The sequence below is a fragment of the Streptomyces sp. NPDC017940 genome (genome assembly GCF_044328435.1).
In the GTDB taxonomy this organism is placed as follows: domain Bacteria; phylum Actinomycetota; class Actinomycetes; order Streptomycetales; family Streptomycetaceae; genus Streptomyces.
Window position 1 is genome coordinate 422126 of sequence record NZ_JBIRHJ010000006.1, and the last position, 57671, is coordinate 479796.

Sequence of the window (57671 nt, forward strand, 5' to 3'; positions counted from 1 at the left end):
GGGGGCGCGGGGGGGGGGGGGGGGGGGGGGGGGGGGGGGTGGGGGGGCCGGGGGGGGGGGGCCCCCCGGGGGGGGGGGGGGGCCCCCGCCCCCCCGCTCCGCGGTGCCGCTGTGACGCGATGCCGCGGTGAGGCGGTGACGCGATCCCGCGGTGCCGCTCAGTGCCAGTGACTAGGCGTCGTAGTCCCGGTTGAACTTGTCCTGGGCCTCCTGGGCGGCCCGGCCGGTGTCGTCCTTGGACCGGGAGGCGCGGTCGCGGGCTTCGGAGGAGCGCTCGCCCGCCTTTTCCTTGGCCTTGCCCATGGAGTCCTGCGCCTTGTCGCGCATCTGGTCGGCCTTGTCCTGGAACTGGTCCTTGATGCCCATGAGGTTCACTCCCGTGTTGGGTGAGGGGATCGGGGCTCGACCAGACTCACACAGCGGTGCGAAAGCCGCATTTCGATCAGTCACTCTGTGTCGCGAGGGGCCTCGTGACCCGTGTCGCGGGGCGGCAGCGCGGGCCGCCGACGGTCGGGTACGTCCGAGTAGCCGGGCGGTACGGCGGCCGGCTGCCGCTCCAGGAGTTCGAGGGCCAGGTGTACGGCGTCGGCGAGCTGCGCGTGCCGCCCCTCCGCCCAGTCGAGGGGAGTCCGCACCACCGCGAGGTCCGGCTCCACGCCGTGGTTCTCCACCGACCAGCCGTAGGTGTCGAACCACGCGGCGTTCATCGGCACCGTGATGACCGTGCCGTCCCCGAGCGGGTGCCGCCCGGTCATCCCGACCACCCCGCCCCACGTCCGCTGCCCCACCACGGGACCGAGCCCGAGCAGCTTGAACACCGCCGTGATCATGTCGCCGTCGGACGAGGTCGCCTCGTCGGCCAGGGCGACGACGGGCCCGCGGGGGGCGTTCGAGGCGTACGACACCGGCTGGGCGTCCCGGGTGAGGTCCCAGCCGATGATCTTCCGGGTCAGCTTCTCCACCACCAGCTCGCTGATGTGGCCGCCCGCGTTGCCGCGTACGTCGACGAGCAGCGCGGGCCGTGACATCGCGAGCCGCAGGTCCCGGTTGAACTGCGCCCACCCCGAGCCGCCCATGTCGGGGATGTGTAGATAGCCGCAACGCCCGCCGCTCAACTCCTTGACGACGTCCCGGCGTTTGGCCACCCAGTCCTGGTACCGCAGCGGCCGCTCGTCGACCAGCGGCACGATCGCGACCCGGCGCGCGCGCCCGCCGCCCGCCGCGGGCCGGAAGGTCAGCTCGACCGTCGTGCCGCCCGCCGCGGCGAGCAGCGGGTAGGGGCCGGTCACCGGGTCCACGGGGCGCCCGTCGACGTGGGTGAGCACCGCGCCCTCGCGGATGCCCGCACCGGCCAGGGGCGAGCGCGCCTTGGAGTCGGAGGACTCGCCCGGCAGGATCCGCTTCACCACCCAGCCCTCGTCCCGGTGCACGAGGTTCGCGCCGAGCAGGCCCATCGCCCGCTGGTAGTGCGGCGGCCCCTCGTTGCGCCGGGCCGCGGTGACGTAGGCGTGCGAGGTGCCGAGTTCGCCGAGCACCTCGCGGAGCAGGTCGGCGAACTCGTCGGGCGACGCGACGCGGTCCACCAGCGGCCGGTACTGGGCGAGCACCGCGTCCCAGTCGATGCCGCACATCCCCGGCTCCCAGAAGTAGGACCGGATGAGGCGGCCCGCCTCCTCGAAGGACTGCCGCCACTCGGCGGCGGGATCGACCTCGTGCAGGACGCGCCGCAGATCGATCCAGACGGTCGTGTCGAGGTCGCGGGACTCCGTGGACGGCACGGCCCGCAGCTCGCCCTCGTCCACGACCACGAGCCGGGAGCCGTCCCCGCTGGCGGCGAACCAGTCCAGGTGGTCGACGAGTTCGTACTTCTTGGCCTTGGTGATGTTGAAGTACTCCAGCGTCGGCCGCCCCGACATGTCCGCCGGGTTGGCGAAGGTCTCGCCGAGCGCGCCCGAGATGGGCCACCGCAGCCACACCAGGCCGCCGCCGCTCACCGGGCAGAGCGCGGAGTACTTCGACGCCGCCACCGGGAACGGCGTCACCCGGCTCGCCAGGCCCTCCGCCTCCACCGTCACCGTGCCCTCGCCGGAGCCGCCGTCCCCCTCCTCGGCGGCCGGGTCGAGGCCGCCCGCCGCGGGCCGCCCGTCGGGCAGCAGCGCGAAGGGCGAGGGCGTCGCGGACGACAGCGGTACGAGGTAGGGGCGGCAGCCGAGGGGGAAGGACAGGTCGCCGGTGTGCACGTCGTACACCGGGTCGAAGCCGCGCCAGGACAGGAAGGCGAGATAGCGGCCGTCCCGGGTGAAGACCGGGTTCTCGTCCTCGAACCTGCCGTTCGTCACGTCGATGACCGCGGGGGCGCCGGGGCCCGTGAGCCGCGCCAGCTTGATCTGCCGCAGGGACCTGCCGATGCCCGGGTGCGACCAGGTCAGCCACGCCCCGTCCGGCGAGAACGCGAGATCGCGCACCGGGCCGTTGACGGAACGGACCAGTTCGGTCACCTCACAGACGGGAGCGGGGGCTTCGCCGACCTCCCCGGAGGCGGCGGCTTCCCCGTCCTCCCCGGAAGCGCCGGTCCCCCCGCCCTCCCCGGACGCGGGCCCGAGCACCGGAGCGCCCGTGACCGTCGTGCCCACGACGACGGTGCGCGCACCGCCCGGCGCGCCGGACACGTCGCCCGGGTCGTCGGTGACCTCCTCCGGCACCGTGACCAGGAGCAGCCGCCCGTCGTGCGAGGCGACCGCGAGGCGCTCGCCGTCCGGGTCGGACACCAGCTCGTGCACCCGCCCGAGCCGCCCGCCCGCCAGCCTGGTCGTCTCCCGTACGCCGCTGGCCCGCGGCAGGCAGGCGATCTCGATGGCGTCCTCGCCCTCCGCGTCCGTGACGTAGGCGACCTTCCCGCCCGCGCCCAGCATCTCCGGCAGCCGTACGCGCACCCCCGGGGTGTCGGCGACGGTGCGGGCGGGCCCGTCGCGGTGGGTGAGCCAGTAGAGGCTGCCGCGGACGACGACGGCACTCGCGCGGCCCGTGGTGTCCACGGAGAGCGCGTCGAGGTGGCGCGACGCCGGTACCTGGTAGACGCGCCGGCCCGCGCGGGGACCGCCGATCTCGATGTCCACGCGGCGCGGTACGGAGTCGGCCGCCAGGTCGTCCACCAGCCAGACCTCGCCCGCGCACTGGTAGACGACACGGGTGCCGTCGCTCGCGGCGTGCCGCGCGTAGCAGGCGTCGTGGTCGGTGTGGCGGCGCAGGTCCGTGCCGTCGTGGCGGCAGGAGTAGAGGTTGCCGACGCCCTCGTGGTCGGAGAGGAACGCGATGCGCCCGGACACGAACATGGGGGAGTCCAGGTGCCCCCCGAGGTCTTCGAGCAGCCGCTCGCCGTGCAGCCACAGGCGGCCGGTGGCACCGCCGCGGTACCGCTTCCAGGCGGCCGGTTCGTGCGGCGGCCTGCCGGTCAGGAGCAGCGTCCTGCGCTCGCACGCGTCCTGGCCGTCCGCGCCGTGGCCGTCCGCGTCCAGGACGGCGATGTCGTGGACGGGACCCCACGGCAGCTTGCCGCCGGGCGCGCCGTCGGTGGGCACGCTGTAGGCCCAGCAGAAGTGCGAGAAGGGCTGGCCGTGCGAGGACACGGCGAGGATGTGGCCGTCCGGCGTCCAGCCGCACACCCGGGTGTCGGCGGAGCCCCAGTAGGTCAGGCGCCGCGCGGGCCCGCCGTCCACCGGCGCCAGATGCACCTCCGGGTCGAGGCTGCGCCAGCTCGTGTACGCGATGTGGCGGCCGTCGGGGGAGAACCTCGGGTGGCCCAGCTTGGTGCGGTCGGCGGTGAGGCGGTACGCCCTTTGTACGGGTGCGCCCTCCGCGCCCAGGGGGGCCACCCAGAGGTCGTCCTCCGCCACGAAGCAGAGGTGGTCGCCGCTGACGTGCGGGAAACGGAGGTAGGCCTGGGTCACCCTTCCCATGCTTTTCCGCGCCGCCGGGGGCGGCAACTCGTGGAACGGTGTGTTCCAGGACACGTACGAAACCGTTTCGTTTCGTTATTGCGGGGCATACGATACTGAGCAGGACAGCGGTCTCATCGCGAAGGGAGTCGGCGCATGGCCGAGACGGTGGCCGAAGTGGCGACGCCGGTACGGCGGAGCCGGATCACGCCCGAGCGCGAGGCCGAGCTGTACGAGGCCGTTCTCGACCTGCTCCGCGAGGTCGGGTACGACGGCCTCACGATGGACGCGGTGGCCACCCGCACGCGCTCCAGCAAGGCCACGCTCTACCGCCAGTGGGGCAGCAAGCCGGAGCTGGTCGCGCGGGCCCTCAGACACAACAAGCCGGTGTCCGTCGCGGACATCGACACGGGCTCGCTGCGCGGTGACTTCCTGGAGCTCGTGGCCCGCACGGACGACTGCCAGATGGAGCGGGACAACGCGCTGATGCGGGGTCTGTTCCATGCCATCCACGACAACCCCGAACTCCACAAGGCGCTGCGGCAGTTGCTCATCGAGCCGGAGATCACCGGTTTGAACGCACTGCTGCGCCGGGCGGTGGAGCGCGGCGAGGTCGCCGCGGACAACCCGGCACTCGCATACGTCACCCACATGATGCTGGGCGGCTTCGTCGCCCGTGAACTCGTCGAGGAGCGCACGGTCGACCAGGCCTTCCTCGGCCGGTACGTCGAAGCCGTGATCCTCCCCGCCCTCGGCGTCTGACCTCCCGGCCCGCAACCTCCGTATCCCCCTGCCCCACCGCAGTTCCCTGACGCGACCGCTCACGTCGTCGGGCCGAGCCGCGCCGCACCGGCCTGCCCCGGCTCGCCGAGGCATGTCCCGACCTGCCCTGATTCGCCCCATGACCTGACCGGGAGTACGCCCTCGTGGCCACGTTCCTCTACAAACTCGGCCGACTCGCCTTCCGGCGACGGCACTTCGTCGCCCTGATCTGGGTGGCGCTGCTCACCCTCGCCGGTGTCGGCGCCGCGTCCGCGCCCACCGCGGCATCCAACTCGTTCTCCATCCCGGGTACGGAGGCACAGCGGGCCTTCGACCTACTGGAGAAGCGCGCCCCCGACGCCAGCGCCGACGGGGCGAGCGCCCGCGTCGTCTTCAAGGCACCGGACGGCGAGAAGGTCACCGACCCCGCCCGCAAGGCCGGCATCCAGAAGACGGTCGCCGCGCTGCGCTCCGGCTCCGACCAGGTCGCCGCGGCCGCCGACCCGTTCGAGGTCAAGGCCGTCTCCAAGGACGGCACGACGGCGTACGCGTCCGTGACGTACAAGGTCAGCTCCATGGAGCTGACCGACGACAGCCGCGACGCCCTGGAGAGGACCACCGACAAGGCCCGCACCGGCGGCATGACCGTCGAGGTCGGCGGTGACGCGCTCCAGGCCATGCCGCACACCGGGGCCACCGAGATCATCGGCATAGCCGTCGCGGCCGTCGTGCTCGTGATCACCTTCGGCTCGCTGGTCGCGGCCGGTCTTCCGCTGCTCACCGCGCTGATCGGCGTCGGCATCGGTGTCTCCTCGATCGCCGCGCTCGCCGACGCGCTCGACCTGGGCACCACCACCTCGACGCTCGCCATGATGATCGGCCTCGCCGTCGGCATCGACTACGCGCTCTTCATCGTCTCCCGCTACCGCGCGGAACTGGCCGAGGGCCGCGAGCGCGAGGACGCGGCGGGGCGGGCCGTCGGCACCGCCGGGTCCGCCGTCGTCTTCGCGGGTCTGACCGTCGTGATCGCCCTCGTCGGCCTCGCCGTCGTCAACATCCCGATGCTCACCAAGATGGGTGTCGCCGCGGCCGGAACGGTCGCCATCGCGGTCCTGATCGCGCTCACCATGATCCCGGCGCTGCTCGGCTACGCGGGCGGGAAGGTCAAGCCCACGGGTGAGAAGGGCAGGCTGCTCGGCGGCCGCAAGCGGGCGGCGAAGACCGCAGGTGCCGCCACCGCGCAGAACCCCGGCACCGCGCAGAACCCCGGCACCGCGCAGAACCCCGGCACCGCGCAGAACCCCGCCACCGGGAACCCCGGCACCGGGAGCCCCGTCAAGGAGAACCTGGGCACCCGCTGGGCCCGCTTCGTGGTCCGCCGCCCGGTCGCCGTGCTGCTGCTCGGCGTCATCGGCCTCGGCGCCGCCGCCGTACCGGTCGGCCAGCTCGAACTCGGCCTGCCCGACGACGGCGCGCAGCCCACGTCCACGACCCAGCGCAAGGCCTACGACCTGATCGCGGACGACTTCGGGCCCGGCTTCAACGGCCCGCTGATGACGGTCACCGACCTCAAGGGCGTCGACGACCCGAAGTCCGAGGCCGCCGCGGTCCAGAAGAAGATCGCCGGTATGGACGACGTCCTGTCGGCGAGCCCCCCGCAGTTCAACAAGGCGGGCGACACCGCGATGATCACCGTGGTGCCGTCGTCCAAGCCCAGCGGCACCGAGACCGAGAACCTGGTGCACGCGATCCGCGACGAGGCCAAGGACGTCAGGGCCGACAGCGGCGCCGACGTCATGGTCACCGGCACCACGGCCATGAACATCGACGTCTCGCAGAAGCTCAACGACGCCCTGCTTCCGTATCTGGCGCTGGTCGTCGGGCTCGCCTTCCTCCTGTTGATCGTCGTCTTCCGCTCGGTCCTCGTCCCGCTCAAGGCGGCGCTCGGCTTCCTGCTCTCGGTGCTCGCCGCGCTCGGTGCCGTGGTCGCGGTCTTCCAGTGGGGCTGGCTCGGCTCGCTCTTCGGCGTCGAGCAGACCGGTCCGATCATGAGCATGATGCCGATCTTCATGGTCGGTGTGGTCTTCGGCCTCGCGATGGACTACGAGGTGTTCCTCGTGACCCGCATGCGGGAGGCGTACGTACACGGCGAGAGCCCGCAGGAGGCGATCGTCACCGGCTTCAAGCACGGCGCTCGGGTCGTCTCCGCGGCGGCGGTCATCATGATCGCGGTGTTCGCCGGGTTCATCGGATCCAGCGAGCAGATGGTCAAGATGATCGGCTTCGGGCTCGCGATCGCGGTCTTCTTCGACGCGTTCATCGTGCGCATGGCGCTGGTGCCCGCGGTGCTCGCGCTGTTCGGCCGCAGGGCCTGGTGGCTGCCGAAGTGGCTGGACCGCGCGCTGCCGAACGTGGACGTCGAGGGCGAGGGGCTGCGCGACGCCGCGGGCCGGGGCGGTCCCGAGGGGCGGCGCGAGCTGGTGAACGTCTGACGCTGCGGGGCCGCCTGCCCGCCCCGCGCCCGCCGGCCACCGACCCGGGCCCGCTCCCCGGTCAGTGGCCGACGGGCGCGGTGGCGGCCGTGCGCGTACGGCGCAGGAAGCGGATCAGGGCTGAGGAGTCGAACTGCATGACCGCCACTCCCGCCGCCGAGTGGAACTCGAGGACCGCCTGCACCCGACCGCACGGCCAGACGGTCACGTCACCGCCGCGCGCCGGGGTCCTCAGGCCCCGCTCCAGGAGGTCGCGGGCCACGACCCACTCGGCTCCGCCGGGCAGCCCCGCCCAGTGACTTCCCTGGTTGCCCGGGAGGCCGACCCGTACCGCCTGCGGGTCGGCCTCCGGGTCGTACCGCAGCGCGACGGGAACGACGACGTGTTCGTCGGGGGAGTCGGTGACCAGGTGGGCCCGGGTGTACTGCTCGACTGCGGACATGCGGCTTACTCCTCGTCGTCGTTCCGGCCCACGCCTTGCGGCTACTCCCTAATGTCCCATATGTACGTAAATGTCACTCGCGCATGGGTCGGGGTCGGGGCCGGGGTCGGGGGCGCCCGGTGCGCCGTGGGGGCGCGCAATCGATGTCGACCCGCTCGGGGCGATCCGCTCGCGTCGTGAGTGCCTCCCCACGCTTATGACATGCGCCTTTCCAGGAGCACGCGCATGCATGTCCCCGACGGCTGCATCAATGCGCCCGTTTCCGCCGCCGGGGCCGTCGCCGTCGCGACGGTCCTCGTCATGCGATCCTGATGTGCCGCCAGCGCCTTGAACTGCCGTTCGGCTTCGATCCGAAGACGGCGCCCCGGAAGTGACGACGGAATCATCGGTGCGGCGAGCACGTTGTCCCGTACATGAACACTGACGTGGAGGCGGTCGGGGTGCACGGCACCGTGGCCGACGGGTTCGAGCCGGTCAGGGACGCCTTCGTGCGCAACTTCGGGGCGGCGGGGGAGCGCGGGGCCGCGGTCGTGGTCTACCGCGACGGGCGGCCGGTGGTGGATCTGTGGGGCGGCGCGAAGCACTTCGACGGTGCGGCGGACGACAACGGCCACGGCACCGCCTCCAGCCCCGGCACCGATCCCGGGGAGTTCCCGGAGCCCCCGGAGCCCCCGGAGCCCCCGGAGCCCTGGGAGCGCGGCACCGCGCAGGTCGTGCGCTCGGCCACCAAGGGCGTCGCCGCCGCCGTCCTGCTCCTGCTGCACCAGCGCGGCGAACTGGACCTGGACGCCCCCGTCGGCACGTACTGGCCGGAGTTCAAGGCGCGCGGCAAGGACCGGGTCCTCGTACGGCACGTCCTCGCGCACCGGGCCGGGGTGCCCGCCCTCGATGTGCCCTTGACGCCCGCGCAGGCCCTGGACGCCGAGACGGCCGCCGCCGCGGTCGCCGCCCAGGCCCCCTTCTGGGAGCCGGGCACCGAGCACGGCTACCACGCGCACACCTACGGCTGGCTGACCGGGGAGCTGGTGCGGCGCGTCACGGACCGCTCGATCCGGGACGTGGTCGCCGACGAGATCGCCGGGCCGCTCGGCCTCGACCTGTGGATCGGGCTTCCCCGTGCGCGCTCCGGCCGCGTGGGGTCGCTCGGGCGACTCGATCCGCCGGCCGCCGCGGGGCTCAGGGCGCGGCCGAGGCCCGAGGTCTCCGCCGCCTACCGTGACCCCGGCTCCCTCACCCGGCGGGCCTTCGGGGTGGTCGAGCCGTTCCCCGACGAGAACTCCGCCGCCTACCACGCGGCCGTCCTGCCCGCGTCCAACGGCATCGCCACCGCGGGGGCCCTCGCCCGGTTCTACGCCGCGCTGGTCGGCCCCGTCGACGGGATGCGCCTCCTCTCCCCTGACACCGTCGCCCTCGCCAGGGCCGAGGCGTCCGCCGGTCCCGACCGCGTCCTCGTCGTGCCGACCCGGCTCGGTCTCGGCTACATGCTCCACGGTCCCTCATCGCCGCTGCTCGGGCCCGGGTCCTTCGGGCATCCCGGCCGGGGCGGGGTGCTTGCCTTCGCCGATCCGGAGTCCGGGATCGGCTTCGGCTACGTCACCAACGGGATGAGCAAGGGGGTCACCGCGGATGTGCGGGCGCAGGGGCTTGTGCGGGCGGTGCGGGCCGCGGCTGCGTAGCCCCCGGTCCCGCCCCTTCTCCGATCCTGGGGCTCTGCCCCAGACCCCGTTGTCGGCCTGCGGCCTCGTCCTCGATCGCCGGACGGGCTCAACAACTCCCGCCGGTGCGGCGGAGTTCCAGGCCCTACCCCGCGTGCAGCATCAACCCGATGCCCGCCACCATCACCCCCGCCGCCACGATCCGCGACCACCCGAAGCGCTCCTTGAAGAAGACGGCCCCTATCCCCGCCCCCACGATGATCGAGGACTCGCGGAGGGCGGAGATGGGGGCGAGGTCGGCCCGGGTCTGGGCCCACAGGACGAGGCCGTACGCGGCGACGGACAGCGCCGCCCCGAAGAGGCCGACGGCGGCGAACGGCCGCAGGCGGGCGCCCAGCCCCCCGCGCCAGCGCCAGGCGGCGTACGCGGGTACGGCGATGCCCTCCAGGATCATCAGCCAGGCGATGTAGCCGAGGGAGCTGCCGGAGGCGCGGACGCCGAGGCCGTCCACGACGGTGTAGGAGGCGATGGCGACGCCGGTGGCGAGCGCGGCACCGATCGCCGCCCAGTCCGGCCGCCTCCCGGTGCCCCGGATGCCCCACAGGGCGAGCCCGGTGAGCCCGGCCGAGCAGACGGCGACACCGGCGGCCTGCCACCCCCGGGCACCTCACCCGCGAACACGGCGGCGAGCACGGTCACCACGAGGGGGGCGCTGCCGCGGGCGATGGGATAGGCCTGCCCGAAGTCGCCGAGCCGGAAGGACCGCATGAGCAGCGCCATGTAGGCGACGTGCAGGACGGCGGACAGCAGCAGGTAGGGCCACGCGGCGGCCGCGGGGAACGGCGCGAAGGGCGCCATGGCGAAGCCGATGAGGGTGCCGCCGCCGGCGATGAGGGTGAAGCCGACGAGCTTGTCGGTGATGTGGTGGGCGATCGCGTTCCAGCTGGCGTGGGTGACGGCGGCGAGCAGGACGGCCGCCGCGACCAGCGGGGTCACCGCGCGGGTCCGACGGCCTCGCGTACGTCGGCCGGGGTGGCGGGGCGGGCCCCTTCGGGGAAGCGGCGGCGTATCCGGCCGGGGGGTCCGCCGGGGCCCGGGTCGCGCGGGGCCCCGACGGGACGGGGGTGGGCGCAGGCGGCGCCCGGTTCCTTGTCCGTAGTGCTCATGCGCCGCACGCTAGCGGTACGTGTGTATGACACGCGAGTGGCTGCCGTGTGCGCGGGCCGGGCTGTGACGCGGGCGGCGCCGTGGCGCGGACCGCCATGGCGGGACGAGGCCGTGGCGTGACCGGGCCGTGGCACGACCGCCATGCGCAAACCGCCATCGCGCGCCCCGGCCGGAGCGCTCAGCTCAGCGCCCCCGACCGGAGCATGGCCCAGCGCCCCCTGCCAGGGCACGGCTCAGCACCCAGGCCGGGGGCACGGCTCAGCGCCCAAGCCGGATCACGGCTAGCGCCCAGCGAGCAGCATCGCCCGCACCACCGGGCCCGCCGTCTCCCCGCCGTGTCCGGCCGCCTGCACCACGGCCGCCGCGGCCATGTCGCCGCGGTACGCGGTGAACCAGCCGTTGGGCTTCTTCTGGCCGTCGACCTCCGCGGAGCCGGTCTTCGCGCCGGAGTCGGAGCCGAGTCCCCGCATGGGCTTGGCCGCGGTCCCGGACACGCCGGTGAAGTGCATCAGGTCACGCAGGTCGGAGACGGTCCTCGCGGACATCTTGCGCGGGGCGGTGGCGAGTTCGCGGTCGTCCAGGTCCGGCGGTACCAGGTAGGGCTGGCGGAAGGTGCCGGAGGCGACGGTGGCGGCGACCGACGCCATGTTCAGCGGGTTCATCCGCACCCCGCCCTGACCGATCAGCGAGGCCGCCATCTGCGCGTGCGACTGCACGGGCACGGCGCCGTCGAACGTGGGGACGCCGACGGACCAGTTGTCGCGGCCGAGGCCGAACACGTCCTGGGCCTGCCGCGTCAGGTCGTCGTTCTTCAGCTTCTTGGCCTGCGTGATGAAGGCCGTGTTGCAGGACCGCGCGAAACTCGCCCGGAACGTGCCGCCCTTGATCTTGAACTTGTTGTCGTTCTGGAACTTCCAGCCGCCGTACGTCTCGTACTTCGGACAGGGGTGCTTCTTGTCGACGCTCGCCAGGTCCTTCTCCAGGAGCATCGTCGCCGTGATGACCTTCATGGTCGAGCCCGGCGCGAGGGAGCCCTGCATGGCCGTGTTGAAGCCGCCCGGATTGGAGTTGGCGACGGCCAGAACCTCGCCGGTGGACGGCTTGACCACCACGACCGAGGCCTGCTTGCGCTTCGCCGTCTCCTTCTCCGCCGCCGCCTGGACGCGCGCGCTGATCGTCGTCTCCAGCGTGCCCGGGGTGCCGGGGGCGAGGTCGAGCAGCGTCTTGTCGGGCGTGTCCTTGGCGTCGTCCTTCTTCTTCGCCGAGGAGTCCTTGCCGTCCCCGTCCCGCTCCGGTTCGGCGCGCACCACCCGCAGCTCCACGCCCGCCCTGCCGCCCGCCTTCTTGCCGAACTTCTCCCGCAGGCCGTCGAGGACGGTGCCGAGCGAGGGGTACTTCGCGGCGGTCAGCGGGGACCCGCTCCGGTCCACGGCCCTGATCGGCGGGACGCCCGCCGCGCCGGTCACCAGGCGGTCGCCGGGCCGCAGTTCGGGGTGCAGCACCGTCGGCTGCCAGGACACGAGCGCCCGGCCGTCGGCCACCCTGCGGACCACGGTCAGGGCGGTCTCGTACGCGTACGGCTTCTTCTTTCCTCCGTACGAGACCGTGGCCGCGGCCTTGAACGGCACTTTCGTGCCCTTGGGCGCGGCCCGCTCGACGGGCGTCAGCCGGACCTTCGCGATCCGGGCCTCCTCGCGGTAGGCGGTGAGCGCGGTCAGCGCCGCCTTCCGGTCGTCGGTGAGGGCCGCGGCCGAGGCCGCGTCGCCCTTCTCCCACGCGGCGAGGAACGCCCGTGCGGTGGTGCGCACCTCGGCGGCCGACGGCGGTCCCGTCGCCACCGACTTCTCGTCGCCCCCGCGGCCGTTCCCGCCGTCCCCGACCACGGCGTACGCGGCGACCCCCACCCCGCACACGATCGCCACCGCCGCGCCGCCGAGCACCACCGGGCGCACCTTCTTCTCACGCTCGGTGGCGCGTCTTCTCTTGCCCACAGGCCCTCCGCTGTTCCCTTCGCCCCCGCCGCACCTCACTCACCGGAAGCCCAACCTAGCGGCACGCACGCCGCCCACCGACCACGGCACCCGCCCGCCCGGGCGTCCGTGTACCCCCGGCGCGCGGACCTCACCCGCCCGCGCGCAGTACGGCCGCCACGATCGGCCCTGCGGTGTCCCCGCCGTGCCCGCCCTCCTGCGCCATCGCGGCCGCCGCCACGTCCCCGCGGTAGCCGGCGAACCAGCTGTTGGGCCTCGCCTGCCCGTCGACCTCGGCCGACCCGGTCTTGGCACCGATGTCACCGCCGAGCCCCGCCATCGCCCGCGCGCCGGTCCCCGACACCGCGGTCCGCCGCATCATCTGCCGCAGCTGGGCCGCCGTGCCCGCGGACAGGCCGCGGGCGGTGGCCGGTGCGCCGTCGATGAGGGACTTCGGTACGAGGACGGGCTGACGGAAGGAGCCCGTCCGCGCCGTCGCCGTCACCGACGCCAGGTTCAGCGGGTTCAGTTGCACCTGGCCCTGCCCGATCGCGTTGGCGGCGCGGTCGGGCCCGGTGGACGCGGGCACCGAACCGTCCGCCGACGCGATGCCGGTGCGCCAGTCGTCGCGGCCGAGCCCGAAGCGCTCCCGCGCCTCATCGGCCAATGAGGCGTCGGTGAGCGGCTCCTCGTCGACCAGCTTCACGAACGCGGTGTTGCAGGACCGCGCGAAGCTGTCCGCGAGGGTGGCGTCCGCGCGCGGCGCCATGCCCCGCAGATTGTGGAACGTCTGGCTCTGCCAGGTCGCGTCCCGCGGGCACGGCGCGGGCCCCGACGCCTCGGCGACGCCGTTGTCGATGAGCATCGCCGCCGTCACGATCTTCATCGTCGAGCCGGGCGCGAGCTTGCCCTCGAAGGCCGCGTTGAAGCCGTCCGCACGGTGGTTGGCGACCGCGAGCACCTCGCCCGTGCTCGGTCTGACCGCGACCACCGAGGACTCGGCGTACCGGGCCGCCGCCCGCTCCGCGGCCCGCTGCGCCGACGCGTCCAGGGTCGTCGGCAGCCTGCCGGGGCGCCCCTTCACCAGCGTGAGCAGCGTCCTGGTGCCCGCGTCCTGACCGGCACGCCGGACGTACAGCTCGATCCCCGGCCTGCCGCCCACCCGCTCGCCGTAGTTCGCCCGCAGCTGGTCGACGACCGGCGCGAGCGACGGGTACTTCGCGGCGGTCAGGACCGTCCCGTGGCGGTCCACGGCCCGGATCGGCGGCGTCGCGGCCTCGCCGGTCTCCAGGGTGTCCCCGCGCCGCAGCCACGGGTGCAGCACGCTCGGCCGCCAGTCGACGAGGGCCCGTCCGGTACGGATCCCGCGTACGACGCTCAGGGCCGACTCGTACCGCAGCGGCTTGCTGCTTCCCTCGTACGTCACCGTGGCGCGGACCGTGAACGGCACCCGCGTCCCACTGATCCGGCCCGCCGTCAGCCGCACCTCGCGGATGGAGGCGTCCTCGCGGTAACCGGTCAGGGCGGGGGCGGCCGCCGCGGCGTTGTCGGTCGCCGCCGCCGCGCCGGCCGCGTCGCCCTTCGCCCAGGCCGTGAGGAACCTCGTCGCCGTCTCGCGGACCTCGGCGCGCGACGGCGGCCCCGTCGGGTGCGCGCCGGCCCCCGACGCGGACGGGCCGCCGTCCTCGCCCAGCACGTTCACCACGGTGTACGCGCCGTACCCGGCGCCCCCCACCATGACGGCGAACACTCCGCCGACCAGAGCCGCCTTCGCTCCCCTGCGCATCGAGCGCTCCCTCCCCAGGAAAGCCCCGACTTTATGGGGCGGATGGGAAGCAGGGGTCCGAAGCGTCGTATCCAGTCGCAGTCATGTCGTATTCGGTCCCAGGAATGTCGTATTCGGATCCAGGTGGCGAATTCAGACCCAGGTGTCGAGCCACATCCTGGAGCGCCAGGAATCGATCGGGATCGCCTGCCCGGTATAGATCGGCCAGAAGTAGATGAAATTCCAGAAGATCAGCAGGACCAGGACGCCCGCGGCCGCGGCGCCCACCACCCGGCGCCGCTCCGAGGAGCCCGGCGGTCCGAGGACGGCGCCGAGCAGCATCGCGAGCCCCAGGCACAGGAACGGCACGAAGACCACGGCGTAGAAGTAGAAGATCGTGCGTTCCTGGTACATGAACCACGGCAGATAGCCCGCCGCGATACCGCACACGATGGCGCCGGCCCGCCAGTCCCTGCGGAAGACCCACCGCCACAGGACGTACAGGAGTGCCGCCGCGGCCGCCCACCACAGCAGGGGCGTGCCGAGCGCGAGGACCTCGCGCGCGCACTTCTCCTTGGTGTCGGCGGGGCAGCCGTCCCTGCCGGGCATCGGCGACTCGTAGAAGTACGAGACGGGGCGGCCGTCGACGATCCAGCTCCACGGGTTGGACTGGTAGGTGTGCGGCGACGACAGGCCCACGTGGAAGTCGTAGACCTTGTTCTCGTAGTGCCACAGGCTGCGCAGCCAGTCCGGCAGCCAGGGCCAGTCGGTGTGCTTGCCCGCCCCCGCCGCCCAGTCGCGGTAGTAGCCGCCGCTGCCGTCGCTCGGCGAGAGGATCCAGCCGAGCCAGGACAGCAGATAGGTGCCGAACGCGACCGGCACCGTCGTCACGAACGCGGGCAGCACGTCCCGCCGCAGGGCCGCCGTGTACGGCCGGTCCGCCCCGGCGACGCGGCGCGCGCCCGCGTCCCACAACACGGTCATCAGACAGAAGAAGACCATGATGTACAGGCCGTTCCACTTCGTGGCGAACGCCAGGCCGAGACAGACCCCGGCCGCCCACCGCCAGGGCCGCGGGCCGAGGCGCAGCGTCTGCGCCACGTACGCGTCCGGGCGGGTGCTCCCGTCCTCGTCCACCGGCAGCGCCGCCGCGAGTCGCGCCCGCGCCCGGTCCCGGTCGACGAGGAGGCAGCCGAACGCCGCGAGCACGAAGAACATCAGGACCTGGTCGAGGAGCGCGGTGCGGCTCATCACGAAGTGCAGGCCGTCCACCGTGAGCAGGGCGCCCGCGAGACAGCCGAGGAACGTGGAGCGGAAGAGCCGCCGCCCGATCCGGCACAGCATCAGGACCGACAGCGTGCCGAGCACGGCCGTCATGAACCGCCAGCCGAACGGGTCGAAGCCGAACAGCCACTCCCCGACGCCGATCACGTACTTGCCGACCGGCGGGTGCACCACGTACGCCGGATCCGTGGGCAGCGCGATCCCGCCGCCCTGCTCGACGACCGCGTCGTTGACCTTGTCGGGCCAGCTCAGCTCGTAGCCCTTGTGGATGAGCGCCCAGGCGTCCTTGGCGTAGTACGTCTCGTCGAATATCACCGCCTTCGGGCTGCCGAGGTTCCAGAACCGCAGCAGCCCCGCCACCAGCGCGACACCCAGCGGCCCGAGCCAGCCCGACCACCGCACCAGCCACCGGGACGCGTCCCGCGGCACCCCGAGCGCCGCCCAGATCCGGCTGCCCGGCTCGGCGTAGGGCGGGACCAGGCGTGTCCGCACGTCCTCTCCTGGCCGTGCCGCGTAGCCGAAGCGGCGCAGCCGGTGCTGCCACGACGGTGGCGGCCCCTCGGCCGCCTGGCCCTCGCGGGTGTCCGGGGAAGACGCGGTACTGGTCACCGCGCCATCGTAGGGAACCGGGCTGTGACAGTCCCGCGCCCGGCCCCTGCGAGGATGGATCCGTGACAGGAAGCGCAGATTCAGTCGTGAGCACGTCCCCGGCCGCCGGCGCCCCGGGCGTCCTCGTCCTCGCGGGCACGCCCATCGGCGACGTCGCGGACGCCCCGCCGCGGCTCGCCGCCGAACTGGCGGGCGCCGATGTGATCGCCGCCGAGGACACGCGCAGGCTGCGCCGTCTCACGCAGGCGCTCGGCGTCCAGGTGGGCGGCCGGGTCGTGTCGTACTTCGAGGGCAACGAGTCGGCGCGCACGCCCGAGCTCGTCGAGGCGCTCGCCCGCGGGGCCCGGGTGCTCCTGGTGACGGACGCGGGCATGCCGTCGGTGTCCGACCCCGGCTACCGCCTGGTGGCGGCAGCCGTCGAGGGCGACATCAAGGTCACCGCCGTGCCGGGGCCCTCCGCGGTGCTCACCGCCCTGGCCCTGTCGGGCCTGCCCGTGGACCGCTTCTGCTTCGAGGGGTTCCTGCCGCGCAAGGCGGGCGAGCGTCTGTCGCGGCTGCGCGAGGTGGCCGACGAGCGGCGCACGCTCGTGTACTTCGAGGCCCCGCACCGCCTGGACGACACGCTCGCCGCGATGGCGGAGGCGTTCGGCTCCGGCCGCAGGGCCGCGGTGTGCAGGGAGCTGACCAAGACCTACGAGGAGGTCCGCAGGGGCCCGCTTGCGGAGCTCGCCGAGTGGGCGGCCGACGGCGTGCGCGGCGAGATCACCGTGGTGGTCGAGGGCGCCCCGGAGAAGAGCCCCGACGACATCGGGCCCGACGAACTGGTGCGCAGGGTGCGGGTGCGCGAGGAGGCCGGGGAGCGCCGCAAGGAGGCCATCGCGGCGGTGGCGGCCGAGGTGGGGCTGCCCAAGCGCGCGGTCTTCGACGCGGTGGTGGCGGCGAAGAACGCCGAGCGCGGGGCCTGACGCGGCGCACGGTCCGGCGCACGGGCCGAGGCACCGGCGCGCGAATGCTTCGCGCGCCCATCAATAAGCAAAGGACTATCGTAAAAGGCAAAGGACGGGCCGCTCACCAGGCCGCTTTTCCATGGAAATGCCAAATCGGATCCAACAGTCGACAGGTCTGCTGCACCCGCTCCGGCGGAGGCGTCCACTGGGTGCGGGGACGCACCCGTCCCACGCCGCCGCCCCGGGGCAGGAAAGACCCCGGCCGACGGTGCTTGTCCTGCGGACAAGAGGAGCTGGCATGAGTGAGACAGCGGACACCGGTCACCGCGGTACGGCGCTCGGCGTCGCCCACGAGTCCTATGCCTTCGCCTGCATGCGGTGCGGGCACGGCTGGGAGGAGTCGTACGACATAGAGCACCACACCGACGCCAAGGGCGAGGAGTTCGTGACCTATCTGGCGCACGGCCTCCGCGTGCCGTCGCCGCTGACCCGGCCCACCTGCCTGAACTGCGGCGGACACGTCGTACGGATCATGCGCGCGGGCCAGGTGTCCTCGGCGCGCTCGGCGCTGGAGGCCCTGCACCGGCGCCCGGCGGCCACAGGGACCGCGGGCACCACATCGGGCGCCGTCGCGGCCACCGCGGCCGCACCGGACGGCGGCTCCCCCCGACCCGCCCACCACTGGCACCTGTCCGACCTGCTGCACCCCTTCCGCCGGGCGGGCTGAGCGACGGGGCACCCCGGGCGCTGCGGAGCACCCGGCCGCTGCGGGGAACACCGGCCCCTTCGTAGGATCGGGGCATGCCTGCCGACACCACGCCGCCCCCGGCACCCGCACCGCTGCGGGTGCCGGTCGCCGACTCCCACACCCACCTCGACATGCAGTCGGGCACCGTCGACGAGGCCCTCGCGCGGGCCGCCGCGGTGGGTGTGACCACCGTCGTCCAGGTCGGCTGCGACGTCGCGGGATCGCGCTGGGCCGCCGCGACCGCGGCCGCGCACCCCGCCGTGCACGCGGCCGTCGCCCTGCACCCCAACGAGGCACCGCGGATCGTGCACGGCGACCCCGACGGCTGGTCACGGCAGGGCGCGCGCCCCGCGGGGGGCGACGCCGCCCTCGACGAGGCGCTCGCCGAGATCGACGCCCTGGCCGCGCTGCCCCACGTCAAGGGCGTCGGCGAGACCGGACTCGACTACTTCCGCACCGGACCCGAGGGCAAGGCCGCCCAGGAGCGCTCCTTCCGCGCGCACGTCGAGATGGCCAAGCGGCACGGCAAGGCCCTGGTCATCCACGACCGGGAGGCCCACGAGGACGTGCTGCGCGTCCTGAAGGAGGAGGGCGCGCCCGAGCGCACCGTCTTCCACTGCTACTCCGGCGACGCCGCGATGGCCCAAGTCTGCGCGGAAGCGGGCTACTTCATGTCCTTCGCGGGCAACGTCACCTTCAAGAACGCGGCGCCGCTGCGGGCCGCGCTCGCCGTCGCCCCGCTGGAACTGGTCCTCGTCGAGACCGACGCGCCCTTCCTGACCCCCGCCCCGTACCGCGGACGGCCCAACGCCCCCTATCTCATTCCGGTCACGCTGCGCGCGATGGCCGAGGTCCGGGGCATCGACGAGGACGCCATGGCCGCGGCGATCTCCGCGAACACCGCCCGCGCCTTTGCTTACTGATCGATAACGACTGAAGCCGTAACTGACCTGACAGCTTGGGTCAGAACGGCGACACTGCGTAGCCACGCTGCTTTGGAGAGTGACGACGCCTCCGCTAGGTTCTGCAAGCCGACCCGCACTTGGCTCGTCAGTGGTCACTTGTCAGCTGGAGCGTCGTGAGCGAACCGCAGTACGAGAGGTATGAGCAGCCGCGGTACGACCCGTACGGTGCCGCGGGCGCCGGTCACGACCCGTACAGGACCGCGTACGGGTACGACACCGCGGGTGCCGCGGACGCGACGCAGGTGTTCACCGCCGACGCGTTCGGCGGCGCCGAGCGGCACGGCAGGACCGGGGGATCCGCGGGCGGCCCGACGCCGACCCGGGCGTTCGCGGCGGACGAGCTGCCGACCCGGGTGTTCACGCCGGACGCGTTCCCGCCCGGGGCGTTCACGCCCGACCCGGGCGGCGGGACCCCGCCCGGCGCGCCGTCCGGGGCGTCGCCGCCGCAGCCACGGCGCGGCGGGGGGCGCGCCGAGGCGCGGGCCCGGCGGGCCGGGCGGCGCAGACGGGGCGGGGAGCGGCCCGAAGGGCTGCGCCGCCTCGTACCGCAGGCACTCGTCGTGGCCTTCCTGGCCGGTGGCACCTCCGCCTTCGTCGCCAACGACAAGGCCGTCCAGCTCAGCGTCGACGGCCAGTCCCGCACCCTGCACACCTTCGCCGACGACGTCGGTGAACTCCTCGCCGACGAGGGCGTGGACGTCGGCGCGCACGACATCGTCGCCCCCGCCACGGTGACCGCCCTGACCAGCGGCGACGAGATCGCCGTCCGCTACGGGCGCCCCGTCCAGCTCACCCTGGACGGGCAGCGCCGCAACGTGTGGACGACCGCGCGCACGGTGGACGGCGCGCTCCGGCAGCTCGGGGTGCGGGCCGAGGGCGCCTATCTGTCGGCCTCGCGCGGCAAGCGCATCGCCCGCGACGGCCTCGACCTCGACGTCCGCACCGAACGCACGGTCACGGTCATGGCGGACGGGCGGTCGCGCACCATCAGGACGAACGCGGCGACGGTCGGGGAGGTCGTCGAGGAGTCCGGGGTGACCCTGCGCGGCTCCGACACCACCTCCGTGCCCGCGGCCGCCTTCCCGCGCGACGGGCAGACCGTCACCGTCATGCGCATCTCCGGCCACCAGGAGGTGCGCGAGGAGCCCATCCCGTACGTGGTGCACAGGTCCAGGGACGCCTCGCTGCCACGTGGCACGGAGGAGGTGACGCAGGCCGGGCGGGAAGGGGCGCGGCGCATCACGTACTCGGTACGCGTCGTCAACGGCGTGCGGGGGCGGCCGAAGCGGCTCACGAGCGAGGTGGTGCGGGAGCCGCAGCCGCGGATCGTGCGGGTCGGCACGAAGGTCAGGCCCCCCGCGGTGCCCGGTGCCGAGGGCCTGAACTGGGGTGCCCTCGCCGCGTGCGAGTCCGGTGGCCGCCCAAGGGCCGTGGACGCCTCCGGCACCTACGGCGGCCTCTACCAGTTCGACACGCGTACGTGGCGTGCCCTCGGCGGCTCCGGACGCCCCCAGGACGCCCCCGCCGCCGAACAGACCCTCCGCGCGAAGAAGCTGTACGTCCAGCGGGGGGCGAGCCCTTGGCCCCACTGCGGCCGCCGCCTCTGACGCCCCCAGGGGTGCGCGTTTCCCCTTCCTTTTTTCTCCCACCCGCCCGCCCGTTCACCCGGCGGAGCACGTTTCCGGCCGGAAGCCCCGCGACCGCCCACCCGGGCGCGCGGCCACTCCGCGCTTCCGGTGCCACACCGGCCGTCCGGCGTCCGTCGGTCCGGGACTCGTCCGATGCTCGGGCGGCGCATTCCAGCCCGTCCGGCGTTTGAGGACGAGGCCCGGAGGGCCGACAGGGGGGAGAGGGGCGCAGCCCCAGGTGTGGGGGGCGACCACCGGCGGGGGGAAGGAGTGCGGCGCACCCAGGGCTACCCTGGGGCGGTGACCACCGAGTACGGCCCCCTCCTCGGCCCCGCCGACATCCGCGACCTAGCCGCAACCCTCGGCGTACGCCCGACCAAGCAGCGCGGCCAGAACTTCGTCATCGACGCGAACACCGTCCGCCGCATCGTCCGCACCGCGGAAGTCGGCCCGGACGACGTCGTCGTCGAGGTCGGCCCGGGCCTCGGCTCGCTGACCCTGGCCCTCCTGGAGACCGCCGCCCACGTCACCGCCGTGGAGATCGACGACGTACTCGCGGGGGCGCTCCCGGCGACCGTCGAGGCCCGCCTGCCCGCCAGGAAGGCCGCCTTCGACCTGGTCCACAGCGACGCGATGCTCGTGACGGAGCTCCCGGGCCCCGCCCCGACGGCCCTGGTCGCCAACCTCCCGTACAACGTCGCCGTACCGGTCCTGCTGCACATGCTGGCCGCCTTCCCCACCATCGAGCGCACGCTGGTGATGGTGCAGGCGGAGGTCGCCGACCGGCTCGCGGCGGCCCCCGGTTCGAAGGTGTACGGCGTCCCGTCGGTGAAGGCGAACTGGTACGCGGAGGTCAAGCGGGCGGGCGCCATCGGACGCAACGTCTTCTGGCCGGCCCCGAACGTCGACTCGGGCCTGGTGTCGCTGGTGCGCCGTGCCGAGCCCCCGAGGACCACCGCGTCGCGGCGGGAGGTGTTCGCCGTCGTCGACGCGGCGTTCGCGCAGCGCAGGAAGACGCTGCGGGCCGCCCTCGCGGGCTGGGCGGGCTCCGCCGCGGCGGCCGAGGCGGCCCTGGTCGCGGCGGGCGTCTCACCCCAGGCCCGGGGCGAGGCCCTGACGGTGGAGGAGTTCGCGCGCATCGCGGAGAACAAGCAGCCGACCGCCACGGAGAACAAGCAGCCCGCCGCCGAGAACGGGCAGCCCGCCACCGCCGAGAGCGAGCAGCCCGCCACCGCCCAGAGCCGGCAGCCCGCCGCCGACACCGAGGAATCCGCCAAGTGACCGGCCCGCGCAGCGTCACCGTACGCGTTCCCGCCAAGGTCAACGTCCAGCTCGCCGTCGGTGCGGCCAGGGCCGACGGGTTCCACGACCTGGCCAACGTCTTCCTGGCCGTCAGCCTGTACGACGAGGTCACCGCGACCCCGGCGGCCGAGCTGCGGATCACCTGCGCGGGACCCGGCGCCGACCAGGTCCCCCTCGACCGCACGAACCTGGCGGCACGCGCCGCGGAGGCACTCGCCGCCCGGTACGGCCGCAGTGCCGACGTGCACCTGCACATCGCCAAGGACATCCCCGTGGCGGGCGGCATGGCGGGCGGCAGCGCGGACGCCGCGGGTGCCCTCCTCGCCTGCGACGCGCTCTGGGGCACCGGCGCCACCCGCGGGGAACTCCTCGGCATCTGCGCGGAGCTGGGCAGCGACGTGCCGTTCAGCCTGGTCGGCGGCGCGGCACTCGGCACCGGCCGGGGCGAGCAGCTGACGGAGCTGAGTGTCGGGGGCACCTTCCACTGGGTCTTCGCCGTGGCCGACGGCGGCCTCTCCACCCCGGCCGTCTACCGCGAGTTCGACCGCCTGACCCCGAGGGCCCCCGCCCCGGAGGCCTCCGAGCCCCTGCTCGCGGCCCTGCGCACCGGCGACGCCACCGCCCTCGCGGCCACCCTCGGCAACGACCTCCAGCCCGCCGCGCTGTCCCTCTTCCCCTCCCTCGCCGACACCCTGAGCGCCGGCACGGCGGCGGGCGCCCTCGCGGCCGTCGTCTCCGGCTCGGGACCCACGACCGCCTTCCTCACCAAGGACGCCGAGTCCGCCGCACACGTGGCCGAGACCCTGCGCGCCTCCGGCACCTGCCGCACCGCCCGCGTCGCCGAGTCCCCCGCCCCCGGTGCCACGGTGACCGGCGCGCGCGCCTAGGGCGAGCAGCGCGCACACCCGCGGCGGACGCCCGCCGCACCGCGCCCGCGGGCCCGACTACGCTGGACGATCGATCGCATTCCGTCGTCAGGAGAGAAATGGCCGTCAACCTCGTCAATGTCGAGGCAGTCAGCAAGGTGTACGGCACCCGCGCGCTGCTCGACGGTGTCTCGCTCGGTGTGTCCGAGGGGGACAGGATCGGCGTGGTCGGGCGCAACGGTGACGGGAAGACGACCCTCATCCGCATGCTCGCCAAGCTGGAGGAGGCCGACACCGGACGCGTCACGCACAGCGGCGGCCTGCGCCTGGAGGTCCTCACACAGCACGACTCCCTCGACCCGGAAGCCACCGTGCGGCACGAGGTCATCGGTGACCTCGCCGACCACGAGTGGGCGGGCAACGCCAAGATCAGGGACGTGCTCACCGGACTGTTCGGCGGCCTCGACCTGCCCGGCTTCGAGCAGGGCCTCGACACCGTCATCGGCCCGCTGTCCGGCGGCGAGCGGCGCCGCATCGCCCTCGCGAAGCTGCTGATCGCCGAGCAGGACCTGATCGTGCTCGACGAGCCGACCAACCACCTGGACGTCGAGGGCATCTCGTGGCTGGCACGGCACCTGCGCGAGCGCCGCTCGGCCCTCGTCTGCGTCACCCACGACCGGTGGTTCCTCGACCAGGTGTGCACGCGGATGTGGGACGTGCAGAAGGGCTCGGTCTACGAGTACGAGGGCGGGTACTCCGACTACGTCTTCGCGCGCGCCGAACGCGAGCGGATCGCCGCCACCGAGGAGACCAAGCGGCAGAACCTGGTCCGCAAGGAACTGGCGTGGCTGCGCCGCGGCGCCCCCGCCCGCACCTCCAAGCCCCGCTTCCGCGTGGAGGCCGCCAACGCCCTGATCCAGGACGTGCCGCCGCCCCGGGACACCAGCGAGCTGATGAAGTTCGCCACCACCCGGCTCGGCAGGACGGTCTTCGACCTGGAGGACGTGAGCGTCCAGGCCGGGCCCAAGCTGCTCCTGAAGCACCTGACCTGGCAGCTCGGCCCCGGCGACCGCGTCGGCCTGGTCGGCGTGAACGGCGCGGGCAAGACCTCCCTGCTGCGCGCCATGGCGGACGCCGCCCGCAGCGACGGGGAGCGGCAGCCCGCGGCGGGCCGGATCGCCGTCGGCAAGACGGTCAAGCTCGCCTACCTCTCGCAGGAGGTCGCCGAGCTCGACCCGGCGCTGCGGGTCCTGGAAGCCGTGCAGCAGGTGCGCGAGCGCGTCGACCTCGGCAAGGGCCGGGAGATGACCGCAGGGCAGCTGTGCGAGACGTTCGGGTTCGGCAAGGAGAAGCAGTGGACGCCGGTCGGGGACCTGTCCGGCGGTGAGCGGCGGCGGCTGCAACTCCTGCGCCTGCTCATGGACGAGCCGAACGTCCTCTTCCTCGACGAGCCCACCAACGACCTCGACATCGAGACCCTGACGCAGCTCGAGGACGTCCTCGACGGCTGGCCCGGATCCATGGTCGTCATCTCCCACGACCGGTTCTTCGTCGAGCGCACCACCGACCGGGTGCTCGCGCTCATGGGCGACGCGACGATGCGGATGCTGCCGCGCGGCATCGACGAGTACCTGGAGCGCAGGCGCCGGATGACGGAGGCCGCCGTCCCCGCCGCGCCCGCCGCCGCCGCACCGGCCGGAGCGAAGGCGGTGTCCGCGGCGGACGCCCGCGCGGCGAAGAAGGAATTGCAGAAGATCGAACGGCAGCTGGACAAGATCTCCGAGAAGGAGACCGCGCTCCACGCACAGATCGCCGATAACGCCACAGACTTTGAAAAGGTGGCGAAATTGGACGCGGGGCTGCGCGAACTCGTCGCCGAGCGCGAAGAGTTGGAAATGCGTTGGCTGGAACTCGCGGAGGACGCGTGAGTATCCCGTAACAGACGCATTACAGGCCGGTCCTCCCTTGGGAACAGGGGCGGGACCGGCCCCGAACATGGCCGGATAAGAGTGATAGAAAGGTCGGCCTGAGCACCACTTGGCGTGCCGAAAAATCAGTGAAGGGGGAAGCGCTGATGACTCAGCCGCCCAACCAGCCGCCGCACGGCGGCTTCGGAGCTCCACAGGATCCACGGCAGGGTGGAGACGGGAGCGGGCAGCCGGCGCAGCCGCCGACGCCGCCCGCGGGCGGACCGCCGCAGGCCGGAGCCCCGGCACCCGGATACGGCTACCCCCCGCAACAGCCCGGCCAGGCAGGCCCCTACGGCTACCCGCAGCAGCCCGGCCCCTACGGCCAGCCCGCACAGCCGGGTCCCTACGCCCAGCAGCCGGGCCCCTACACCAAGCAGCCCGCCGCGCCCGGCCCCTACGCCCAGCAGCCCGGCCCCTACGCCCAGCCCGCGCAGCCGGGCCCGTACGGCCAGCCGACGCAGCCCGGCCAGGCGGGCCCCTACGGCCCCCAGCCCGGGTACGGATACCCCGGCCCCGGCGGTCCCGGCGGACCCGGCGTCCCGCCCGGCGGTGGCAAGGGCCCCTTCAAGGGCAGGACCGCGGTGATCATCGGCGCGGCCGTGGCCGCGCTGCTCGTCGCGGGCGGTGCCGTCTACGCGGTCGTCGGCGGCGGTGACGACAAGAAGTCCGAGAGCAAGAAGAAGGGCCCGAAGACCTCCGCGTCCGCCCCGGCCGACCCCGGTGACGGCAGCGGCGACGGCTACGCGGGCAAGGAGGACCTCAACGAGGGCCGCCAGGCCGACGAGGCCGAGGTCCTCTGGTACAAGGAGGCGCCCAAGGCCCCCGGCAAGGGCGCCGACGCCCCCGGCATGTGGGTCAAGGACGGCATCGCGGTCAAGGCCGCGTACAAGGAACTCCTCGCCTACCACGTCGACTCCGGCAAGCCCGCCTGGTCCGCGATCGAGTTCCCGCAGGAGATCTGCGCGGCCTCGCCGCAGTACAGCGACGACGGCAAGATCGCCGTCGCGTACAAGAACGGCATCAAGAGCGGCGCCGAGTGCGACCAGATGCAGATCGTGGACCTGAAGACGGGCGAGAAGGGCTGGAAGAAGAAGATCAAGGAGGAAGGTCTCTTCGACTCCACGCTCGGCCTCGAACTGTCCATCACCGGTGACACCCTGATGGTCGGCCGCTCCCAGTCCGGCACCGCGTACAGCGTCAGCGGGGGCCACGAGAAGTTCGTCGCGCGCAAGAAGGACGAGGGCACCTGCTTCCCCGCCGGGTTCACCGGCGGGGACCGGATGCTGATGGCGCTGTCGTGCGGGGCGAGCACGCCCACCGAGCACGACGAGATCGTGGAGCTCGACCCGGAGAGCGGCGCCACCAAGTGGACGAAGAAGTTCCCCAAGGGCTGGCGCCTGGAGCACGTCTACTCCACGAGTCCCACGGTGCTCTACGCCACCAACGAGGACAAGAAGCAGTGGAACATCACCACGCTGAAGCCGGGCAGCTCGGCCACCCGCTCCGAGGTCCAGGTCGACGACGACTTCGCGCCCGAGTGCGGCTGGGGCGGCCTCGGCCGTGACCTCCAGGACTGCGCCGGTGTGGCGGCCGACGACAAGTACCTCTACCTGCCGACGAAGAAGACCACCGGCGCCAACGAGATCGTGGCGATCAGCCTGGACAGCGGCAAGGCGGCCTGGCGGGAGAAGTCCCCGCAGGACACCTCGATGCTGCCGATGAAGATCCAGGGCGGCGACCTGGTGGCGTACGTCGAGCCTTCGTACGACTCCGGCGGCCGGGTGGTGTCCCTCGGGACCAGCGGCTCGCACACGCCGAAGACCCTCCTGAAGCACCCGGCGGGAACGTCGAAGATCGAGAACGGTTTCTTCTCCAGGGCGACCGACTATGTGGACGGCCGCTTCTATCTCTCCACCACCCGGCTCTCCGGCACCGCGCAGGGCCGCGAGAAGCTGATGCTGGCCTACGGCAAGTGACCCCGCCCACCGCTTGGTTCCCCCCTTCCGTCCCCGAGGAAATGACGTCATGACGCAGCCGCCCCAGCCGCCCAACCAGCCCCCGCAGGGCGGATTCGGCGCCCCGCAGGACCCGCCGCCGCAGGGCTTCGGCAAGGCCCCCGAGCCGGGCTACGGCTACCCGCAGGCCCCCCAGCCGCCGCAGGCCCCGCAGAGCCCGCCCCCGGCCGCCCCGCCCTCGGCCCCCCAGTCGCCGCCGCCCCCGCAGGGCCAACCGGACTACGGCTACCCGCAGGTGCCCCAGGCCCCTGGCACCCCGCCGCCCCCGGCGCCCGGCACCCCGCCGCCCGCGTACGCGCAGCCGACCCAGGCCGCCTTCCCAGCCGTGGGCCAGCAGCCCCCGCCGCCCGGTTACGGCTACCCGGGGTACCCCGGTCAGCCCGGTCCGCAGCAGGGCTACGGCTACCCGCAGCCGCCGACCATGCCCATGCAGCCCCAGCCGGGCGGCGGCGGCAAGAAGCCCAACAAGCAGATGACGATCATCGTGGCGGCCGTCGCGGCCATCGCCCTGATCGTCGGCGGCGGTGTCTTCTACGCCGCCACCAAGGACGGCGACAAGAACAACAGCGCGAAGGGCGACGACGGCAAGGGCGGCAAGGACAAGGGCGGCGACAAGAACGAACCGCCCGCGGGCGGCGGCCCCGCCAAGGAGAAGGCACCGGCGAACACCACCGCCAAGGTGGGCTTCCAGGTCCCGGCGCCCGAGGTGCCCAAGGACGACATCTGGAGCGTCGCGGGCTCCTGGCTGACCGACGACACGTACGTCAAGAGCGGCTACGTCGGCAAGGCCAAGGACCACGCGCTCATCGGGTACGACCCGGCGAGCGGCAAGGAGCGGTGGACGATCCCGCTGAGCGGTGAGACGTGCGCGGTGTCCAAGGAGGTCACCGACGAGGGCATCGCCGCGGTCGTCTACAAGGACGCCAAGTCCACCAAGGCGAACAAGTACCCCGACTGCTCCGAGGTCTCCGCGGTCGACCTGAAGTCCGGCAGGAAGCTGTGGACCGAGAACGTCGAAGTCAGCGGCTCGAAGGTGGAGTTCGAGGAGATCGCCATCTCCGGGGACACCGTCGCCGCGGGCGCGGGCACCGGCGGCACCGGCGCGGCCTGGGACATGTCCGGCAAGCTGCGGTGGAAGCCGCAGCTCGGCGACAAGTGCAAGGACGCGGGCTACGCGGGCGGCGAGCAGCTGGTCGCGGTCCGCAAGTGCGGTGACTACGACTCCCCGAAGCTGAAGATCCAGCTCCTCGACCCCAAGTCGGGCAAGGAGAAGTGGTCCTACCCGCTGTCGCCCGGCGTCGACAACGCCAAGATCATCTCGACGAACCCGGTCGTCTTCGGCCAGGACACCGGGGAGATCACCGCGAGCGGTGCCACGGACGTCTTCTCGCTGAGCAACACGGGCAAGCTGCGGGCCCGCATCAAGCTGGAGGACGGCAAGTACTCCCACGACTGCGAGGTCAACAAGTGGGCCAGTTGCAGCGCCATCGTGGTCGGCAACGACAAGCTGTACGTGCCCACGCGCCAGCACGACGCGGGCGGCTCCGACTACGGCTTCACCAACGAGATCATCGCGTTCTCCCTGGCCACCGGCAAGACCACCGGTGACCGCGCGGACGCGGGTGACGACGGCGAGATGTTCCCGATGCGCATGGACGGCGGCAATGTCCTCGCGTACAAGAACGGCGGCTACAACAAGGGCGCCAAGGTCGTCTCCCTGGACGGCAAGTCCATGAAGGAAACCACGCTTCTGGAGACGCCGGCGACCGAATCGGTCAGCAGCGCCATCAGCGGAATGGTGCCGAAGTCCAATGAACTGCTGTACACCAACGGCAACCTGTTCATGGGCAAGAAGCTGATCAGCAAGCCGTACTCCAAGGACGACAAGGAGTACATCGCGCTGGGCTTCACCACCGGGTGACCGGCGGCGCCGCGCCCCGGCGCGCGGCGCACGGCGCACGCCCACCGAGCGGCCCCGCACTCCTCCGAACGAGTGCGGGGCCGCTTTGCGCCCACCCGATTCACGCTCCGTACTCGCGTGCAGTCCCTCCCTCGGAAAGGCAGGAATTTCGGCATTCAGGGCCGCTTCTGGACGGTAGGGGCAGCGCTCCGTCGAACAAGCGTGTAGCTTCCGGGGGATGGAGGGCCGGGGCCCCCGATCCGTGGGGGGATCATTGGGGAAATTCCGATGAGGAATTCCGTGGGGGACTGTGGGGGGTTGTGCTGTGGGTGTGCGGCTCATGGTGGTCGACGACCATCGTTTGCTTGCCGAGGCACTCGCCTCGGCGCTGAAACTGCGGGGGCACCGGGTGCTCGCCGCGGCCGCGCCCGCCGCCGGCGCGGCAGATCTGGTGATCAGCCGGGCCCCGGAGGTGTGTCTGCTCGGCACGGCCACTCCGGCGGAGCCCGGCATGTTCGACCCGGTGGTGCGGATCAAGCGGGAGCGGCCGCAGGTGGCCGTGGTGGTGCTCGGGCCCGTGCCGTCGCCGCGCGGCATCGCCGCGGCCTTCGCCTGCGGCGCCTCCGGATACGTACGTCATGACGAGCGCATCGAAGGAGTCGAGCGCGCCATCATGAAGGCGCGCGCCGGTGAGGCCGCCGTCGCGCCGCAACTGCTGCAAGGCGCCTTCAGTGAGCTGCTCAACCCCGCCGCCCAGCCCGACGACGAGGGGCAGCGACTGCTTCAGATGCTCACTCCGCGTGAGGTCGAGGTGCTCGTGCGGGTCGCCGACGGGGAGGACACCCGGCTGATCGCCGCCGGTATGGGCATCGCGCCCAGCACCGCCCGGACGCACGTCCAGCGCGTCCTGATGAAACTCGGCGTCGGCTCCCGCCTCGAGGCCGCCGCCCTCGCCGCCCGCACCGGCCTCCTCGACCGCGCCGAGCGTCCCGGCCCGGGGCCGGACTCCCTCCAGGAGGCGGACACTCCCGCGGAGCGCTAGGCCTGCGCCCCCGCTTTATCGGCGCTCCGCGCCTCGTCCTCAAGCGCCGGACGGGCTGTATATCTCGCCGGGACGGACGGAGACTTCGCCGCACCGGCGGGAGTTCTTGAGCCCGTCCGGCGATCGAGGACGAGGCCGCAGGCCGATGACGGGGTCCGGGGCGGAGCCCCAGGATCGGAGAAGGGGCGGGACCGGGGCGCCCCGCGAGGGACGGCTACTCCTCCCGCTCCGGTGCCGTCACCGGGCGCAGCCTCAGCCAGATCAGGAAGAACAGGCCGAGGGCGAGCATGCCGAGGCCGGTCCAGAGGTTGATGTTGATGCCCTCGGCCTTGTCGAGGTCGGCGTCGGACACGGTGAGCCCGGCGATGGTGACGATGACGCCGTAGAGGACGAACAGGCCACCGATGATGCGCCGGATGTCGAAGAGCCGCGCGGCAGTCGCGGACTTCCGCTCCAGGTCGGAGACTTCCTTTTGCAGATCAGACATGTCTTTGGACCTTCGGGTCAGGGGGGCCGGTTCAGAACGAGTACGGGAGGTAGCAGGCGGCGGCCAGAACCATCGCCCCCCACCCGAGCAGCGCCGGCCTGCGGTACCAGGCGTCGTCCCCCGCCTCGGCGGAACCGTCGGCCCCGTCGGCCCCGGCATCGGAGAGCGACACCGTCCCGTACACCAGACCGGCCAGCTCGGCCTCCGGCTTGGGCGCGGTGAACAGGGTGACCGCGACCATGACCACCGCACCGGCGACGAAGCCGACGATCGCGGAGACGAAGTTGGCGCCCTGGTCGGTGGGGATGTCGATGACGCCCTGCTTGTAGATCCAGAAGTAGTTGACCATCGCGGCGGTGGTGCCCGCGACCAGGCCCCACACGCCGGACTTCATGGAGGCCCGCTTCCAGAACATGCCGATGATGAAGACGACGAACATCGGGACGTTGAAGAAGGAGAACAGCGTCTGGAGGTAGCTCATGATGTTCGAGAACGACGAGGCGATGAAGGCCGTGCCGATCGAGGCGAGCACCCCGATCGCGGTGATGAGCCGCCCGAACCTCAGGTAGTAGCCGTCCTCGCGGCCCTTGACCACGTACTTGGACCAGATGTCGTACGTGAACACGGTGTTGAAGGAGGAGACGTTCGCCGCCATGCCCGCCATGAAGGCGGCGAGCAGGCCGGTGACCGCGATGCCGAGGACGCCGTTGGGCAGCAGTTCCTGCATCAGGTACGGGATCGCGTCGTTGTAGGTGAGGTCGGAGCCCTTGGTGCCGATCTGCGGGACCAGGACGGCGGCGACCAGGCCCGGGATCATCACGAGGAACACGATGAAGATCTTCGGGAAGGCGGCGATGAGGGGGGTGCGCTTGGCGGCGGAGAGGTTCTTGGCGGACAGGGCGCGCTGCACCTCGGCGAAGTTCGTCGTCCAGTAGCCGAAGGAGAGCACGAAGCCGAGGCCGAGGATGATGGTGAGCCAGTTGGCGCCGAGGGGGTTGGCGTCGCCGATGCCGGTGCCGCCCCACGCGCTCAGGTAGTTGTCGCCGTGGGACTGTTCGAGGGAGCCGGTGAGGCCGTCCCAGCCGCCGACCTTCTTCAGGCCGATGACGCAGATCGGTATGAGCGCGGCGAGGATCACGAAGAACTGGAGCACTTCGTTGTAGATCGCCGAGGACAGGCCGCCGATGGTGATGTAGGCGAGCACGAAGAACCCGGCCACGACGATCGCCACCCACTGCGGCCAGCCGAGCAGGGCCTCCACGACGATCGCGAGGGCGTAGAGGTTCACGCCCGCGATGAGTACGGCGGCGAAGGCGAACAGGGCCGAGCTGAGCAGGTGGGCGGACCTGTCGAAGCGCTGGAGCAGGAACTCCGGCACCGAGCGGACCTTGCTGCGGTAGTAGAAGGGCATCATGACCAGGCCGAGGAAGACCATGGCGGGGATGGCGCCGATCCAGTACCAGTGGACGACCGCGACGCCGTACTGCGCGCCGGTCGCGGCCATGCCGAGGATCTCGGTGGCGCCCAGGTTGGCGGCGACGAAGGCGAGGCCGGTGACCCAGGCGGGCAGCGAGCGCCCGGAGAGGAAGAAGTCGAGGCTGGTCCGCACGGACCGCCGGGCGGCGAATCCGATGCCGAGGACGACCACGAAGTAGATCGCGAGGATCGCGTAGTCGAGACCGTTGGTGGGCAGCCGAAGCCCCTCGGCGAGGGTGATGTGCGGAGCAGAAGGAGGGGACTGCATATGAACTCGCTTCGTCGCGCGAACTGATCAGACCGGAACCTACGCCCCACGCTTCAGTAAGTGAACAGTTCTGTTGATGTTCTTTGTTTGATTGTGATCGAGCGCGTCGAGTGACGGCGTGGCGACGGACGGCGGCGGGACACCCGGAACGGGGATTGACGAGGGTGTTGACTTGTGATTTGTTGTGTTCGGTTATGTTGGTGGGCGGTGTGAAGGAGCCCCGAAGGTGAAGAAGACCTCGACTCGTCTCGCCGACGGTCGTGAGCTCATCTACTACGACACCCGCGACGACGCCGTCCGCACGGCGGCCGACACCAGGCCCCTCGACCCCGTCGCGACCACGTCCGGGATCCGCCGCGACCCCCTCGCCGGGGACTTCGTCGCGATCGCCTCGCACCGCCAGGGCCGCACCTACCACCCCCCGGCCGACGAGTGCCCGCTGTGCCCCTCCACCGACGGCCGCCGCACCGAGATCCCCGACTCCTCGTACGACGTCGCGGTCTTCGAGAACCGCTTCCCCTCCCTCGCGGGGGACGCGGGCCGCTGCGAGGTCGTCTGCTTCACCAGCGACCACACGGCGTCCTTCGCCGACCTCACCGAGGCACAGGCCGCACTCGTCCTCGACGCCTGGACCGACCGCACCGCCGAGCTGTCCCACCTGCCGTCCGTCGCCCAGGTCTTCTGCTTCGAGAACCGCGGCGCGGAGATCGGCGTGACCCTCGGCCACCCGCACGGCCAGATCTACGCCTACCCCTTCGTCACCCCGCGCACGGACCTGATGCTGCGCAACCTCGCCGCGCACCGCGCCGCGACCGACGGCCGCAACCTCTTCGACGACGTCCTCGCCGGGGAACGCGCGGGTGAACGCGTCGTCCTCGACGCCGAGCACTGGGTGGCCTTCGTGCCGTACGCGGCCCACTGGCCCTACGAGGTGCACCTCTACCCCAAGCGCCGCGTCCCCGACCTGCTCGGCCTCGACGAGGCGACCCGCACGGAATTTCCCCGGGTGTATCTGGAACTGCTGCGGCGCTTCGACCGGATCTTCGGCCCAGGTCACCGCGAGGGCGGCACCGAGCCGCCGACGCCGTACATCGCGGCCTGGCACCAGGCACCGTTCACGGTCCAGGGGGAGTACGCGGGCGTCAACAGGGACGACTTCGCCCTCCACCTAGAGCTTTTCACCATTCGCCGCACTTCCGGCAAGCTGAAGTTCCTCGCGGGTTCCGAATCCGGCATGAGTGTGTTCATCAACGACGTGCCGCCGGAGACCGCGGCCGAGCGACTGCGAGAGGTAGCGAGTTGATGAGTGGGAAGTACCTGGTCACGGGTGGCGCCGGCTATGTCGGCAGCGTCGTGGCCCAGCACCTGGTCGAGGCGGGACACGAGGTCACCGTCCTCGACAACCTCTCCACCGGCTTCCGCGAGGGCGTCCCCGCGGGCGCGGCCTTCGTCGAGGGCGACATCCGCGATGCCGCCAAATGGCTGGACGCCTCCTACGACGCGGTGCTCCACTTCGCGGCCTTCTCCCAGGTCGGCGAGTCCGTGGCGAAGCCCGAGAAGTACTGGGACAACAACGTCGGCGGCACCATGGCACTGCTCGCCGCCATGCGCGACGCCGACGTGCGCAAACTCGTCTTCTCCTCCACCGCGGCGACCTACGGCGAACCGGTGAGCAGCCCCGTCACCGAGTCCGACCCGACCGCCCCCACCTCCCCCTACGGCGCCTCCAAGCTCGCCGTCGACCACATGATCACGGGCGAGGCCGCGGCCCACGGACTCGGCGCGGTGTCCCTGCGCTACTTCAACGTGGCGGGCGCCTACGCCACCGCCGCGCACGGCACGTTCGGCGAGCGGCACGACCCCGAGTCCCACCTCATCCCGCTCGTCCTCGAGGTCGCCCAAGGCAAGCGCGAGGCCATCTCCGTCTTCGGCGACGACTACCCGACGCCCGACGGCACCTGCGTACGCGACTACATCCACGTCGCCGACCTCGCCGACGCCCACCTCCTCGCCCTGGACGCCGCGAGGACCGGCGAGCACCTGATCTGCAACCTCGGCAACGGCAACGGCTTCTCCGTACGCGAAGTCATCGAGACCGTCCGCCAGGTCACGGGGCACCCGATCCCCGAGGTCGTCGCGGGCCGCCGCGGCGGCGACCCGGCCGTCCTCGTCGCCTCCGCGGCCACCGCCCGCGAGAAGCTCGGCTGGAACCCGTCCCGCGCGGACCTCGCGGGAATCGTCGCCGACGCCTGGGCCTTCGCCGGGCAGAGGGGGTAGCCCACCATGACCGCCCCCGCTCCGGCCGCCGAGGAGTCCGCCGCCGCGGTCGCCGCGGAGTTCACCGCGCTGTACGGGTACGAGCCCACCGGAATCTGGGCGGCACCGGGCCGCGTCAACCTCATCGGCGAGTACACGGACTTCAACGAGGGCTTCGTGCTGCCCCTCGCGCTGCCGCGCACCGTCGTCGCGGCGGTCGCCCGCCGCGACGACGGCGTGCTGCGCCTGCACTCGGCGGACGCGGCGGGAGGCGTCGTCGAGCTGACGGCGCACTCCCTGACACCGCTGTCCGACGGCGGCTGGGCCGCGTACCCTGCCGGCGTCGTCTGGGCGCTGCGCGAGGCCGGGCACGCGGTCGGCGGCGCGGACGTGCACCTTCGGTCCACCGTGCCGGCCGGCGCGGGCCTGTCCTCGTCGGCCGCCCTGGAGGTCGCCACCGCCCTCGCCCTGAACGACCTGTACGAACTCGGCCTGTCCCGGCCCGAGTTGGCGCTCGTCGCCCAGCGCGCCGAGAACGACTTCGTCGGCGTGCCGTGCGGCGTCATGGACCAGATGGCGTCCGCCGCCTGCGAGGCCGGGCACGTCCTGCACCTGGACTGCCGCGACCTGTCCGTGCGCCAGGTCCCCCTCGACCTGTCCGCCCACGGCCTGTGCCTGCTCGTCGTCGACACCCGCGTCGAGCACGAACTCGGCGACGGCGCGTACGCGGAGCGGCGCGCCGGGTGCGAGGCGGGGGCGCGGGCGCTCGGCGTGTCCCATCTGCGGGACGTCCCCTTCGCCGAGCTGCGCTCCGCGCTCGGACGTCTCCGCGACGAGCTGGGCGAGGGGCCCGACGCCGAGAAGGTGCGCCGCTACGTCCGGCACGTCGTCTCCGACGACCACCGCGTCGAGCGCGTCATCTCCCTGCTCGACGCCGGGGACGTCCGGGCGGCCGGGGACGTCCTCACCGAGGGGCACGTGTCCCTGCGGGACGATCTGCGCATCTCCTGCCCCGAGTTGGACCTCGTGGTGGAGGCCGCCCGTGCGGGCGGGGCGCTCGGGGCGCGGATGACCGGGGGCGGGTTCGGCGGCTCCGCCGTCGTCCTCGTCGAGGCCGCCGGGGCGGAGGGCGTCGCCGAGGCGGTGCGGGAAGCTTTCGCGGCGGCCGGGTTCGCGGAGCCGCGGGTCTTCGTGGCCGAGGCTTCGGCGGGGGCACGCAGGCTGTAGGCCGCGCGGTGCGCCCCGGTCCCGCCCCTTCTCCGATCCTGGGACTCCGCCCCAGACCCCGTTTCGGCGCTCCGCGCCTCGTCCTCAATCGCCGGACGGGCTCGAATGAGCCCGTCCGGCGATTGAGGACGAGCGCGAAGCGCGATATGGCTGGGGTCCAGGGGGCGCAGCGCCCCTGGTTCGGGAAGGGGCGGGACTGGGGCGCCCCGCGAGGGCAGCGGGCCTCAGCCCAGGCGCTTCGTCAAGGTGAACTCCTTGTGCCCCTCGGGGTAGTCGGGGATGACGCACACGACGTCGTACCCCTGCTGCCGGTAGAAGGCGGGCGCCTGGAAGTCCCACGTCTCCAGGCGCGAGTACCCGCACCCCCGCTCCACAGCGACCCGCTCCGCCGCCCCGAGCAACCGCCCCCCGACCCCCGCCCCCCGACACTCCTCGGCCACCCACAGCAACCCCACGTGCAACCACCGCCCCCACGTGTGCCCGGTGATCCCCCCGACCAGCCCACCGCCCCCGTCCAGGGCCCACACACCGAGCGGCTCCTCCCGCTCCCGGGGCGTCCCCCGCATCTCCCGCAGAACCGCCGAGGCCTCCGCGTTGGCCGCACGCAACCTGGCGCGAAGCAGACGATGACGTTCCTTGTCGACTCCTGTCTCCATACGAAACATACGGCTCACCATAAACGTGTCAGCCAATCAGTTCTGCAAATCCACTTCCGCTCGGGGCCCCCGTCCGTACTCTGAAGGGCAGCGCCGGTGGGGGCCGGCGCCGATCAGGGGGCGAGACAGTCGGGTACGACGCCCGGCGTGGGGGTGGCAGTCACGGCACGGCGGCGGCCGTGCGGGCTGCGGCGGCCCCCACCCGGGCGCCGTACCCGCGTCGGGCGTCCTCCGACCTGTGGGGGTTTCCGTGGTTCGAATCCGAGTCCTGGTCGTCGACGACCATCGCATCTTCGCCGAGTCGCTCGCGGCGGCGCTCGCCGCCGAGCCCGACGTGGACGTCTCCGCCGCGGGCAGCGGGCCCGCGGCGCTGCGCTGTCTCGACCGCGCGGCCGCCGAGGGCCGCAGATACGACGTGCTGCTCGTGGACGCCGACCTCGGCAGCACCGCGTCCGCCCTGCAAGGCATGCGGCCCGCCGTGCCCGTGCACGACGGTCAGGCCGACGGGCTGGTGGACGGCATCACCCTGGTGTCGGGGGTGCGTTCGGGGCAGCCCGCGGTGCGCACCGTCGTGCTCGCGGAGAAGGACGACCCGCGCCGCGCCGCCCTCGCCCTCCAGGCCGGGGCCTCCGGCTGGGTCGCCAAGGACTGCTCGCTCTCCCGGCTGCTCACGGTGATCCGGGGCGTCCTGCGCGACGAGACGCATCTGCCGCCCGCCCTGCTCACCGGCGTGCTGCGCGAACTGACCGCGGCCCGCAAGCACCGCACGGAGAGCGAGCGCCTGGTCGAGTCCCTCACCCCGCGCGAGCGCGAGGTGCTGCGCTGCATGGTGGCCGGGCTCGGCCGCAAGGCCGTCGCCGAGCGGCTCTTCCTCTCGCCGCACACGGTCCGCACCCATATGCAGAACGTCCTCGGCAAACTCGGCGTGCACTCCACGCTCGCCGCCGTCGCCCTCGCCCGCAGGGCCGGTGTCGGTCCCGTCGACCTAGCCGGGGACGTTGTCGAACGGGGCGGTCAACTGGCGTAGCAGCGCCGCGAGTTCGCCGCGCTGGGCGCGGGACAGCTCGGCCAGGATCGCCCGTTCCTGGTCGAGCAGACCGGCCAGGGCCTGGTCCGCGCGGTCGCGGCCCTCGTCGGTGAGCCGCACCAGGACGCCTCGGCGGTCACTGGGGTCCGGCAGGCGCTCGACCAGGCCCTTCTTCGTGAGCCTGTCGATGCGGTTGGTCATCGTGCCGGAGGTGACGAGGGTCTGGGTGAGGAGCTGGCCCGGCGAGAGCTGATACGGCGCGCCCGCCCTGCGCAGCGACGTCAGGACGTCGAACTCCCAGGGCTCAAGTTCGTGCTCGGCGAACGCCAGCCGACGTGCGCGATCGAGGTGACGCGCCAGCCTGCTCACGCGGCTCAGCACCTCGAGCGGTTCCACGTCGAGGTCAGGGCGCTCCCGACGCCACGCAGCGACCAGCCGGTCGACCTCGTCCTCCATGTCGATCAGTGTAGGGGGTCTGTCGACATGAAGTCTCTTGACGTCGAGATAGTCGGGTCCGAGGATGGGGTGCGGGTGCGGGTGCGGGTGCAGGTGCGGGTGTGGTCCGGCGACGCCGGCCCGCTGCCGTGCTTCCGTGCTGCCGCGCGGCCGCGTTCCCGTGCTGCCGCGTTCCCGTGCTGCCGCGCTGCCGTATGTATGGGGTTGTCGCGTTGCGTGCCGTCCTGTCGTCGCGGAGGAGTACTCATGCCGTCCGAGCCGTCCAGCCCGCCCCCGCCCGTCTGGGATCCGGGCCAGTACCTGCGCCACTCCGGCCCCCGCGCCCGCCCCTTCCTCGACCTGCTCGCCCGGGTGCCCGCCCTCCCCGCCACCCGCGCGCCCCGCATCGCCGACCTGGGGTGCGGGCCCGGCAACGTCACCGTCCTGCTCACCGAGCGCTGGCCCGGCGCCCACGTCACCGGCTTCGACAACTCCCCGCAGATGCTGCGCGAGGCCGAGGCGCTCGCGGGGCCCACGGCGGGGGGCGGGCGCCTCGCGTTCGCCGCCGCGGACGCCGGTCGCTGGACCCCCGACCCGTCCACGTACGACCTGATCCTCTCCAACGCCACGCTCCAGTGGGTGCCCGGGCACGCCGAACGCCTCCCCGACTGGGTGGCCGGGCTGCGGTCGGGTGGTGTGCTCGCCGTCCAGATGCCCGCCAACTTCGACGCGCCCAGCCACACCCTGATGCGGGAGCTGTGCGCCGAGGGGCGGTGGGGCGGGCGGCTCGACGGGGTGCTGCGGCACGACGACGCCGTGCTGCCGCCCGGTGCCTATCTGGAGCTGCTCGCCGGGCTCGGCTGCGACGTCGATGTCTGGGAGACCACGTACCAGCACCTCCTGCCCGGCGCCGATCCCGTCCTCGAATGGGTCAAGGGGACGGGACTGCGCCCGGTCCTCACCGCGCTCGCCGGTGACCCGGGGGCCACGGAGGAGTTCCTCGCCGCCTACCGTGCGCGGCTGCGCCAGGCGTACCCCGCGCGGGCGCACGGTACGGTCTTCCCCTTCCGCCGGGTGTTCGCAGTGGCGCGCAAGCGCCAGCCGCACGGCGCGGCCACAACCGGCCGCCGGGCCGCACCCGGGCCGGAGCAACGCTCCGGCCCGCGCCCGGGAGGCGGCGTCAGTTCTTGCGGTGGCCTATGAGGCGCGGCTTCGGTTCGAGGCCGTCCAGGCCGTGCCAGGCCAGGTTGACGAGGTGGGCGGCGACCTCCGCCTTCTTGGGCTTGCGGACGTCGAGCCACCACTGCCCGGTCAGGGCGACGCTGCCGACCAGGGCCTGGGCGTACAGAGGAGCCAGTTTCGGGTCGAAGCCGCGGGTCTTGAACTCCTGGCCGAGGATGTCCTCGACCTGCGTGGCGATGTCGGAGATCAGGGACGCGAAGGTACCCGTCGACTGGGGGATGGGGGAGTCGCGGACCAGGATGCGGAAGCCGTCGGTGTACTCCTCGATGTAGTCGAGGAGGGCGAAGGCAGCCTGTTCGCACAGCTCACGGGGGTGACCGGCGGTGAGGGAACCGGTCACCATGCCGAGCAGCTGGCGCATCTCACGGTCCACGACGACCGCGTACAGACCCTCCTTGCCGCCGAAGTGCTCGTACACCACGGGCTTGGAGACACCGGCCTTCGCCGCGATCTCCTCGACCGAGGTGCCCTCGAAGCCCTTGTCGGCGAACAGGGTGCGGCCGATGTCCAGCAGCTGCTCACGGCGCTCGGCGCCCGTCATCCGGGTCCGGCGGGCCCGCCGGGGCTTGTCGGTGTTCGAACTCGCGGGGCTCTGCGAGGCCCGGGCGGAGCGCGTCGTGCTCGGTGTGCTGGAGTCGGTCGCCACGGGGTCCATCATGCCGCTTCTGCGGCCTGCTGCTTGCCCGGGGAGGCCAGCGGGGCGTCCGCGGCACCCTCGTCCGGGGCCCTGCGGCGGCCTTCGACGCGGGACTTGGACGGCCACCGCACGTCGTACGCCCAACCGAACTGTTCGAACCAGCGGATCAGCCGCGCGGACGAGTCGAGCTGCCCGCGCAGCACACCGTGGCGCGCCGACGTCGGGTCGGCGTGGTGCAGGTTGTGCCAGGACTCGCCGCAGGACAGGACCGCGAGCCACCACACGTTGCCGGAGCGGTCACGGGACTTGAAGGGCCGCTTGCCGACCGCGTGGCAGATCGAGTTGATGGACCACGTCACGTGGTGCAGCAGCGCCACCCGCACGAGCGAGCCCCAGAAGAAGGCCGTGAACGCGCCCCACCACGACATGGTGACGAGACCGCCCACCAGCGGGGGGATCGCCAGCGAGACGATCGTGAACAGCAGGAAATGACGCGAGATGCGGCGGATCGCCGGGTCCTTGACCAGGTCGGGCGCGTACTTCTCCTGCGACGTCCGCTCCTCGTCGAACATCCATCCGATGTGGGCCCACCAGAGGCCCTTCATCAGCGCCGGAACCGTCTCACCGAAACGCCACGGCGAGTGCGGGTCGCCCTCCGCGTCGGAGAACTTGTGGTGCTTGCGGTGGTCCGCCACCCAGCGCACCACCGGACCCTCCACGGCCATCGAACCGGCCACCGCGAGAGCGATCCGCAGCGGCCGCTTCGCCTTGAAGGAACCGTGCGTGAAATACCGGTGGAAGCCGATCGTGATGCCGTGGCAACCCAGGTAGTACATGAACACAAGGAGGCCGAGATCGAGCCAGCTCACCCCCCAGCCCCAGGCCAGCGGCACCGCGGCAAGCACAGCCAGGAACGGGACGACGATGAACAGCAGCAGCGCGATCTGCTCCAGGGAGCGCTTCTGTTCACCGCCGAGGGTCGCGGGTGGGAGCGGGGCGCCCGACGGCGCCCCCTGTGTCTCGTCGATGACGTCGGGGCTTGCGGTCATAGAGATTTCCCTGGGGGATCGAGGGTGAGGACACGTGCCGGGTGGGGACGTGCGGGCCGGGGAGTGCCGCACCGGCACACCCCGCACGGGTGAGTTCCCACGCTGCGGCCCGCCTATGCCACCGCCTACGGGACCGTAACCTACGGGCAGGTAGGCGTCGTAGCGCGCGGACGCGGCACCAGGCCGTGAAACGGCCGGATCGCATCGACACCTATCCTTGGACCGGTCGGACAGCGCGGTCCGCTCTGTATCTCCCCCGGTGCCACCGCCGGGACCCCTCCCAGACGTGCCCACCCCCCGTCTCCGACCGGCAGACGGCGGGCTTCACCGCAAGGAGCCGCACCTGTGAGCAGTGCCGACGACCAGACCGCACGCCAGGCCGCCGCGAGCACAAGGCCCTCCTCGGCCGGCACCAACAGCGAGCTGCGCGCCGACATCCGTCGCCTCGGCGACCTCCTCGGCGAGACCCTCGTACGCCAGGAAGGCCCCGAACTCCTCGACCTGGTGGAAAAGGTACGCCGTCTCACCCGCGAGGACGGCGAAGCCGCCGCCCGGCTGCTCGGCGGCACCGAACTGGAGACGGCCGCCAAGCTCGTCCGCGCCTTCTCCACCTACTTCCACCTCGCCAACGTCACCGAACAGGTGCACCGCGGCCGCGAGCTGCGCGCCAAGCGCGCCGCCGAGGGCGGACTCCTCACCCGCACCGCGGACCGCCTCAAGGACGCCGACCCCGAGCACCTGCGCAGGACCGTCGAGCACCTCAACGTACGCCCCGTCTTCACCGCGCACCCCACCGAAGCCGCCCGCCGCTCGGTCCTCAACAAGCTCCGCCGCATCGCCGAGCTCCTGGAGACCCCGGTCATCGAATCCGACCGGCGCAGGCACGACACCCGTCTGGCCGAGAACATCGACCTCGTCTGGCAGACGGACGAACTCCGCGTGGTCCGCCCCGAGCCCGCAGACGAAGCCCGCAACGCCATCTACTACCTCGACGAACTGCACGCCGGCGCCGTCGGCGACGTCCTGGAGGACCTCACCGCCGAGCTGGAGCGCGTCGGCGTCGCAGTCCCCCACGACACCCGCCCCCTCACCTTCGGCACCTGGATCGGCGGCGACCGCGACGGCAACCCCAACGTGACGCCCGACGTCACCTGGGACGTCCTGATCCTCCAGCACGAACACGGCATCAACGACGCCCTCGACCTCATCGACGAGCTGCGCGGCTTCCTGTCGAACTCCATCCGCTACACCGGCGCCACCGAGGAACTCCTGACCTCCCTCCGGAGCGACGTGGAACGGCTGCCCGAGATCAGCCCGCGCTACAAGCGCCTCAACGCCGAGGAGCCCTACCGCCTCAAGGCCACCTGCATCCGGCAGAAGCTGGAGAACACCAAGCAGCGCCTGGCCAAGGGGACCGCCCACGAACCGGGCCGCGACTACCTCGGCACCTCCGAGCTCCTGCACGACCTCACGCTCATCCAGACGTCGCTGCGCGCGCACAAGGGCGCCCTGTTCGCCGACGGCCGCATGAACCGCACCATCCGCACCCTCGCCGCCTTCGGCCTCCAGCTCGCCACCATGGACGTCCGCGAACACGCCGACGCCCACCACCACGCCCTCGGCCAGCTCTTCGACCGGCTCGGCGAGGAATCCTGGCGGTACGCGGACATGCCCCGCGAATACCGGCAGAAGCTGCTCGCCAAGGAACTGCGCTCCCGCCGCCCCCTCGCCCCCTCGCCCGCCCCGCTCGACGCCGCGGGCCACAAGACCCTCGGCGTGTTCGCGACGGTGCAGCGAGCCCTCGACGTCTTCGGGCCCGAGGTCATCGAGTCGTACATCATCTCCATGTGCCAGGGTGCCGACGACGTGTTCGCCGCCGCCGTCCTCGCCCGCGAAGCAGGCCTCCTCGACCTGCACGCCGGCTGGGCCAAGATCGGCATCGTGCCGCTCCTGGAGACCACCGACGAACTGCGCGCCGCCGACGTCATCCTCGACGAAATGCTCGCCGACCCCTCCTACCGACGCCTCGTCGCCCTGCGCGGCGACGTCCAGGAGGTCATGCTCGGCTACTCCGACTCCTCCAAGTTCGGCGGCATCACCACCTCCCAGTGGGAGATCCACCGCGCCCAGCGGCGCCTGCGCGACGTCGCCCACCGCTACGGCGTACGCCTGCGCCTCTTCCACGGCCGCGGCGGCACCGTCGGCCGCGGCGGCGGCCCCTCCCACGACGCCATCCTCGCCCAGCCCTGGGGCACCCTGGAAGGCGAGATCAAGGTCACCGAGCAGGGCGAGGTCATCTCCGACAAGTACCTGGTCCCCTCCCTGGCCCGCGAGAACCTGGAACTGACGGTCGCCGCCACCCTCCAGGCCTCCGCCCTGCACACCGCCCCCCGCCAGTCCGACGAGGCCCTCGCCCGCTGGGACGCCGCCATGGACGTCGCCTCCGACGCCGCCCACCGCGCGTACCGCAAGCTGGTCGAGGACCCCGACCTGCCGACGTACTTCCTCGCATCGACCCCCGTCGACCAGCTCGCCGACCTGCACCTGGGCTCCCGGCCCTCCCGCCGCCCCGGCTCCGGCGTCTCCCTCGACGGCCTGCGCGCCATCCCCTGGGTGTTCGGCTGGACCCAGTCACGGCAGATCGTGCCCGGCTGGTTCGGCGTGGGATCCGGCCTGAAGGCACTGCGCGAAGCCGGCCTCGACAGCGTCCTCGACGAAATGCACGAGCACTGGCACTTCTTCCGCAACTTCATCTCCAACGTCGAGATGACGCTCGCGAAGACCGACCTGCGGATCGCCCGCCACTACGTCGACACCCTGGTGCCCGACGAACTCAAGCACGTCTTCGCGGACATCGAGACCGAACACGCCCTCACCGTCGCCGAAGTGCTCCGCGTCACCGGCGGCAGGGAACTGCTCGACTCCCACCCCGTGCTCCAGCAGACCTTCGCGATCCGCGACGCCTACCTCGACCCGATCTCCTACCTCCAGGTCGCCCTCCTCAAGCGCCAGCGCGACGCGGCCGCCACCGGCGCCGAAGCCGACCCGCTGCTCGCCCGCGCACTCCTCCTCACCGTCAACGGCGTCGCGGCAGGACTGCGCAACACCGGCTGACCCCCGCCACACACCACCCCGGCCCCGCCGTCACCCTGTGACGACGGGGCCGGACCCGTACCTCGACCAGCCGTCGCCCTCAGGAGTTGTACGTGCTCTGCGCCCGCTCCAGACCATCGGTCACCAGGCACTCCACCGCGTCCGCCGCCCGGTCCACGAAATAGTCCAGCTCCTTGCGCTCCGCGCCGGAGAAGTCCTTCAGGACGAAGTCGGCGACCTGCATCCGGCCCGGCGGACGGCCGATCCCGAAACGGACCCGGTGATAGTCCGGACCCATCGCCTTCGTCATCGACTTCAGACCGTTGTGACCGTTGTCCCCGCCCCCCAGCTTCAGACGCAGCGTGCCGTGGTCGATGTCCAGCTCGTCATGGACGGCCACCACGTTCGCCGTGGGCACCTTGTAGAAGTCGCGCAGCGCCGTCACCGGGCCACCCGACAGATTCATGTACGACATGGGCTTGACGAGGACGACACGACGGCTGCCGGGACCCATCGGGCCGATCCGCCCCTCGAGGACCTGCGCCTGCGCCTTCCCGGCCCGCTTGAAACCGCCGCCGATCCGCCCGGCGAGCAGATCCGCGACCATGAAACCCACGTTGTGCCGGTTCATGGCGTACCCGGGCCCGGGATTGCCGAGGCCCACGATCAGCCAGGGGGCGCTGGGGTCCGTCGTCATCTGAGTGTCTCCTTCATGGCACCTTCATAGCGCAACCGCCGCCCAGCGCCAGGGCGCTGAACGGCGGTCGGAAGCGAACTGCGGACTGCGGGCCCGCAATCGGCGAGCTGTGCGGATCAGGCCTCGGCGGCCTCGTCGCCCTCACCCTCGGCGGGGGCCTCCTCGGCCTGCGCGGTCAGGACCTGGAGGACGACGGTGTCGTCCTCGACGGCCAGCGAGACACCGGAAGGCAGCTCGATGTCCTTGGCGAGCACGGAGTCACCGGCGTCCAGGCCCGCGACGGAGACCGTCAGGGACTCGGGGATGTGCGTGGCCTCGGCCTCGACCGGGAGCGAGCTGAGGACGTGCTCCAGGAGGTTGGCGCCCGGGGCCAGCTCGCCCTCGGCGTGCACGGGGATCTCGACGTTGACCTTCTCGCCGCTGCGCACGAGCAGCAGGTCGACGTGCTTCAGGATGCCCTGGCGGAGAGCGTCGCGCTGCACGGCCTTCGGGATGGCGAGCTGGGTCTTGCCGTCGATGTCCAGGGAGATCAGGACGTTCGACGTACGCAGGGCCATGAGCAGGTCGTGGCCGGGCAGCGCGATGTGGACCGGGTCGGTGCCGTGGCCGTACAGAACGCCGGGAACCTTGTCCTCACGGCGGATGCGGCGGGCGGCGCCCTTGCCGAACTCGGTACGGGTCTCGGCGACGAGCTTGACCTCAGACATGGTGCACTCCTCGTAAAAAGGTGAACTGATGAAGTCACCCGGCCACGACTGGCCTGCTACGAAGAGCGCGTCGATAACGGACCGCCACACACCGCGCCCCTGCGGACACGAATGCGGCCTCCCTCGCCGAGCAACTTCGACAGTCTACTCGGCGACGGAGGCCGCACCAAAACGATCTTCACTACCGCGGCAGGAGCTCACACCCCCTGCCGACACCGCTGCCTACGCGGGGCCGCCCTGCTCCTCGAAGAGGCTGGTCACCGAGCCGTCCTCGAAGATCTCCCGGACGGCGTTGGCGATCGTCGGCGCAATCGAAAGCACCGTGATCTTGTCGAGCTCCAGCTCGTTCGGCGTCGGCAGCGTGTTCGTGAACACGAACTCGCTGACCTTCGAGTTCTTCAACCGGTCCGCCGCGGGACCCGAGAGCACCCCGTGCGTCGCCGTCACGATGACGTCCTCCGCGCCGTGCGCGAACAGCGCGTCCGCCGCGGCGCAGATCGTGCCACCGGTGTCGATCATGTCGTCCACCAGGACGCAGACGCGACCCTCGACGTTGCCCACGACCTCATGCACCGTGACCTGATTGGCCACGTCCTTGTCACGCCGCTTGTGCACGATCGCCAGCGGAGCGCCCAGGCGGTCGCACCAGCGGTCGGCGACCCGCACCCGGCCCGCGTCCGGCGAGACGACTGTCAGCTTGTCCCGGTCGACCTTGGTGCCCACGTAGTCCGCGAGGATCGGCAGCGCGAAGAGGTGGTCCACGGGACCGTCGAAGAAACCGACGATCTGGTCCGTGTGCAGATCCACCGTCACGATGCGGTCCGCACCCGCGGTCTGCATCAGGTCGGCCACCAGACGGGCCGAGATCGGCTCCCGGCCACGGTGCTTCTTGTCCTGGCGGGCATAGCCGTAGAACGGCACGATCACCGTGATGCTCCGCGCGGAGGCCCGCTTCAACGCGTCGATCATGATCAACTGTTCCATGATCCACTTATTGATCGGAGCCGTGTGGCTCTGGATCAGGAAACAGTCGGCCCCACGCGCCGACTCCTGATAACGCACATAGATCTCGCCGTTCGCGAAGTCGAAGGCCTTCGTCGGTACGACACCGATGCCCAGCTGATGCGCGACCTCCTCGGCAAGCTCGGGGTGGGCGCGGCCGGAGAAGAACATCATCTTCTTCTCGCCGGTCGTCTTGATCCCGCTCACAGCACAGTCTCCTCAGACGTGTTCCCTGGCCGCGAGGACTCTCGCGCCAACCAGCCGAAATTTCGTGCACCTATCAGGTTTCGTGCGCCTATCACGGTACGCGGTGTCTGGCGCACCTGTTTCCGGTCAGCTTTCGCCGACCGGCTTCCCGGCGCCCTCCGCCGCCCCGGACGCCGCCGCCTCGGCAGCCCTCGCCGCGGCACTCCCCGGACGCTTACGGGCCACCCAGCCCTCGATATTCCGCTGCTGGCCACGGGCGACGGCCAGCGAACCCGCCGGCACATCCTTGGTGATCACAGAGCCGGCAGCGGTGTAGGCGCCGTCGCCGATCGTGACAGGAGCCACAAACATGTTGTCCGAACCCGTCTTGCAGTGCGACCCCACCGTCGTGTGGTGCTTGGCCTCACCGTCGTAGTTCACGAACACGCTCGCGGCACCGATGTTGCTCTGCTCGCCGATGGTCGCGTCGCCCACATAACTCAGGTGCGGCACCTTCGTGCCCGCGCCGATCGACGCGTTCTTCATCTCCACATACGTACCCGCCTTCGCCGCCACCCCCAGCCGCGTGCCCGGCCGCAGATACGCGTACGGGCCCACACTCGCCCGCTCGCCCACCTCGGCACCGTTCGCCACCGTGTTGTCGACCCGCGCCCCCGCACCCACCCGGGTGTCGAGCAGCCGCGTGTTCGGCCCGACCTCGCAGCCCTCGCCCAGATGCGTGGCGCCCTGGAGCTGCGTCCCCGGATGCACCACGGCGTCCCGCTCCACCGTCACCGTCGCGTCGATCCACGTGGAGGCCGGATCGACCACGGTGACCCCCGCCAGCATCGCCTCCGTGAGCAACCGGTCGTTCAGGACCCGGCGGGCCTGCGCCAGTTGCACCCGGTTGTTGATCCCGGCGATCTCCCGGTGGTCACCGGCCACACACGCCCCGACCCGGTGCCCGGCCTCCCGCAGGATGCCGAGGACGTCCGTCAGATACTCCTCGCCCTGACTGTTGTCCGTACGCACCTTGCCGAGCGCGTCCGCCAGCAGCCGCCCGTCGAAGGCGAACACACCCGAGTTGATCTCCCGGACCGCACGCTGCGCGGCCGTCGCGTCCTTGTGCTCCACGATCGCCGTCACCGCCCCGGACGCGCCGTCCCTGATGATGCGGCCGTAACCCGTCGCGTCGGGCACCTCGGCGGTCAGGACCGTCACGGCGTTGCCGTCGGCCGCGTGCGTCGCGGCCAGCCCGGCCAGCGTCGCGCCGGTGAGCAGCGGGGTGTCGCCGCAGACCACGACGACCGTGCCGTCGATGCTCTCGGGGGTCCCGCCCAGCTCCTCCAGGCCCATGCGCACGGCGTGGCCCGTGCCGTTCTGCTCGGCCTGATAGGCGGTCAGGACCTCGGGGTCGATCGCGGCGAGGTGCGCCCTGACGCGCTCGCTCTCGTGTCCGACGACGGCGACGAGCCGCTCCGGCGAGAGCTCACGGGAAGCGGCGAGCACATGCCCGACGAGGGAACGGCCGCAGATCTCGTGCAGGACCTTCGGAGTGGCCGACTTCATACGGGTGCCCTCACCCGCTGCAAGGACGACGACGGCTGCCGGGCGATTGGCGCTCACAGGGGTGCCCTTCGGCTTCGGATGCTCGGGGGGGTGGACATCCGCAGGATACCGGGGCGTAGTGGGGCGGAAATGAGGGCGGGTCCCGACCGTGCGGTCAGGACCCGAACCTAGGCCTTGTGAGACGTGGCTCCCGGGGGAGGACTCGAACCCCCATGATCAGATCCAAAATCTGACGTCTTGCCCTTAGACGACCCGGGATTTCCGCTATGTCCGATTTTTTAGATCGGCCGCGTGGCAGCCCCTACTATGCCGTACCAGGCGCCTTCGACGCGACGGTACAGGTCGGCGCTTTGCAGTGTATAGATCACCAGGCAGCCCCGATATGCCTCGCCCGTGTTCTTCCTGCTGGTCTTCGGGTTGTGCCGCTTGAGAGTCGCCTTCTGGAAGGCGGAAACCGGCACGCCCGTCAACTCGGCCCAGAATGCCTCGGCTTCGGCCACGTCCGCCGACTCGTGGATGCTCACGCGGAGGCGCAGACGCTCGCGTGCCACGCCGAGTAGGTCGAGCCAGCGCAGGTAGAGCGCGATGACGTTGGGGTCGCTGTTGATGAACGCAAGCCGCTCGCGGCGGCTGTACGACTTGTCCTTCGCCCCCTCCGCCCAGTAGAGCACCACTCCTGCCAGGAACACCTCCCGGTCGGACAGGGCGCCGATCTCCGCCGCCGCAGCCGTCTTGACGCGCTGCCGCTCCTCGTCCCGCATCGTGAGTTCGTGCTCCCAGCGCATGCGGGCCGCCAGCTTGGCCTGCTCGGCGGGGGGTCGCCGCTCCGGCTTCGGCAGGTCTCGTACCCACAGGGAGATCGAGCCCTTCGAGCAGCCGAGCTCCATCTGGATCTGGTCGTAAGTGAGCCCTTGGAGTCGCAGTTCCCTAGCCTTCGCCCGCAGGTCGTCCTTCGCGTTGGGGCGCTTCGTCCACTCCGGGGGTGGCTCACCTTCCAGCAGGCGGTTGAGGATGTCGTTGTTGTCGACGTGGAGGCGGTCCCTGATCTGGCGGCGGCTCAGCCCCGCGCGCCGCAACGCCACCGCCTGCTCGCGCAGGGTCTCGTAATCGGCGTACCGGCCGATGATCTCGGTCATACGATCACCTTCGTCCGGAATGCGGACGTCCGGCTCGAATATGCGGGCGATTCACCTGTTCGAGGATTACTGGGCGGTTTCGCTGCCGCCGAGGCTCCGCGGCCCTGCCGTTCCCACGATCACGGAGCCCGAAACTCACCGGAAAAGGGAGCGCCGGCGCCCGTACGCTGGAAGGCATGACCACGACGGGGGACAGTGACACGGCGGCCAGGACCGGGCCGTGGTGGTGGGAGCGGCGGCGCAGTGCCGTCCTGGATGCGGGCCTCGGCCTGGCGTCCGCGGCGGAGTGCGGTGCCGAGGGGGTGCAGTTCGCCTCGGACGCCGGTATCCCGGCCGCGGTGGGCGTGGTCTTCGGGGTGCTCGCGGGGTCCACGCTGGTGCTGCGGCGCCGCTGGCCGATCGCGGTCGTGCTGTTCTCCGTCGCGATCACCCCGGCCCGGATGGGCATCCTGATGGCCATCGTGGGCCTCTACACCCTCGCCGCCTCGGAGCTGCCGCGCCGCATCATCGGCGCCCTCGCCGGCATGTCCCTGGCGGGCACGCTGATCGTGACGCTGGTCCGCGCCAACCAGGACATGGCCGACGGCGACGTGACCATAGGTGAGGGGTTCATACCGTTCATCGCGATCACCACCTCGCTCGGCGTGACGGCTCCGCCGGTCCTGCTGGGTCTGTACGTGGGGCAGCGGCGCCGTCTGATGGAGTCGTTGCGGGAGCGCGCGGACTCCCTGGAGCGTGAGTTGCAGTTGCTCGCCGAGCGTGCCGAGGAGCGTGCGGAGTGGGCGCGCGGTGAGGAGCGCACCCGTATCGCACGGGACATGCACGACGTGGTGGCGCACCGGGTGAGTCTGATGGTGGTGCATGCGGCGGCGTTGCAGGCGGTGGCCCGCAAGGATCCGGAGAAGGCGGTGAAGAACGCGGCTCTGGTCGGGGACATGGGGCGGCAGGCGTTGACGGAGCTGCGGCAGATGCTGGGTGTGCTGCGGGCCGACGAGGCGCCGCCGAAGCCTGCTCCGGTGCCTGTTCCGGTGCCGCTCGCCGCTGTGGGGGAGGCCGCCGCGCAGGCGGCTTCGCGTGCCAGGTCCGTCGACGAGCCGGAGTCCGTGGAGGGGCCGTGTCTGGCGGAGGTCGACGAGCTGGTGGAGCAGTCGCGGGCCGCGGGTATGGCGGTGGACCTGTCGGTGGAGGGTGAGGCGCGGGCGTGTGCGTCCGATGTGGAGGAGACGGCGTACCGGGTCGTGCAGGAGGCGCTCACGAACGTGCACAAGCACGCGGCGGGTGCGAAGACGTTCGTGCGCCTCGCGTACCGCTCGGCGGAGATCGCCATGCAGGTGGAGAACGGTCCGCCCCCGGAGGCGGGTCCCGCCGACGCGCGGCTGCCGAGCGGGGGGAACGGCCTGGTCGGTATGAAGGAGCGGGTGACGGCGTTGGGCGGGGTGTTCGTGTCGGGGCCGACGGAGGCGGGCGGCTTCAGGGTGTCGGCGGTGCTTCCGGCGGCCGTCGGGAAGTGATCTTCCTCACGGGGGCCGCCTCGGTCCGTCGGGCGTAGCGGTTCGGTCCCGGTGGCCGGACCCCGGTGGTCACGCCGTGATGGTCACCCCGTGGTGGGTGGCCCGTAGGGGTCGGCCCGCAGTGGTCGGTCCGCAGTGGTCGGTCCGTAGTGGTCGGTCCGCGGGGTCGTGGGTCAGCCCGTGGTGGTCAGCCGTACCGGCTGGGTTCCGGCGACGAGGGTGGTGAGGGCCTGGTCCATGTGCTGGCCGAGGTACCAGTCGCCGCTGTGGTCGAGGCTGTACACGCGGCCCTCCACGTCGACGGCGAGCAGTGCCTGGGTCTCGGTCTCCTCGCCGATGGGGCAGACCTCGGTGCCGAGGGCGCGGCCCAGGTCGCCGAGGGTGCGGGCCAGGTGGAGCCCGTACATCGGGTCGAGGTGCAGGGTGGCGGGTGCGATCTGGCGGCCGGGTCCCTGGGGGGTGATGTGGAGTCCGCCGAACTCCGCCCAGGCCTCGACGGCGGCGGGGAACACGGAGTGCTCGTGGCCCGCGGGCGAGGTGTGCCTGCGCAGGACGTCGGCCCAGATCTCGGCCTGCTTGATGTCCCAGCGGCCGGGGCGCCAGCCGGCGGTGCGCAGGGCGGCGTCGACGGGGACGGGGAAGCGGGTGGAGTTCTCGGTGTGCATGGCTCGGCCCTCGTGGTGCGGGTGCGGGTGCGGGTGCGGGTGCGGATGGCGGCGGCCGGCGTGGTGGGCGCCGGGGGTCGTCAGGCGGCGGGCGGCCCGCGTCACGCGTCGGGGGCGGGGGGTTCGACGACGCGGACCCCGAAGTGCGCGGTGAGGGCGGTGCAGGAGCGGCACGGCCGGGCGAAGGCGCCGTGCAGGGGGTCGCCGTCCTCGCGGATGCGGCGGGTGGTGAGTTTGGCGTGCTTGAGGGCCTTGCGGGCCTCGCCTTTGGTCATGGGTTTGCGCGCGGCGCGTTTGGAGCGCGTGGCGTCGGCGGCGGCGATGTGCCGGGAGATGAGGACGGCTTCCGCGCAGCGGCCCGTGAAGCGTTCGCGCTGGCCGCTGGTGAGGGTGTCGAGGAAGTCCTGTACGAGCGGGTGCAGCTCGGGGAGGTCCTCGCCGCGGCGCGGGGTGCCCGTGAGGGTGGTGCCGCGTACGGAGAGCGCGGCGGCGACGGTGGGCAGGATGCCGTCGCGGCGGTGGCGCAGGACGGGGGCGCCGACGGGTTCGCTGCTCCAGCCGACGCGTGGGTCGCCGGCCTCGGCGGTGGCGGTCCTGCCGGTGCCCGTGCCGGGTGCCGGGTGTGCGGCCGCCCGGCCGGTGGCGAGTGTGCCGGTGCTCCTCGGCATGCTGGTTCGTGCCGTGTGCATGTGGTGTTTCCCTCCCCGTCCCTGCGGTGTCAGCCGCCGGTGCCGCGCCCCCGCGTTGCGGGAACAGATTGCCAAATGGGGCGCGTGGTGCGGAAGCTGGGGCTGTCCGACACGCCTCTTACGGGTGCCGGTTTCGGCTCTGGGTGACGGCCCCGTGGCGGGTGGTCACGGAACCGGCGGCCCGGTGACCGGTGTCGTGCTTACGCATAGGCTGTCGCTGTCCGTGAACCTCACAGTGCCGCAGGGGGCAACCGCCATGACGACAGGTCGGCTCGGGGAGCAGGCCGCGCCGCCGAACGCGGCCTACGCAGGTCAGGTGGTGCACTTCCCTGACCCGGTCCGTGCCGCCCGGCATCCCGGAGGTGTGCGCGTCGACGGTGTGGGTCATCCGGACTTCTCGCCGTACGCGCGCGCGGCGGCCGAGATCGCGGAGCCGCCCGAGGGCTTCGGTGTGGACGAGTTGCGGCTCACGGACTACGTCTCGGCGAACGCGGCGCTCGCGGCGTCGGGGCACGAGCTGTGGGACACGATCCCGCCGGTCGCGACCCCGCACGGCTGGACCTGGCACCACGTGCCGAACAGCCGTCGTCTGGAGCTCGTTCCCGTCGAGGTCAAGGCGTTGCTGCGGCATCACGGCGGTATCGCGACCGCGTCCGTCGACCATGACAAGCGCGGTACCCGTCCGTTGCAGGAGACCAGGCCCGCGCATCTGGCGCTGCCGAAGGCGGCGGTGGCGGTCACGGAGAGCCAGGTCGTGGGCGTGGAGGAGGATCTGGGTTACCGGCTTCCGGGTGCCTACCGCTCCTTCCTGAAGGCGGCGGGCGGCTGCGCCCCGGTCGGCACGGCGCTCGACGCGGAGCTCGGTCTCCTGGTGGACCAGCCGTTCTTCACGGTCCGTGACGAGGCGGCCGTCAACGATCTGGTGTACGTCAACAAGTGCCTGCGCGACCATCTCACCAAGGACTATCTGGGTGTGGGCTTCGTCCAGGGCGGTCTGCTCGCTGTGAAGGTCAAGGGGGACCGGATCGGTTCGGTGTGGTTCTGCGCGTACGACGACGCGCGGGACGTGGACCCCTCCATGGCGCCCGCCGAGCGCGTCCGGCGGCTGCTGCTGCCGTGCGGCGACGACTTCGACGCGTTCCTCTGCCGGCTCGCGGGCAGTCCGCCGGAGCTGGAGACCGTGGCGAACCTGATGGTGGACGGCGGCTTCGCGCACGCCGTCCCGGTGGGAGTGTGAGCTGGCCGTGGTGACTTTCGCGCAGGCGCAGGAGCGCGCCGAGGAGTGGATCAACGGCGAGGTGCCGGGGCCCGGACACCGCGAGGTGCGGGTGCGGGAGTTCGAGCTGGGCTTCGTGGTGTGGGCGGAGGACCGTGCGGGTGGTCCCCGTTCGGACGGTGGTCACCAGCGGCTCGTCATCGCCCGGGACAGCGGCGAGGTGACGCTGTGGCCCGCGCTGCCGGTGGGTGAGGTGATCCGTCGGTACGAGGAGGAGTACGGGGTGCCGGACGCGGCGCCCGCAGCGGCTTCCGCCGCGCCGCAGCGGATGGATCTGAACCAGACGTCGTTCCTGCTGACTCCGCCGGAGTGGTTGCAGGAGGCGGCGGACAAGTTGGGCATCCCGGACCGCCGGAACGCCGACGCACCGCCCGCCGCGCCTGCGGCTCCTGGCGCGCCCGCGGCTCCTGCTGCGCCCGCGGCTCCGTCTGGATCTGCGGTTCCTGCTGCGTCAGCCGCTTCTTCTGCGCCTGCGGCTCCTTCCGCGTCCGGCACGCCCGCCGTGCCTTCTGCGCCCACGGCTTCTTCTGCGCCTACGGCTTCTTCTGCGTCTGCGTCTGCGTCTGCGGCTGGGGCTGGGGCTTCTTACGCCTCTTCGGCTCCGTCCGCGCCTGCGGCTCCTTCCGCGCCCGCTGTTCCTCCTGGGCCCGCTGCTTCCTCCGTCCCCTCTGGTCCGTCGGCCTCTTCGCCTTCGACGGGTGGGTCCGGCGGTCCCGACCGGGCGGCCGCGTCCGACCCGTACGGAGCCGCTGCCGCGTCAGCACCGTACGGAGCCGCTTCCGCGTCCGAGCCGGCCCCGGCCGCTCCCGCCGCTCCCGGCGGCGGCACGCCCTGGCCCGCCGCCGGTGCTCCCGGTGGTGCGCGTGCGGCGGCGGGCGACGACGGTGGCCCGGCCGCGCCGGGCGTGCCCGCTTCGGCGACGCCGTGGGCCGGTACGGACACGAACACGGGCATCGACGACGAGGACGTGGCGGTGCCGCTGCCCGCGACGGTGTTCTCCCCTCCGCTGCGCCTCGACGGCGGGGGCGCCGCAGGGGACCACGACGGCGAGCGGCCGCCGGGGGTGTCGCCGGAGGCCAAGACCGCGCTGATGTCGGGCGGCAGCCAGCTTCCGCGGACGGCGATCGCCCCGGCGCTGGACGAGCCGCAGGGAGGCGCGCAGGGTGCGGGGCCGCAGAGCACGGGGTCGCAGGGTGCGGGCGCGCAGCTGCCGCCACCGGTCCCGGGAGCCGTGGTGAGCGGCCCCGGCGCCCCGCCGCCGCCCGCCGGTCAGGTGCCGGGTGGCCCCGCGGTGCCGCCGTCCGCGGTGCCGCCGCATGCCGGTCGGGCGCCGGGCGGTCCCGGCGTGCCGCCGCCCGCCGCACCGGCGCCGGGCGGCCCCGCCGTGTCGCCTCCGCCCGCCGGTCCGCCGGTCGGTGGTCCGAACACTCCGCCGCCGCCCGCCGGTCCGCCACCGGCCGGTTCCACGCCGCCGCCGGCGCCGACGTACGGCTATCCGCAGGGCGCGGACGCTTCCGGCGCGGGTGCGCCCGGTACGCATGGCGCTCCGGGTGCGCCGGGTGTCTCCGGGGCGCCGTGGCCCCCGGGTGAGCAGGGTGTCCCGGGCGGGTCCGCGGGCGGGTACGTACCCACGCAGCGCATGTCGCCCCCCGGCTCCGAGGGACAGCAGCCCGGTGCGCCCGCGGCTCCCGGCGTACCGGGTGCGCCGCAGCCTCCGGCGGCCCCGGCAGCTCCGGGTACCCCTCCGGGCGGGGTGCACCACGCGGCGACGATGCTGGCGGACCCGAGCCTGGGCGGCGGAGTGCAGCCGCCGGGTGGGCCCGCTGCCCCACAGCCTCCCGGCCCGCCCGGTGCCCCCGGCGCCCCGGGTACGCCGCCGGGCGGGGTGCACCACGCGGCGACGATGTTCGCCGACCCCAGCCTGGGCGGTGGCCTGAAGCCGCCGGGTGCTCCGGGTGCGCCCGGCGCGCCGCAGCCTCCCGGCCCGCCCGGCGCGCCGGGCACCGCGCAGCCTCCCGCGGCTCCGGGTGCTCCCGGTGCCCCGGGGGCGGGCGGCAACGTCCACCACGCCGCCACCATGCTCGCAGGACCGGCCGTCGGCGGCCCGGGAGCGCCCGTGCCGCCCGGGGCACCCATGCCGCCGGGAGCCCCCGGTGCGCCCGGCGTCCCCGTCGGCCAGGGAGCCCCCGGCATGCCTCCGCCCGTCCCGGGCATGGGGCCGGGCCCGCTCCCCGGCCAGGCGTACGGCTATCCGCAGCCGCCGGCCGGGCAGCCCACCGTGGGCCCCGGCTACCAGGCGGTGCTGCGCTACCGCGCGCCCGACGGCTCCGAGCAGCAGGTCATCCGGCGCTCGGCGCCCGGTACGCCGCACCCGGAATGGCAGATCTTCCACGAGCTGCGCGGCCTGAACATCCCGCAGGACCAGGTCCTGGAGCTGCACACCGAGCTGGAGTCCTGCGAGCTGCCCGGCGCGTACTGCGCGCGCATGATCCGGGAGACCTGGCCGCAGGCGCGCATCACCTCGATCGCGCCGTACGGCAAGGACCACGCGTCGCGCAGGCAGGGCATGCACCAGCTGCTCGCGCACCAGGGCGAGCTGCACCAGGTGGCCGACGGCCCGGCACGTCCCGCGCCGGTGCGGGCGCCGCTGCCGCAGGTGCCGCCCGCGCCCGCGGTGCCGCCGGAGGGCGTGGCGCAGGAGCTCGCGGGGGCTTTCGGCCCCGGGGTGTTCCGGTTCGACCAGCGGGCGGTGTCCCGGCAGGGGGTGCCGGACGTGGTGGCGCACACGCTCGTCGTGGCGGGTCTGCCCGTCGACTTCGGCCCGTTCTTCTGGGCGCAGGCCCAGCCGGGGCGGCCGGTGCCGACGCTGGCGGAGATGGCGCAGGAGCGGGGTGTGCAGCCCGCGTCCGACGCCGGTTCGTACCTGGTCATGGGCAGCGACTTCGGGCGTGCGATCTGCGTCCAGTACGGCACGGCGAACATCGTCGCCGTACCCGTCGAGGCCGGCCCCGGCGGTGCGCCGGTGCCGCCGCAGTTCGTGAACACCGGGCTGCCGGAGTTCGCGCGCTGCCTGGGCCTGCTCGGCCGGATGTGGCGGCTGCGCTACGGGCTCAACCAGGAGCAGGCGGGCCGCTGGACGGTCGACTTCCAGACGCAGCTCGCCGCGCTCGACCCGGCGGCACTGGCGTCGCCGGAGAGCTGGTGGTCCGTGCTGCTCGAGCAGATGTGGGACGGCCTGCTGTAGCCGGGCGGCGGCGCGTACCGGGTCGGCGGCGCGCCGCCGGGCGGTGCGGTGTCCTCGTACGGGGTACGGGGTACGGGGAACAGGTGAACGAGACCGTGCGTGGCCGTGTGATGCCGAGGGCGAGGCGTCCGACCCGGGGGACCGGGCGGGCGCCTCGCTCGTTCGCGCGCGCGTCCGCCGGTTGCCCGCGGAGTTGCCCGCGGGGTGCCCTTCTGGGATCGCTCAGGTCTTCGTCGTACTGCGGAACGACAACCCGATTCCGACTTCTGCCGCCAATTGACGCATCCTTGACCGGACGGGATGGGTGGAGTGTCGCGTTATGACCAGTTCCGCTTGATCCATCAAGATGTGCGCCAATCGCGTTGTACCGGTCGGCGTGACGGCGAGAGTCTGTGTGGCGAAAGAGGGGATCAAGGATGAGCGGCAGCGGTGTGTCGGTATCACCTCATGGCTTCGTCGCCGTGCGCGGGCGTGGCTACCGTCCCGAACAGGTGGAGGCGTACGCCGACGCGTTGTCCCGGGACCGCGACGCGGCCTGGGAGCGGGCGGCACGGCTCACGGTGCTCGCCAAGGACATGGGCGCGGAGGCCGCGCGGCTGCGCGAGGTGGTCGCGCGGCTCGCTCCGCAGACGTACGAGGAGTTGGGGCGGCGCGCCCAGCAGCTCCTCGCGCTGTCCGAGGAGGAGGTCGCCGCGGTGCGGGACGCGGCCGCCGCGTCGGCGCGCGAGTCCGAGGAGGCGGTGGCCGCGGAGGCCGCGGCCCTGCACGGGGCCGCGCGGGGCTACGCCGACTCGGTGCGCGACGAGGCGGAGGGGTGGGCGCGGCAGCGGCTCGGTGCGGCCGGGGCCGCCGCCGAGGAGTTCCGGGCGACCGCCCGGGCGGACGCCGACGAGTGGCGTGGGGCGGGGCTCGCCGCGCTGCGGGAGATGCGGGAGCGCGCCGGTGCGCTCCTCGCCGACCAGGAGAAGGAGCACGCCGAGCGCCGGGAGGCCGCCGAGCGGGAGATCGCCGAGCGGGAGGCCGCGGCGGAGGCCCACGAGGTGTCCCTCCTGGAGGCCGCCGGGGCGCGGCTCGCCGAGGCCGAGCGCGACCTCGCCCAGGCCGCGGAGTCCGCGCGGCACCGGCAGGAGGACGCCGAGGCGCGGGCCGCGGATCTGCTCACGCGGGCGCGGATGCGGGAGGAGCGCATCGGGCGGGAGACGGATCGGGTGCTGCGGGAGCACGGGGAGCGGTGGGACGAGGTGCGGGCGCACATGGAGCATGTGCGGAGCAGTTTGTCCGCTCTTACCGGGCGGGGCGCCTCGGGCGGGGGCTCCGGCGGGGTGCCGGGGCCCTCGCCCGAGGGGGGTGCCTGAGCCCCTTGCCGGGGGTGCCTGGGCCCCTTGCCAGGGGTTGGTGCTGGCCGATGGGGCTGCTGTCCCGGGGTGACTGTCTCTGCCCGGCTGCGGGGCGTCGTCCTTGGTTTCGCCGCTTCGCGGCGAGATGCTCCCACCCGCCCACCCGTTGCTGGCGGCTGCGCGGAGTGGGCGTCCCGGGGGGTCTGTCTTCGCCCGGCTGCGGGGCGTCGTTCTCGGTTTCGCCGCTTCGCGGTGGGATGCTCCCGCCCGCCCGTCCGTTGCTGGCGGCTGCGCGGGGTCGGCGTCCCGGGGTGACTGTTGTTGCTCGGCTGCGG

Annotated in this window: 44 protein-coding genes, 1 tRNA gene and 1 pseudogene; 23 read left to right on the top strand and 23 right to left on the bottom strand. The window is 72.6% G+C overall.

Translation table 11 applies throughout. The annotated features are described in order from the left end of the window. Positions 1-171: 171 nt before the first annotated feature. On the bottom strand, positions 172-366 hold the full coding sequence (locus ACH4DX_RS22900) for a hypothetical protein (RefSeq protein WP_398156468.1): 195 nt from the start codon (positions 364-366) through the stop codon (positions 172-174). 80 nt (positions 367-446) lie between these two features. Then, positions 447-3947, bottom strand: a complete 3501-nt coding sequence (locus tag ACH4DX_RS22905) for a S41 family peptidase (RefSeq protein WP_398156469.1) — start codon at positions 3945-3947, stop codon at positions 447-449. Positions 3948-4091: 144 nt separating this feature from the next. Between ACH4DX_RS22905 and ACH4DX_RS22910 the strand changes: the two genes are divergently transcribed. Next, positions 4092-4697: a TetR/AcrR family transcriptional regulator gene (locus ACH4DX_RS22910; protein WP_398122757.1), complete on the top strand. Its 606-nt coding sequence runs from the start codon at positions 4092-4094 to the stop codon at positions 4695-4697. Between the two features lie 164 nt (positions 4698-4861). After that, positions 4862-7189 carry an MMPL family transporter gene (locus tag ACH4DX_RS22915; protein WP_398156470.1) on the top strand — a complete coding sequence of 776 codons (2328 nt, stop codon included), beginning with the start codon at positions 4862-4864 and terminating at the stop codon, positions 7187-7189. A gap of 61 nt (positions 7190-7250) precedes the next feature. Here ACH4DX_RS22915 and ACH4DX_RS22920 read toward each other — a convergent pair whose 3' ends face one another. After that, positions 7251-7631, bottom strand: coding sequence for an SsgA family sporulation/cell division regulator (locus tag ACH4DX_RS22920; RefSeq protein WP_398122759.1), 381 nt, complete (start codon positions 7629-7631; stop codon positions 7251-7253). Between the two features lie 413 nt (positions 7632-8044). Here ACH4DX_RS22920 and ACH4DX_RS22925 point away from each other — a divergent pair, with 413 nt between their 5' ends. Beyond that, a complete protein-coding gene (locus ACH4DX_RS22925; RefSeq protein ID WP_398156471.1) occupies positions 8045-9307 on the top strand; it encodes a serine hydrolase domain-containing protein in 1263 nt (420 codons plus the stop codon). A 124-nt stretch (positions 9308-9431) separates the two neighbouring features. On the opposite strand, the pseudogene ACH4DX_RS22930 reads toward ACH4DX_RS22925, so the two are convergent. From ACH4DX_RS22930 to ACH4DX_RS22950, 5 genes and pseudogenes are all read right to left on the bottom strand, one after another. Further along, positions 9432-10282 (bottom strand): annotated as a pseudogene (locus ACH4DX_RS22930) (EamA family transporter). Further along, positions 10279-10452: a hypothetical protein gene (locus tag ACH4DX_RS22935; protein WP_398156472.1), complete on the bottom strand. Its 174-nt coding sequence runs from the start codon at positions 10450-10452 to the stop codon at positions 10279-10281. Before ACH4DX_RS22935 ends, ACH4DX_RS22930 begins: the two are co-directional and overlap by 4 nt. Positions 10453-10734: 282 nt before the next feature. Beyond that, on the bottom strand, positions 10735-12444 hold the full coding sequence (locus ACH4DX_RS22940) for a penicillin-binding transpeptidase domain-containing protein (protein WP_398156473.1): 1710 nt from the start codon (positions 12442-12444) through the stop codon (positions 10735-10737). A gap of 130 nt (positions 12445-12574) precedes the next feature. Further along, complete coding sequence (locus tag ACH4DX_RS22945) at positions 12575-14209, bottom strand: penicillin-binding transpeptidase domain-containing protein (RefSeq protein ID WP_398156474.1); 1635 nt, start codon at positions 14207-14209, stop codon at positions 12575-12577. Positions 14210-14341: 132 nt separating this feature from the next. Further along, a complete protein-coding gene (locus tag ACH4DX_RS22950; protein ID WP_398156475.1) occupies positions 14342-16081 on the bottom strand; it encodes a dolichyl-phosphate-mannose--protein mannosyltransferase in 1740 nt (579 codons plus the stop codon). An 86-nt stretch (positions 16082-16167) separates the two neighbouring features. Between ACH4DX_RS22950 and rsmI the strand changes: the two genes are divergently transcribed. The 10 genes from rsmI (at position 16168) to ACH4DX_RS23000 (ending at position 29464) form a co-directional block, all read left to right on the top strand. Then, positions 16168-17046: a 16S rRNA (cytidine(1402)-2'-O)-methyltransferase gene (rsmI, locus tag ACH4DX_RS22955; protein ID WP_398156476.1), complete on the top strand. Its 879-nt coding sequence runs from the start codon at positions 16168-16170 to the stop codon at positions 17044-17046. Positions 17047-17326: 280 nt separating this feature from the next. Beyond that, the gene (locus ACH4DX_RS22960) at positions 17327-17755 is read left to right on the top strand and encodes a hypothetical protein (protein WP_398156477.1); all 429 of its coding nucleotides are present in this window, start codon (positions 17327-17329) and stop codon (positions 17753-17755) included. Between the two features lie 74 nt (positions 17756-17829). Further along, the gene (locus ACH4DX_RS22965; RefSeq protein WP_398122768.1) at positions 17830-18699 is read left to right on the top strand and encodes a TatD family hydrolase; all 870 of its coding nucleotides are present in this window, start codon (positions 17830-17832) and stop codon (positions 18697-18699) included. Positions 18700-18854: 155 nt separating this feature from the next. Continuing rightward, a complete protein-coding gene (locus ACH4DX_RS22970; RefSeq protein WP_398156478.1) occupies positions 18855-20348 on the top strand; it encodes a ubiquitin-like domain-containing protein in 1494 nt (497 codons plus the stop codon). Between the two features lie 321 nt (positions 20349-20669). Next, on the top strand, positions 20670-21650 hold the full coding sequence (gene rsmA, locus ACH4DX_RS22975) for a 16S rRNA (adenine(1518)-N(6)/adenine(1519)-N(6))-dimethyltransferase RsmA (RefSeq protein ID WP_398156479.1): 981 nt from the start codon (positions 20670-20672) through the stop codon (positions 21648-21650). Continuing rightward, positions 21647-22558: a 4-(cytidine 5'-diphospho)-2-C-methyl-D-erythritol kinase gene (locus tag ACH4DX_RS22980; RefSeq protein WP_398156480.1), complete on the top strand. Its 912-nt coding sequence runs from the start codon at positions 21647-21649 to the stop codon at positions 22556-22558. Before rsmA ends, ACH4DX_RS22980 begins: the two co-directional genes overlap by 4 nt. 98 nt (positions 22559-22656) lie before the next feature. Beyond that, on the top strand, positions 22657-24465 hold the full coding sequence (locus tag ACH4DX_RS22985; RefSeq protein ID WP_398156481.1) for an ABC-F family ATP-binding cassette domain-containing protein: 1809 nt from the start codon (positions 22657-22659) through the stop codon (positions 24463-24465). A gap of 146 nt (positions 24466-24611) precedes the next feature. Continuing rightward, on the top strand, positions 24612-26483 hold the full coding sequence (locus ACH4DX_RS22990) for a PQQ-binding-like beta-propeller repeat protein (protein ID WP_398156482.1): 1872 nt from the start codon (positions 24612-24614) through the stop codon (positions 26481-26483). A gap of 49 nt (positions 26484-26532) precedes the next feature. Further along, positions 26533-28443, top strand: coding sequence for a PQQ-binding-like beta-propeller repeat protein (locus ACH4DX_RS22995; RefSeq protein ID WP_398156483.1), 1911 nt, complete (start codon positions 26533-26535; stop codon positions 28441-28443). A gap of 304 nt (positions 28444-28747) precedes the next feature. Continuing rightward, positions 28748-29464, top strand: a complete 717-nt coding sequence (locus tag ACH4DX_RS23000) for a LuxR C-terminal-related transcriptional regulator (protein WP_398122775.1) — start codon at positions 28748-28750, stop codon at positions 29462-29464. A 214-nt stretch (positions 29465-29678) separates the two neighbouring features. On the opposite strand, the gene ACH4DX_RS23005 is transcribed toward ACH4DX_RS23000, so the two are convergent. Beyond that, positions 29679-29951 carry a hypothetical protein gene (locus tag ACH4DX_RS23005; protein WP_398122776.1) on the bottom strand — a complete coding sequence of 91 codons (273 nt, stop codon included), beginning with the start codon at positions 29949-29951 and terminating at the stop codon, positions 29679-29681. Positions 29952-29982: 31 nt separating this feature from the next. After that, positions 29983-31695: a sodium:solute symporter family protein gene (locus tag ACH4DX_RS23010; protein WP_398156484.1), complete on the bottom strand. Its 1713-nt coding sequence runs from the start codon at positions 31693-31695 to the stop codon at positions 29983-29985. Between the two features lie 226 nt (positions 31696-31921). On the opposite strand from ACH4DX_RS23010, the gene galT reads away from it, so the two are divergent. The 3 genes from galT to galK are packed head-to-tail and all read left to right on the top strand — an operon-like array spanning position 31922 to position 35178. Next, complete coding sequence (gene galT, locus ACH4DX_RS23015) at positions 31922-32998, top strand: galactose-1-phosphate uridylyltransferase (protein ID WP_398156485.1); 1077 nt, start codon at positions 31922-31924, stop codon at positions 32996-32998. Further along, positions 32998-33972 (top strand): UDP-glucose 4-epimerase GalE, encoded by a 975-nt coding sequence (galE, locus tag ACH4DX_RS23020; RefSeq protein WP_398122779.1) that lies wholly within the window; start codon positions 32998-33000, stop codon positions 33970-33972. Before galT ends, galE begins: the two co-directional genes overlap by 1 nt. A 6-nt stretch (positions 33973-33978) precedes the next feature. Further along, positions 33979-35178 (top strand): galactokinase, encoded by a 1200-nt coding sequence (gene galK / locus ACH4DX_RS23025; protein ID WP_398156486.1) that lies wholly within the window; start codon positions 33979-33981, stop codon positions 35176-35178. A 224-nt stretch (positions 35179-35402) separates the two neighbouring features. On the opposite strand, the gene ACH4DX_RS23030 is transcribed toward galK, so the two are convergent. Then, a complete protein-coding gene (locus ACH4DX_RS23030) occupies positions 35403-35855 on the bottom strand; it encodes a GNAT family N-acetyltransferase (RefSeq protein WP_398156597.1) in 453 nt (150 codons plus the stop codon). Between the two features lie 229 nt (positions 35856-36084). On the opposite strand from ACH4DX_RS23030, the gene ACH4DX_RS23035 reads away from it, so the two are divergent. Continuing rightward, entirely contained in the window at positions 36085-36861 is a 777-nt protein-coding gene (locus tag ACH4DX_RS23035; RefSeq protein WP_398122782.1) for a LuxR C-terminal-related transcriptional regulator, read from the top strand. On the opposite strand, the gene ACH4DX_RS23040 is transcribed toward ACH4DX_RS23035, so the two are convergent. Next, the gene (locus ACH4DX_RS23040; protein WP_030561681.1) at positions 36820-37317 is read right to left on the bottom strand and encodes a MarR family winged helix-turn-helix transcriptional regulator; all 498 of its coding nucleotides are present in this window, start codon (positions 37315-37317) and stop codon (positions 36820-36822) included. The genes ACH4DX_RS23035 and ACH4DX_RS23040 overlap by 42 nt on opposite strands. 246 nt (positions 37318-37563) lie before the next feature. Between ACH4DX_RS23040 and ACH4DX_RS23045 the strand changes: the two genes are divergently transcribed. Next, positions 37564-38499 carry a trans-aconitate 2-methyltransferase gene (locus ACH4DX_RS23045; protein ID WP_398156487.1) on the top strand — a complete coding sequence of 312 codons (936 nt, stop codon included), beginning with the start codon at positions 37564-37566 and terminating at the stop codon, positions 38497-38499. On the opposite strand, the gene ACH4DX_RS23050 is transcribed toward ACH4DX_RS23045, so the two are convergent. Further along, on the bottom strand, positions 38477-39196 hold the full coding sequence (locus ACH4DX_RS23050; protein WP_398156488.1) for a TetR/AcrR family transcriptional regulator: 720 nt from the start codon (positions 39194-39196) through the stop codon (positions 38477-38479). The two genes, ACH4DX_RS23045 and ACH4DX_RS23050, sit on opposite strands and share 23 nt — an antisense overlap. Next, entirely contained in the window at positions 39193-40224 is a 1032-nt protein-coding gene (locus ACH4DX_RS23055) for an acyl-CoA desaturase (RefSeq protein WP_398122785.1), read from the bottom strand. The genes ACH4DX_RS23050 and ACH4DX_RS23055 overlap by 4 nt, the downstream gene beginning before the upstream one ends. A gap of 345 nt (positions 40225-40569) precedes the next feature. Here ACH4DX_RS23055 and ppc point away from each other — a divergent pair, with 345 nt between their 5' ends. Beyond that, entirely contained in the window at positions 40570-43338 is a 2769-nt protein-coding gene (gene ppc, locus ACH4DX_RS23060; protein WP_398156489.1) for a phosphoenolpyruvate carboxylase, read from the top strand. A gap of 79 nt (positions 43339-43417) precedes the next feature. Here ppc and pth read toward each other — a convergent pair whose 3' ends face one another. The 6 genes from pth to ACH4DX_RS23090 form a co-directional block, all read right to left on the bottom strand. Next, the gene (gene pth, locus ACH4DX_RS23065) at positions 43418-44014 is read right to left on the bottom strand and encodes an aminoacyl-tRNA hydrolase (protein ID WP_398122787.1); all 597 of its coding nucleotides are present in this window, start codon (positions 44012-44014) and stop codon (positions 43418-43420) included. Positions 44015-44130: 116 nt separating this feature from the next. Then, on the bottom strand, positions 44131-44721 hold the full coding sequence (locus ACH4DX_RS23070; RefSeq protein ID WP_398122788.1) for a 50S ribosomal protein L25/general stress protein Ctc: 591 nt from the start codon (positions 44719-44721) through the stop codon (positions 44131-44133). Between the two features lie 222 nt (positions 44722-44943). Further along, complete coding sequence (locus ACH4DX_RS23075) at positions 44944-45930, bottom strand: ribose-phosphate diphosphokinase (protein ID WP_398122789.1); 987 nt, start codon at positions 45928-45930, stop codon at positions 44944-44946. A 126-nt stretch (positions 45931-46056) separates the two neighbouring features. After that, on the bottom strand, positions 46057-47535 hold the full coding sequence (gene glmU, locus ACH4DX_RS23080; RefSeq protein ID WP_398122790.1) for a bifunctional UDP-N-acetylglucosamine diphosphorylase/glucosamine-1-phosphate N-acetyltransferase GlmU: 1479 nt from the start codon (positions 47533-47535) through the stop codon (positions 46057-46059). A 127-nt stretch (positions 47536-47662) separates the two neighbouring features. Next, positions 47663-47736 (bottom strand) — tRNA-Gln (locus ACH4DX_RS23085). A gap of 20 nt (positions 47737-47756) precedes the next feature. Further along, positions 47757-48614, bottom strand: coding sequence for a hypothetical protein (locus ACH4DX_RS23090; RefSeq protein ID WP_398156490.1), 858 nt, complete (start codon positions 48612-48614; stop codon positions 47757-47759). 176 nt (positions 48615-48790) lie between these two features. Between ACH4DX_RS23090 and ACH4DX_RS23095 the strand changes: the two genes are divergently transcribed. Then, complete coding sequence (locus ACH4DX_RS23095; RefSeq protein ID WP_398156491.1) at positions 48791-50125, top strand: sensor histidine kinase; 1335 nt, start codon at positions 48791-48793, stop codon at positions 50123-50125. 173 nt (positions 50126-50298) lie between these two features. Here the strand turns inward: ACH4DX_RS23095 and ACH4DX_RS23100 are convergent, their stop codons facing one another. Both ACH4DX_RS23100 and ACH4DX_RS23105 read right to left on the bottom strand, forming a co-directional pair. Further along, positions 50299-50790: an SUKH-3 domain-containing protein gene (locus tag ACH4DX_RS23100; protein ID WP_398122793.1), complete on the bottom strand. Its 492-nt coding sequence runs from the start codon at positions 50788-50790 to the stop codon at positions 50299-50301. Positions 50791-50891: 101 nt separating this feature from the next. Beyond that, positions 50892-51458 (bottom strand): YwqJ-related putative deaminase, encoded by a 567-nt coding sequence (locus ACH4DX_RS23105; protein ID WP_398156598.1) that lies wholly within the window; start codon positions 51456-51458, stop codon positions 50892-50894. A gap of 277 nt (positions 51459-51735) precedes the next feature. Between ACH4DX_RS23105 and ACH4DX_RS23110 the strand changes: the two genes are divergently transcribed. After that, a complete protein-coding gene (locus ACH4DX_RS23110; protein WP_398122794.1) occupies positions 51736-52716 on the top strand; it encodes an SMI1/KNR4 family protein in 981 nt (326 codons plus the stop codon). Positions 52717-52878: 162 nt separating this feature from the next. Here the strand turns inward: ACH4DX_RS23110 and ACH4DX_RS23115 are convergent, their stop codons facing one another. Continuing rightward, positions 52879-53097, bottom strand: coding sequence for a hypothetical protein (locus ACH4DX_RS23115; RefSeq protein WP_398122795.1), 219 nt, complete (start codon positions 53095-53097; stop codon positions 52879-52881). Between the two features lie 562 nt (positions 53098-53659). Between ACH4DX_RS23115 and ACH4DX_RS23120 the strand changes: the two genes are divergently transcribed. After that, the gene (locus ACH4DX_RS23120; protein ID WP_398156492.1) at positions 53660-55999 is read left to right on the top strand and encodes an SUKH-4 family immunity protein; all 2340 of its coding nucleotides are present in this window, start codon (positions 53660-53662) and stop codon (positions 55997-55999) included. 416 nt (positions 56000-56415) lie between these two features. Next, positions 56416-57354, top strand: coding sequence for a cellulose-binding protein (locus tag ACH4DX_RS23125; RefSeq protein ID WP_398156493.1), 939 nt, complete (start codon positions 56416-56418; stop codon positions 57352-57354). Positions 57355-57671 lie beyond the last annotated feature (317 nt).

Coding starts and splice junctions, on each gene's coding strand:
- ACH4DX_RS23100 (WP_398122793.1), bottom strand. CDS start 50,790: ATGCACACCGAGAACTCCACCCGCTTCCCCGTCCCCGTCGACGCCGCC.
- ACH4DX_RS22900 (WP_398156468.1), bottom strand. CDS start 366: ATGGGCATCAAGGACCAGTTCCAGGACAAGGCCGACCAGATGCGCGAC.
- ACH4DX_RS23050 (WP_398156488.1), bottom strand. CDS start 39,196: ATGATGGACCCCGTGGCGACCGACTCCAGCACACCGAGCACGACGCGC.
- ACH4DX_RS23115 (WP_398122795.1), bottom strand. CDS start 53,097: ATGCCCAACTTGTCCGCCGCCTCCTGCAACCACTCCGGCGGAGTCAGC.
- ACH4DX_RS22910 (WP_398122757.1), top strand. CDS start 4,092: ATGGCCGAGACGGTGGCCGAAGTGGCGACGCCGGTACGGCGGAGCCGG.
- ACH4DX_RS23005 (WP_398122776.1), bottom strand. CDS start 29,951: ATGTCTGATCTGCAAAAGGAAGTCTCCGACCTGGAGCGGAAGTCCGCG.
- ACH4DX_RS23090 (WP_398156490.1), bottom strand. CDS start 48,614: ATGACCGAGATCATCGGCCGGTACGCCGATTACGAGACCCTGCGCGAG.
- ACH4DX_RS22985 (WP_398156481.1), top strand. CDS start 22,657: ATGGCCGTCAACCTCGTCAATGTCGAGGCAGTCAGCAAGGTGTACGGC.
- galK (WP_398156486.1), top strand. CDS start 33,979: ATGACCGCCCCCGCTCCGGCCGCCGAGGAGTCCGCCGCCGCGGTCGCC.
- ACH4DX_RS22935 (WP_398156472.1), bottom strand. CDS start 10,452: ATGAGCACTACGGACAAGGAACCGGGCGCCGCCTGCGCCCACCCCCGT.
- ACH4DX_RS23110 (WP_398122794.1), top strand. CDS start 51,736: ATGACGACAGGTCGGCTCGGGGAGCAGGCCGCGCCGCCGAACGCGGCC.
- ACH4DX_RS23010 (WP_398156484.1), bottom strand. CDS start 31,695: ATGCAGTCCCCTCCTTCTGCTCCGCACATCACCCTCGCCGAGGGGCTT.
- ACH4DX_RS23045 (WP_398156487.1), top strand. CDS start 37,564: ATGCCGTCCGAGCCGTCCAGCCCGCCCCCGCCCGTCTGGGATCCGGGC.
- ACH4DX_RS22990 (WP_398156482.1), top strand. CDS start 24,612: ATGACTCAGCCGCCCAACCAGCCGCCGCACGGCGGCTTCGGAGCTCCA.
- ACH4DX_RS23125 (WP_398156493.1), top strand. CDS start 56,416: ATGAGCGGCAGCGGTGTGTCGGTATCACCTCATGGCTTCGTCGCCGTG.
- ACH4DX_RS23095 (WP_398156491.1), top strand. CDS start 48,791: ATGACCACGACGGGGGACAGTGACACGGCGGCCAGGACCGGGCCGTGG.
- ACH4DX_RS23055 (WP_398122785.1), bottom strand. CDS start 40,224: ATGACCGCAAGCCCCGACGTCATCGACGAGACACAGGGGGCGCCGTCG.
- ACH4DX_RS22960 (WP_398156477.1), top strand. CDS start 17,327: ATGAGTGAGACAGCGGACACCGGTCACCGCGGTACGGCGCTCGGCGTC.
- ACH4DX_RS22995 (WP_398156483.1), top strand. CDS start 26,533: ATGACGCAGCCGCCCCAGCCGCCCAACCAGCCCCCGCAGGGCGGATTC.
- ACH4DX_RS23040 (WP_030561681.1), bottom strand. CDS start 37,317: ATGGAGGACGAGGTCGACCGGCTGGTCGCTGCGTGGCGTCGGGAGCGC.
- pth (WP_398122787.1), bottom strand. CDS start 44,014: ATGACGACGGACCCCAGCGCCCCCTGGCTGATCGTGGGCCTCGGCAAT.
- ACH4DX_RS22945 (WP_398156474.1), bottom strand. CDS start 14,209: ATGCGCAGGGGAGCGAAGGCGGCTCTGGTCGGCGGAGTGTTCGCCGTC.
- ACH4DX_RS23030 (WP_398156597.1), bottom strand. CDS start 35,855: ATGGTGAGCCGTATGTTTCGTATGGAGACAGGAGTCGACAAGGAACGT.
- ACH4DX_RS22920 (WP_398122759.1), bottom strand. CDS start 7,631: ATGTCCGCAGTCGAGCAGTACACCCGGGCCCACCTGGTCACCGACTCC.
- galE (WP_398122779.1), top strand. CDS start 32,998: ATGAGTGGGAAGTACCTGGTCACGGGTGGCGCCGGCTATGTCGGCAGC.
- ACH4DX_RS22965 (WP_398122768.1), top strand. CDS start 17,830: ATGCCTGCCGACACCACGCCGCCCCCGGCACCCGCACCGCTGCGGGTG.
- ACH4DX_RS23105 (WP_398156598.1), bottom strand. CDS start 51,458: ATGCCGAGGAGCACCGGCACACTCGCCACCGGCCGGGCGGCCGCACAC.
- ACH4DX_RS23070 (WP_398122788.1), bottom strand. CDS start 44,721: ATGTCTGAGGTCAAGCTCGTCGCCGAGACCCGTACCGAGTTCGGCAAG.
- ACH4DX_RS22925 (WP_398156471.1), top strand. CDS start 8,045: ATGAACACTGACGTGGAGGCGGTCGGGGTGCACGGCACCGTGGCCGAC.